Source organism: Kumtagia ephedrae (assembly GCF_003012745.1).
GTDB classification, from domain to species: Bacteria; Pseudomonadota; Alphaproteobacteria; order Rhizobiales; family Rhizobiaceae; genus Kumtagia; species Kumtagia ephedrae.
In genome coordinates this window covers 1-55,893 of sequence record NZ_PXYK01000034.1, presented here as the reverse complement: position 1 = coordinate 55,893, position 55,893 = coordinate 1, and the positions used below count along the sequence as shown (strand labels likewise).

Sequence of the window (55,893 nt, the reverse complement as noted above, 5' to 3'; positions counted from 1 at the left end):
CCAGCACGATCGCCACCTCGTTGTCGTGCGGCAGGTAGTTCAGCGTCGTGACGATCGACCAGCGGTCCATCTGGGCCTGGTTGATCTGCTGGGTGCCGTGATAGAGGCCGGTGGTGTCGCCCAGCCCGACCGTGTTGGCGGTGGCGAACAGGCGGAAGGCCGGATGCGGGCGGATGACCCGGCTCTGGTCGAGCAGCGTCAGGCGGCCCGAGCTTTCCAGCACGCGCTGGATGACGAACATCACGTCCGGGCGGCCGGCATCGTATTCGTCGAAGCAGAGCGCCACATTGTGCTGGTAGGCCCAAGGCAGGATGCCGTCGCGGAATTCGGTGACCTGCTTGCCTTCCTTGAGCACGATCGCGTCCTTGCCGACGAGATCGATGCGGCTGACATGGCTGTCGAGGTTGACGCGCACGCAGGGCCAGTTGAGGCGGGCCGCCACCTGCTCGATATGCGTCGACTTGCCGGTGCCGTGATAGCCCGACACCATGACACGGCGGTTGAAGGCGAAGCCGGAGAGGATCGCCAGCGTCGTCTGCCTGTCGAACAGATAGTCGGGATCGAGATCCGGCACATGCTCGCTGGGCGTCGAATAGGCCGGCACGACCATCCTGGATTCGAAGCCGAACTTCTCCTTCACGGAGACCGTCGTGTCCGGCAGGTTTGCGATGTCGCGATCGACCTTGTTCATGCTGTCTCCACGAGCGAAGCCCGGGGCCTTCGCCGGCATATGATTGTCCGCTTGTCCGCGCGCGTCTTTAGAACCTTTTCCAGCCGGTTGAAAGTTGGAAAAAGGACCAGCAGCCCGTCGGCTCAGCAACGACCTGCCTGCCTGAGCAAGCGATACGCCTGGATGACCTCGCGGAAACGTTCTTCGGAACCCCTGTCGCCGCCATTGGTATCGGGATGGTGGCGCTTGACGAGTTCCTTATAGCGCGACTTGATGGCCGCGCCAGTCGCGTCGGCTGCAAGGCCAAGCGTTTCCAGTGCCTTGGCCTCAAGCGGCCTAGTCCGGATTTCGGCTGCCGGCGCCTCGGCACGCTGCTGCGAGAACAGGTTGAACGGATCGCGCACGTTCTTGTAATAGCCGGCGCGGCCCGAACGCTTGGTCGAGAAGTCGGGCGCGAAGCGGGCGCTGCCATTGGAGGCAACCGTCCAGGTCGGCCGATGGCCGGTCAGCGCCTCCTTCTGGAAGCGCGCGATCTCCGCCGCCGGTGCCCCGGCGAAATAGTTGAAGCCCTTGTTGTATTCGCGCACGTGGTCGAAGCAGAAGCGGAAATACTCCCCCTCGCGCATGCGTCCGACCGGCGCGCGATGCGTGCCCGCCTCCTTGCAGCCGTCCCACTGGCAGAGCGGCGCGGCCGCCTTCGCCTCGGCCTGGGGGTCGGGGCGCACGCGGATCTTCTCGAAATATTTCGAAAACGTGCTCATTCGGGCTGTTATGGTGCGTTCGCAGATGCGAAACAAGAATTGACATTTCGGGAAGGATCGCCCTAACCGCTGAATCGCGGATTAAATTTGACCGGCACCCCGCTCTCGCGACCGCCGGCCATGGCGTCCACAGGAGATATAATGTCCTTGCAGGCGGTTATCGAGGCCAAGCTGACCGAAACATTTGCGCCGGAACGGCTCGAGGTCGTCAACGAAAGCCATCTGCACGCCGGCCATCACCACGTCGAATCGGGGCATCACGCCACTTTCGACGGCACCGGCGAGACGCATTTCCGCATCCGCATCGTGTCGGCCGCCTTCGCCGGCAAGAGCCGGGTCGAGCGCCACCGCGCCGTCAACGACCTGCTCGCGCCCGAACTGAAGGCCGGCCTGCACGCGCTGGCGATCGAGCCGGCGGCACCCGGCGAGAAGACGCGGTGGTAAGGGGTTTGTTCGAGAACCGTCTGGACGTCAGGAGCGCTTAGAACCGTTAGTGTCCGCCGAGGGGTCGCGCAGTGGCGGGTCGTCCTCGCCGGCAGGGTCCAAGGGACGATCATAGCTGAGGACGGAACCGCGCAACCGCTCCAGAGGATCGAACGCCCGCGCTGCATAAGGCCGTATTTCCACAACCGGCCGGCCGCGGTCGGTCACAATCATGGGCTCGCCACTCGCTTCGATCTTCCGGAAGAATTCGAACGCTCTCGCCTTGAACTGAGATTTCGACACCCGCTCGACCATCGTCCCGGCGTCTCCGCTATTCGTCCTGCGACGTGAACTGCATCGTATAGACGCCGCCCGCGATCCCGTCGGCGATCGCCGGCGAGAAGCTCAGCGGCGTGCATTTCTCCACGGCGGCGATCGCCGCGCCGACGAAGGCCTTCCGGGCGTTGTCGTCCCCCTCGACGGCGATCGCCGTCGGCTTCGGCGGCCCCATCAGGCTGCCGTCGCGCTTGAAGCTGAAGCTCAGCGTGACCGAGGACTTCCCGGCGCCCGCCGGCGCCGTCCAGCAGGCCTGCAGCGCGGCGCCGACGGCATCCATCGTCTGCAGCGGCTCAGCCCTGGAGGGCGAATTCCAGCCGAGCAGGACGCCTGCGAAGATGGCGGCGGATAGCGATGATCTTTTCATGCAATGCCTCAAGACGGATTCGCCCCCTTGAGCTTTGCAGGATGATCGGCGGGAATCCAGAGCAAATTCGCGTTGCGGCTCAAGACCTGTCCGTCCTCCCGGCTTCTCTGTTCGGCAACGATGCTGATGCGTTCCGCTGCGCCACGGCAACGACCGCCGCAAAGACCAGATTGACGGGCCGTGGCCGCCGGCTCTACAATTGCCGCAACGATAAAGGTCTGGCGGACCATCTGCCGTCCAGACCGCGACAATCAAAAACTTGCTTGCGCATTCGCCTGGGGCAGCCGGCTTTCTCGAGATCGCCGGCCAATGTCGTCTATCGAGGTGATGCCATGGGCAGGACGCTTGCATTTCTGGCGGTGCTGGTCACCGCGCTGCTGTCGGTCGGCCAGCTTGCGGCGGCGACGCCGGACGGCAAGCGTGTCGCGCTGGTCATCGGCAACAGCGCCTACCGGCATGCGGTAACCCTGCCCAATCCGAAGGCCGACGCCGCGCTGATGGCCAAGACGCTGCGCGCCGCCGGCTTTACCGTCGTCGAGGGCTCCGACCTCGACAAGGCCGGCATGAACGCCCTGCTCGACCAGTTCACCGAGGCGGCCTACGAGGCCGAGGTGGCGCTGGTCTATTATGCCGGGCACGGGCTGCAGGTCGACGGCCACAACTATCTGATCCCGGTCGACGCGCAGCTCGAGAAAGCCGCCCAGTTGCAGACGCGCACGGTGGCCATCGACAAGATTCTCTCGGCGCTGCCGCCGGACCCCGCCGTCGCCGTCGTCATCCTCGACGCCTGCCGCGACAACCCGCTGGCGCGCACGCTCGCCCGCGCCCTGCCGGCGAGCCGCTCGTCGTCGCTCGGCGCCGGCCTTGCCGCCGTGCAGGCCAATGGCGAGAGCAGCGGCTCGGGCGGGCTGCTGATCGCCTACGCCACCGATCCCGGCGCCGTCGCCTATGACGGCAAGGACATCAACAGCCCCTATACCGCGGCGCTTGCCAGGCACCTGACGACGCCCGGCCTGGAAATCCAGAGCGCCCTGACGCGCGTGCGTGCCGAGGTCTCCGACGCCACCAAGGGCGCGCAGCGGCCGTGGCACAACGCCTCGCTTGCCCGCGAGCTCTTCCTCGGCGGCGCGGCGCCGAGGGCGACGGTGCAACCCGGACAGCAGCTCACCCTCGGCAGCGACGCGGCGCCGCCCGCAGCGAAATCCGATATCGACTGGACGATCGAGCAGAAGCTCTGGGACGAGGCCTCCAAGCGCAACACGGTGGCGCATTACGAACTTTACCTGCAGCAGTTTCCGAACGGCAGCTTCGCCAAGCTCGCCAGCCTGAACATCGACCAGCTCAGGCAGGACGGAACGCACGTCGCGGCCCTCGCCGCGCCGGCCGGCGAGGCGACCGCCACCGCCTCGCAGATCAGGACGGCGGTGGCGATCCCGGACGAGGTGAAGCAGGCGCCGGGTACGGCCGAGACGGAAGCGCAGCTTGCGCTCGACCGGGAAGGCCGCATCGACCTGCAATTGCGGCTCGGCGCGCTCGGCCACGCCACCGGCGGCGCCGACGGGGCGCTCGGGCCCAGGTCGCGCAGTGCCATTGCCGGCTGGCAGCGGCAGAACGGCATCGCCGAGACCACCTACTTGACGCCGCGGCAGCACATGCTGCTGGTCGTGCAGACCGACCCGCTGATGGCGAAGGTGCGCGCGCAATACGAGAGCGACAAGCGCCAGGCCGCCGAGAACCAGCGGCAGAAGGCGAACGCGGCGGAAGCGCAGCGGCAGAAGGCTCGCAAGGCCGCCGCCGCCAAGGCGGCCGAGGAACCGAAGAAGGCCAGGAAGGTGGCCAGGCAGGCGCCGCAGCGCAAGCAGCCGACCGCGCGCAGGCAGACACGGCGGCCGGCCGAGCGCGAACTCGTCCGCGAGGTCGAGCGCGAGCCGGTGCGCGAGAGCGGCGGCATCCTCGGCTCGCCGGAAGGCGCCGCCTTCGTCGGCGGCCTCGTCGGCGGCGCCATCGGCCGCATCATCGTGGACGAGTGAGGCGCACCGGGGTCGCGCCGCCGCGGCGGGACTGAATTACCCCCACCCCTAACCCCTCCCCACGAGGGCAGGGGAATTTGCAGCCGCCATATCACTCGAAACCGTCGACGATTGGCACCTGGCGGAAAAGTCAGCCGGCCCCGTCCCCCTTGTGGGGAGGGGCTAGGGGTAGGGGTAAACTGATATGCGATTGCCCTGCCAGAGAGAGCACCCGCCGACCAGCTTGGCCCAAGCCAGGCACCCAGCCCCGCGTCAGGCGCTTGACGACAATTTCATCATCACCAGGCCGGAGACAATCAGGGCCGCGGCGGCAATGCGCATGGGATTGGCCGATTCGCCCAGCACCATGATGCCGACCAGGAACGCGCCGACCGCGCCGATGCCGGTCCAGATCGTGTAGGCCGTGCCGAGCGGCAGGGTGCGCATGGCGATCGACAGCAGGCCGAAGCTGCCGATCATGGTGACGATGGTGACGACGGTCGGCGCCAGGCGCGTGAAGCCATGCGACTGCTTCATCGTGTAGGCCCAGACGATTTCCAGGATTCCGGCGGCGACGAGATAGATCCAGGCCATTTTTTTTCGGCCCTCCTTGCGAAAAAGGGGCCGGGTCGTCCCGGATATGCTTCCCGAAATGGGGAGGTCGTCCTCTGGTCGGGAATATAGGCATCGCCGCCACGCCCCTTCAAGGCATATCGGCTATGCACGGAGGCGAGGTCTAGTGGCCGGGATGCAGCGCGTCGTTCAGGTACATGCAGGTCAGCATGGCGAAGATGTAGGCCTGGATGACCGACATCAGCAATTCCAGCCCGGTCAGCGCGACGGTCATCAGCAGCGGCAGGACGGCCGCGGCCATGCCGGCCGCGCCCAGTCCGCTCAGCGCGACGACGAAGCCTGCGAATACTTTCAGGGTGATGTGGCCGGCCAGCATCACAGCGAACAGGCGGACGGAGTGGCTGATCGGCCGCGACAGGTAGGACACCACCTCGATGGGAATGATGATCGGCGCCAGCACGATGGGGATGCCCGCCGGCAGGAACAGCCGGAAGAATCCGAGCCCGTGCCGCAACAGGCCGTAGGCGGTGACCGTCAGGAACACCAGCATCGCCAGCGCGAAGGTGACGACGATGTGGCTGGTGACCGTGAAGGCGTAAGGGAACATGCCGATGAGGTTCGCCACCAGCACGAACATGAACAGCGAGAACACCAGCGGGAAGAAGCGCATGCCCTTCTCACCGGCATTCTCGCGCAGGGTTTTTGCGACGAACTCGTACAAAAGCTCGGCGGCCGATTGCCATCGCCCCGGCACCAGGCGGCGGTGGCGCGTCGACAGAAGCAGGAACGCGCCGGCGGCGAGCACCGTCAGCACCATGTGCAGCGACGAATTGGTGAAGGCGAGCTCGACCCCGCCGAGCTCGGCGATCGTGTAGAGCGGCTTGATTTCGAATTGCTCGATCGGTCCCGCCATCGTCGGCCCCCTTGGGTATGGGGCCGTCCCCGACGAAGCGCACCGGCATAGGTCGTCCTATGCAGGCCGGCGACTACTACAGCGGCAGACGATGTTCAACATTCGTCGCACCGGCGATGTGCGGCAAAGCGTCTACACCACCCCGCGGATGCGGAGGCGGGTGATGCGGTTCTTCTCGCGCTTCATGACGATGAAGCGCTTGCCGTGGAAGGTGAAGGCCTGCTTCTCCTCGGGGATCGACTGCGTCTCGTGGATGACCAGCCCGGCGATCGTCACCGCCTCGTCGTCCGGCAGGTTCCAGTCGAGCGCCCGGTTCAGGTCGCGGATCGGCACCGAGCCGTCGACCACCACCGAGCCGTCGGCTTCCTGCTTGACGCCCTGCACGTCGATGTCGTGCTCGTCGGCGATGTCGCCGACGATCTCCTCGATGATGTCTTCCAGCGTCACCAGCCCTTCGACCTCGCCATATTCGTCGACCACGATGGCGAAATGCGCCTTGCGCCGCAGGAAGGCGTTGAGCTGGTCCTGCAGGCTGGTGGTGTCGGGCACGAACCACGGCTTCGTCGCGATCTTCGTCAGATCGATCTGCGAGGGGTCATTGCCGACCTCGCTGAGCGCCCGCAGCAGGTCCTTGGCGTGGATCACGCCGACGATGTTGTCGAGCGAGCCGCGCCACAGCGGCATGCGCGTGTGCGGGCTCTGGATGATCTCGCGCACGATCGCCTCGGTCGGGTTGTCGGCGTTGATCGAGCGCATGGCGGTGCGATGCACCATCACGTCGGACACCTCGCGCTCGCGCAGGTCCGCCAGGGCGGCAAGGCGGTCGGGCTTCTGATCCGGCGCGGCGTCGCGCGCGGATTCGCGGGCGGCGCCGTTCGTCTCCGCCGGCAGCGGTCCCGCGCTGTCCTTGCCGACTAGTTTGAGGCCGAACGCGGCGAGCAGCGGCCGGCGCAGGAGAAGCGTCAGCAGGACGACGACGATCGCGCCGCCCGCCCCGATGAGCACGCCCTCGATCATCCGCCGAGATGCTCCCTGAGGAAGGACAGCACCTCCGAGGCCGGCACGTCCCTGGCGATGAAGCATCGGCCGATGCCGCGCGTCAGGATGAAGGTGAGCGCGCCGCGCGACACCTTCTTGTCCTGGGCGATGTAGCCGAGCAGCCGCTCGGCGTCCGGCAGCTCGCCGGGAATGTCGGAGACGCGCCAAGGCAGTCCGACGGCGACGAGATGCGCCTCCACCCGCGCCGCGTCGTCCGGGCTGGCGAGGTTCATGCGGGCGGAAAAGCGATGCGCCAGCGCCATGCCGATCGCCACGCCCTCGCCATGCACCAGGCGGGAGCCGTCATAGCCCGTCGCCGCCTCCAGCGCGTGACCGAAGGTGTGGCCGAGATTGAGCAGCGCCCGGTCGCCGGTCTCGAACTCGTCGCGCGCCACCACCTCGGCCTTGGCGCGGCAGGATTCGGCGATCGCGGCGACGCGGGCCGGTCCGCCGGCAAACACCTCGCGCCAGTTGCGCTCGAGAAAGGCGAAGAACTCCGGCCGGTCGATCAGCCCGTATTTGGCGACCTCCGCATAGCCGGCGCGGAATTCGCGCTCCGACAGCGTGTCGAGCACGTCGGTGTCGGCCAGAACCAGCCGCGGCTGCTGGAACACGCCGACGAGGTTCTTGCCGTGGGCGGTATTGATGCCGGTCTTGCCGCCGACCGAGGAATCGACCTGCGCCAGCAGCGACGTCGGCACCTGGACGAAATTCATGCCGCGCCGGACGATGCCGGCGGCGAAGCCGGCAAGGTCGCCGATGACGCCGCCGCCCGCCGCGATCACCACGTCGCCGCGCTCCAGCCGCGCCGCCAATATCTTGTCGACCGCCTCTTGCAGGAAGGCGAAACTCTTGGTCTTCTCGCCGGCCGGCAGCACGATCGGCGTGGCGGCGATGCCGGCTGCCTCGAGGCTCGCGATCAGCGCCGGCAGATGGCGCGGCGCCACGTTCTCGTCGGTGACGATTGCCGCGCGCACGCCGGGCAGGCGCGCCGCGATCTCTGCCCCGGCGCGCGCCAGCAGGCCGTGGCCGATGAGGATGTCGTAGCCGCGCTCGCCCAGCGCCACCTTCACCGTCTCGGTTCGTTCAGCGGCCATGCTCGTCCCCCTGCCCCTTACCGTCCGACTTGTGCGTCAGATAGGCGGCGAGCGCGTCGATCACTTCGCCCACGATCACCTCCTTGCGCTCGTCGCGCGTCGGCACGGTAAGGTCCGCCAGCGCATAGACGGGATAGCGGTCGTGCATAAGCCGCTCCAGCGTGGCGCGCGGATCGTCGGTCTTGAGCAGCGGCCGGTTCTGCTTCTTGGCGACGCGCGCGAACAGCACGTCGACGTCCGCCTTGAGCCAGATCGACACCGCCTGCTCGCCGATCCAGGCGCGCGTCTGCGCGTTCATGAAGGCGCCGCCGCCGGTCGACAGCACCTGCGGGCCGCTTTCCAGCACGCGGTGGATGACGCGCTGCTCCAGCGCCCGGAACTCCGGCTCGCCGTACCGCTCGAACAGTTCCGGGACGGTCATGCGCGAGACCTCTTCGATCTCGTGGTCGCTGTCGACGAAGGGCAGGCCGAGCAGCGTCGCGAGCTTGCGCCCGATCGCCGTCTTGCCGGCGCCCATCAGGCCGACGAAGACGATCGACCGGCCGCCGAGCCGCGCCACAATGTCCTCCGCCTGAAATGTCGCCGCTTCCGCCGCCATCACCGTCGTCCTGTCGTGGCGCGTATCCATAGCAAAAGCCTCGTAGCGTCAAGGCTATGGGCAAGCATGCGGCGCCGCGGGCGGCCTTGAAGCGGCCGCATCGCCACCGCATAAGCATCGGCGGAAGGAACAAGGGCCGATTCGCTCATGCCGACCCTCTCCCGCTTTCTGGTGATCATCGGCGTCGCGGTGGCGCTGGCCTATGCCGCCATGTATGCGCTGGTGTTTTTCGTCGAGCCGCGGCAGGGCGAGATGATCGCGCCGGTGGCGCTCGACCGGCTGGAGCAGAAGGTGCAGCCCACCCAATGAGGAACGCCGCCGCCATCGAGGCCTTTCTCGAGATGATGAGCGCCGAGCGCGGCGCCGCCGCCAACACGCTGTCCTCCTACCGCCGCGACTTGGAGGACGCCGGCGAGGCGATCGGCGGCCTCGCCCACGCCGATACCGCCGGCATCCGTGACTACCTCGCCGACATTTCCGCCCGCGGCTTCGCCGCGACGTCGCAGGCGCGAAAGCTGTCGGTGCTGCGGCAGTTCTTCAAGTTCCTCTATGCCGAGGGTCTTCGCGCCGACGACCCGACCGGGACGCTCGACGCGCCGCGCAGGGATCGGCCGCTGCCGAAAACCATGAGCGAGGCCGAGACGTCGCGCCTGCTCGACCGCGCCGCGGCGGAGGCGGCCGAGCGTCCCGACGATGCAAGCGCCGCCCGCATGCATGCGCTGGTCGAGGTGCTCTACGCCACCGGCCTGCGCGTGTCGGAGTTGGTCGGCCTGCCGCTCAGCGTGGCGACCCGCGACGATCGCTTCTTCATCGTCACCGGCAAGGGCAACAAGGAGCGCATGGTGCCGCTGTCGCAGAAGGCGCGCAGCGCCATGCGCGGCTGGCTCGCCCGGCGCGCCGGCAGCCCCGCCTTCGCCGAAAGCCCGCATCTCTTCCCGGCCGCCTCCGACACCGGCTATCTGCCGCGCCAGGTGTTCGCGCGAGACCTGAAGGCGCTGGCGGCGCGGGCCGGCATAGCCTCGGCAAAAATCTCGCCGCACGTCATCCGCCATGCCTTCGCCAGCCATCTGCTGCAGAACGGCGCGGACCTGCGCGCCGTCCAGCAACTGCTCGGCCATGCCGACATCTCGACCACGCAAATCTACACCCATGTGCTGGAAGAACGGCTCATGCGCCTGGTCAACGAGCATCACCCGCTTGCCGACGCGCCAAGCTGACGCTATGTGGAGGCCGCATTTGCGGCGCTGAGCCCGCCCGCCCGGGGTCACCGGCCCTTCCCGACAGGCTCGTCAGTCCGAGAGCGCATGTACAATTACCTCGATTTTGAAAAACCGATCCAGGACCTGGAAGGCAAGATCATCGAGCTGAAGAAGCTCGCCGAAAGCGGCGAGGCGGTCGATGTCGCCGAGGAGATCGCCCGGCTCGAGAAGCGCGTCAAGGACGCCTTGCGCGACATCTACAAGGCATTGACGCCCTGGCAGAAGGTGCAGGTGGCGCGTCACGTCGACCGGCCGCACTGCCTGAACTACGTCGACAAGCTGGTCACCGACTTCACGCCGCTGGCCGGCGACCGTGCCTTCGGCGACGACCACGCGATCATCGGCGGCTTCGCCCGCTTCAGGGGCCAGCCGATCGCGCTGCTCGGCCAGGAGAAGGGCTCCGACACCAAGAGCCGGCTCAAGCACAATTTCGGCTCGCCGCGCCCCGAGGGCTACCGCAAGGCGGTGCGCATCATGGAACTGGCCGACCGTTTCGGCATCCCGCTGGTGACGCTGGTCGACACCGCCGGCGCCTATCCCGGCATCGATGCGGAGGAGCGCGGCCAGGCAGAGGCCATCGCGCGTTCCACCTCGGCCTGCCTGGGGCTCAAGGTGCCGTCGGTCTCCGTGGTCATCGGCGAAGGCGGCTCGGGCGGTGCCATCGCCATCGCCACCGCCAACCGCGTCTACATGCTGGAGCATGCGATCTATTCGGTGATCTCGCCGGAGGGCGCGGCCTCGATCCTCTGGCACGATTCGACGCGCTCCAAGGACGCCGCCACCTCGATGCGCATCACCGCCCAGGATCTGCTCGACCTGAAGATCATCGACGGCATCATTGCCGAGCCGACCGGCGGCGCGCATCGCAGCCCGGATACGGTGATCGCCGCCGCCGGCGACACGATCGCCAAGGCGCTGGCGGAATTCGCCGGTTCCAACATGGATTTCCGCGAGCACCGCCGCGAGAAATATCTGGCGATCGGCCGCAGCCTCTGATTGCGTCTGTCGCCCGCCGACAGGATTTCGCCACAAATGTGGCGACAGTTTCCTGCGATGAAGGGGCTGCCGGGCCCTTGGTTAAGACTTGCAGTAATCAAATTTCAAGGTTAACCGACCTAAGGTCCGGCTGACGCTCTGGCGGCGATATGCCGCCGGGCGGGATGTGATTGGATTGACGCCGATACCGATGCCGATGATTGCCAGATTGCTCCGCGCCGGATTGCTCGTTGCCGCCTTGGGCGCGGCCGGCTGTACAGAGTCGACGCTCAACGTGGCCGGCGGCCACGCCGAGGCGCCTGTCCCGCAGAAGCTCGTCAAGGTGATGCAGGCCAAGGGCATGGCCCGCAGCGCGCCGATCGTGGCGCGCGTCTTCAAGGAAGAGAACAAGGTCGAGATCTGGAAGCAGAAGTCGAACGGCCGCTACGACCTGCTTGCCTCCTACGATATCTGCAAGATGTCCGGCAAGCTCGGGCCGAAATACATCGAGGGCGACCGGCAGTCGCCCGAAGGTTTCTACCACGTGCGCCCGGCGCAGATGAACCCGAACTCGCGCTATCATCTGGCCTTCAACATCGGCTACCCCAACGCCTATGACCGGGCGCACGGCCGCACCGGCTCGAACCTGATGGTGCATGGCGCCTGCTCCTCGTCCGGCTGCTTCTCGATGAACGACGCGCAGATGACCGAGATCTACGCGCTTGCCCGCGATTCCTTCCGCGGCGGCCAGACCGAGTTCCAGATCCAGTCCTACCCCTTCCGCATGACCGCCGCCAACATGGCGCGCTACCGCGGCGATCCGAACTACGCGTTCTGGAAGAACCTCAAGGAAGGTTACGACCACTTCGAGATCACCAAGGTGCCGCCCAAGGTCGATATCTGCGAGAAGCGCTACGTCTTCAACGCGGTGACCGACCCGAACGCCACGTTCTCGGCGGCCGGCGCCTGCCCGACCTTCACCCAGCCCGATTCGCTGAAGGTGGCCTACCAGTCCTACCAGACCAGCTACGAGGCCGCCTTCAGCAGCGCCGTCGGGGCAAAGCCGGTGGCGCCCAAGCCGACCATCATGGGCATCCAGGAAGCCAGGCTGGTTTCCGAATGGACGAAGAAGCGGGCCCGCGGCGAGCGCGTGACGATGGAGCCGCCGTCGCTGACCGCAGACGGTGGCGTCGTCAACACCACCACGCGCATGGGCCGCGTCGATTCGCCGGCCGGCCGCAAGATGGCGGCGATCGAGGCCGCCGAGGCCGAGAAGAAGAAACAGGCGGAAGAAAAGGCTGCCGCCAAGGCGGCCGCGCTCGCCGCCGAGCAGGCGGCGCGGGCGCCGGTTCCAGAACCCGCTCCGGTCGCCGTTCCCACCGACCCCATGCCCACCGCGGTGGCCGCGCCCGTGGCCGAGCAGCCCGGCATGCTGAGCCGCGTCGGCAAGCGGTTCACCAACCTGTTCGGCGGTTGATCCTGCACGGCGAGAAGACGGCCGGGGTCTACGACCTCAAGGGGCTGAACTGCCCGCTGCCGGTGCTCAGGGCGCGCAAGCGGCTGGCCGGCATGCCCGCGGGCGCGTTGCTATGGGCCGAAACCACCGACCCGCTCGCGGCCATCGACATCCCCGCCTTCTGCCAGGAAGACGGCCATCGGCTTGTCAGGACGGAGCGGACGGCGACCGGCCACCGGTTCCTGATCGAGCGGGGGTGAGGCGGGACGGCTTGGCAGGGCGTCGTGCTCCGTCCAACACCCCTCATCCGACCTCGCTTCGCTCGGCCCCCTTCTCCCCCTGGGGAGAAGGGGGAGCTTCGCGCCGGCCCCGCCGGCAATCGCCAGCGATGGAGATTTGCGGAAGCGATGATCCAACGCTCCACCTTCTCCCCTTGTGGGAGAAGGTGCCTGAGCGAAGCGAAGGCGGATGAGGGGTGCTGGACGAAGCGCGACGCCGGCCTCTCGCCTCACCGCATGAAACCCGGAATCCCCAGCGGATTGTCCCTGACCGCGGCCCGGTCGGGCGTGTCGACGGCCGGCTCCTCTGTGATGATGGCGAACAGCCGGCGGACATAATCCTCCGGCATGTCGAGCGTGATCAGCACCAGGCGCACGCCGCGCGGGCCGTCGGGCCAGGCCGGCAGCCGCGCCGGCGGGTGCAGCGTCTTCTGCACGCCATGCACGACCAGCGGGCGGGAAGGATCCTCGCGGAGCTCGATGATGCCCTTCATCCTCAGCAGCCTGTCGCCGTGAACGGACATCAAAAGATCGAGGAACATCTCGATCGCCGCATAGGGCACCGGCCGCTCATGCACCAGCGAGAAGGATTTTATCCGTTCGTCATGATGGTGGTGATGAGCGTCGTGGCCGTCATGGTGGTGATGGTCATGATGATGGTGCGCATGGCCATCATGATGGTGTCCGTCATCCGCCGCCTCGCCCAGCCAGCGCCGCACGTCGGCGGTCTTCGTGGCGGGATCGTAGAGGCCGCAGGCGAGCAGGCCGGCAGCGCCCGCCTCCGGCCCCTGCACGTCGAGGATCGCCGCGTTCGGATTGAGCGCCCTGAGCCGCCGGCGCAAGGCGTCGACGGCGGCGGCATCCGTCGCCAGGTCGGCCTTGGTGATCACCAGCCGGTCGGCGACCGCGGCCTGCTTGACCGCCTCGACATGGTTGTCCAGCGTCGCCGCGCCGTTGACCGCGTCGACCAGCGTGATCACGCCGTCGAGCCGGAACGCCTGCACCAGCACCGGATGCGCCATGATCGACTGCAGCACCGGCGCCGGATCGGCGAGGCCGGTGGTCTCGATGACGACACGCGCCAGCTTTTCGATCCGCCCGGTCTGCAGCCGGTCGATCAGGTCGGCCAGCGTGTCGACCAGCTCGCCGCGCACCGTGCAGCACAGGCAGCCGTCGGAAAGCTGGATGACGCCGTCCGACGCCTGCTCGACCAGAAGATGGTCGATCGCCACCTCTCCGAACTCGTTGACGATGACGGCCGTGTCCTTCAGTTCGGGATCGCGCAGCAGCCGGTTGAGTAGCGTCGTCTTGCCGGCGCCGAGGAAGCCGGTCAGCACCGAGACGGGGATCGGATATGGGCTCACCGCGGCATGCCTAGCGTATGGTCGCGCCGTCGCCCTGCTCGGCGGTGCGCAGTCCCGGCACCGGCATGTCCGGACGCCAGGTCGGGATCGGCACGTCGGCATAGGCCTGCGCCTCCGCCACCGCCTTCGGCACAGGGCCCTGGGCGCCGCCCAGCCTCACCGAGACGAGCCGGCGCGGCCGCGGCAGCTCGGCGGAATAGATCGGCACTGTCCTGACGGCCCGGCCGGCCTTGATCGCCTCGCGCAGCTCCTTGTCCTTCTTCGCCCTGGCGGCCCGCACTTCCTTGGAGCAGAGCTGGTCGTACATGTTGACCGGCAGGTTCCGCGCGGCGGATGCCGGCCGCAGCTCGGCCAGCGACGGGCCGCTGCCCGGCGCCGCGGCGAAGCCGCGCGACAGCAGGTCGGCCGCCTTCTCGTCGCGCGCCTCGACCGATTCGCCGCCGACCACGATCGCCATCAGTGTGCGGCCGTTGCGGCTGGCCGACGCGACCAGGTTGAAGCCGGACGGGCAGGTATAACCCGTCTTCATGCCGTCGGCGCCGTCGTAGCGGCCGAGCAGATTGTTGTGGCTGGGAACCTCCTTGCCGTCGGCAAGCAGCCCCTCGATCGAGAAATAGTCGGAATATTGCGGAAAATCACGGCGCAGCGCGACAGACAGCAGCGCCAGGTCGCGCGGCGAGGTGTACTGGCCGTCGTCATGCAGTCCATGCGGATTGATCCAGTGCGAATCGGTCATGCCGAGCCGCCGCGATTCGGCGTTCATCATCTCGGCGAAGGCGGCCTGCGAGCCGGCGACGCTCTCGCCGAGCGACATGGCGACGTCGTTGGCCGACTTCACCATGATGATCTTCAGCGCATTGTCGACGGTCAGCACCGAGCCCGGCTTGTAGCCCATCTTGCTCGGCGGCAGTTCCGACGCCTTCTTGGAGATGCGCACCGGCGAGGAGAACGTCAGCTCGCCCGACTGGATGGCGCGGAACACGACGTAGGTCGTCATCAGCTTGGTGAGCGAGGCCGGATACCAGCGATGGAAGGCGTCGTCGCTCTCGATCACCCGCCCGGTGGCCGGGTCGAACAGGATGGAGGGGTTGGCCGCGGCCGGCGCGACGTGCAGCGCGGTCGAGGCGGCCATGCCGGCCAGCAAGGCGGGAATGAGGAGAGTGCGTCGGATCATCGTTCCGAAATAGCCTCTTGCCGTGATCGAGCATAGGTCAATAAGCTTGTCCCGTCGCATCGCGCGACGACTGGCGACGCGTTCGCGACGCCGGGACATCATTCGGTGCTATTTAGTCTATGTGACGTCAAAATGGCAAAGCCCGGGCGGCGGCAAGCTGCGCTGCTGAAACAACGAACGGAAGTGGGACTGCGACATGCCGATTCTGAACCGCGCCGCCGAGTTGCAGGACGAGGTCGCCGGCTGGCGCCGCCACCTGCACCAGAACCCCGAGCTCAACTACGACGTGTTCGAGACGGCGCGCTTCGTCGCCGAGAAGCTTGCGGCCTTCGGCTGCGACGAGGTGGCGACCGGCATCGGCCGCACCGGCGTGGTGGGTGTCATCAAGGGCCGGCTGGGCGACGGCGCCACCGTCGGCCTGCGCGCCGACATGGACGCGCTGCCGATCAGCGAGACCTCCGGCAAGCCCTACGCATCGAAGACGCCGGGCAAGATGCATGCCTGCGGCCATGACGGCCACACCGCCATGCTGCTCGGCGCGGCGAAATACCTCGCCGAGACGCGCAACTTCGCCGGATCGGTGGCGGTGATCTTCCAGCCGGCCGAGGAAGGCGGCGCAGGCGGCCTCGCCATGGTGCGCGACGGGATGATGGACCGCTTCGGCATCGAAAGGGTGTTCGGCATGCACAACATGCCCGGCCTGCCGGTCGGCCAGTTCGCCATCAAGCCGGGGCCGATCATGGCCGCGACCGCCGAATTCACGATCACCGTCAAAGGCCGCGGCGGCCATGCCGCGCTGCCGCACAAGGCGATCGATCCGATCGTGGCGGCCAGCCAGCTCGTCGTGGCGCTGCAGACGATCGTCTCGCGCTCGACCGACCCGGTCGACGCGCTGGTGGTCACGGTGACGAAGTTCCATGCCGGCGACGCCTACAACGTCATCCCCGAGCATGCCCAGATCGCCGGCACGGTGCGCACCCTGCGCAAGGAGGTGGCCACCGCCGCCGAGCAGCGCATGAGGGCGGTCTGCGACGGCATCGCCGCGACCTTCGGCGTGACCGTGACGATCGATTACGACGCCAACTACCCGGTGACGGTGAACGACGCCGAGCAGGCGGTGTTCGCCGGCGACGTCGCCGCCGAGATCGCCGGCGATCCACATGTCCACCGCGCCATCCAGCCGCTGATGGGCGGCGAGGATTTCTCCTACATGCTGGAGGCCCGGCCCGGCGCCTTCATCTTCATCGGCAATGGCGACAGCGCCAACCTCCACCACCCCGCCTACGACTTCAACGACGAGGTCATCCCGCACGGGGTGAGCTACTGGGTCAGGCTGGCGGAGGCGTCACTGGCGGCGTGACGACGAGGGCCGGCGCCGGATAATCGCCCGCGAGCTACCCCCACCCCTAACCCCCCACAAGGGGGAGCGGGACCGGCTTGCATCTCCGCCAAACATCAACCATCAACGGTTTTCCGCGGCACGGCGGCCGCAAAGCGCCCTCTCCCTTGTGGAGAGGGGTTAGGGGTGGGGGGTACGATACGGCGGAATTCATCACCCCTCCCGCCACGCCGAGCGCAATATTCGCAGCCAGTTGCCTCGGCAGATCTTGTCGAGGTCCGTGCCGGTGTAGCCCGCCCGCTCCAATGCGGCGACCAGCTTCCGCAGCCCGGCCGCGTCGCCGATCTCGGCCGGCACGGTAGCGCCGTCGAAATCCGAGCCGATCGCCACGCCGTCGATGCCGAGCCTGCCGACGAGATGGTCGATATGCCGCACCATGTCGTCGAGCGGCACGGCGGCATCCTCGCGGCCGTCCGGCCGCAGCATGGTGACGGCGAAGTTGAGCGCCACCAGGCCGTTGCTCGCGCGGATGGCATCAAGCTGGCGGTCTGTGAGGTTGCGCGCCACCGGCACCAGCGCATGCGGGTTGGAGTGGCTTGCCACCAGCGGCCGGTCGGTGATTCCGGCCACGTCCCAAAACCCCTTTTCGGTGATATGCGACAGGTCGACCAGGATGCCGAGCCGGTCGCAGGCGCGCACCAGCCGCCTGCCGGCCTCGGTGAGGCCCGGGCCGGTATCGGGGCTGCGCGGATAGGCGAACGGCACGCCGTGGCCGAAGATGTTGGAACGGCTCCACACCGGCCCGAGCGAGCGCAGGCCGGCGGCATGCAGCACGTCGAGCGCGGCGAGATCGGGATCGATGGGCTCGCAGCCTTCGAGGTGCAGCACGGCCGCGAATATCCCGTCCCGCATCGCCGCCTCGATCTCCGCCGTGGAGCGGCAGAGCCGCCAGCCGCCGGAATGTGCCAGCCGGACGGCGATCGAGGCGAACTGCAGCGCTATGTCGAGCGATGGCGCGCGCTCCAGCGGCCTCGGCAGCGGCGTGTCGTAGCGGCCGTCCGGCCCCGGCGCCTTCATCTGCAGGTCGTCGGAGGGAATGTAGATCGCGCACAATCCGCCCGCCAGGCCACCAGCCTGCGCGCGGGGCAGGTCGATATGGCCGAACGGCGATCCGTCGACGAAATCGCGGACGGGATCGAATCCTTCCTTCTCCCGCCGCCAGAGACGAAGCAGGACGTCGTTGTGGCCGTCGAACACGCGCTGCATGGAGATCCTTCGGATGAGATGGCGGCATCAGGCTAATCGTTGCCGCGGCATCCGCAAGGCCGTCCGGTGGGACTGTCCGCAGTCGTGGGCCGCGCCAGGGGTTTAATCCTCGTCCTCGCCGCTGATCCAGGAATGCGGCGACACCTTCTTCTGGGTCGAGCCGTCGACGAACACCCACCAGCCGGCGTCGCCCTCGTCCCAGTCGCCGCCGGTCTGCCGCATCCGCTCCAGCGAGCGGTACTGTCCGATCGATTCGTTCTCCTGGCCGTCGGCGTCCGTCCAGACGATCCGCACCTTCGTCCCGTCCGCCGGCGCCGTGGCGATCGGTCTTGTCGTTGCCATTCCAGTCGCTCCCGTCGATCCGTATCGCACCGGCATCATCGATCCTCGGCGGCGCCGAGGCAACCCGCTCCGACCCTTGCGGGAACCGGCGGCGGAAACCGGCGATATGGTTAGCCAATCCTTAAGCGTTTGCCGCCGATACTCGCGCGGGGAAGAGAGGCGGACGAAATTCGCCTGTGCGGGGCTGGACGACGATGAAGCACGATGAAGGGGGAGGCCCGGACGCCTCGGTGGAAGACACTCCGTCGGCTGCCGTCCTGGCCGGCGAAGGCGGCTGCGCCGCCCTGGATCTCCCGGCGATGGAAGCCGAGGAGTTGATTCGCGCCGGCGCCGACTGGGTCTGGGAGACCGATGCGGACCTGCGCTTCTCCTGGCTGTCGGCCGGCTATCGCGAGATCACCGGAATCGACCCCGCCGACGTGCTCGGCCGGTTCCGCTTCGATTTCCTGAACTCCGACGAGCGCAGCGGCGGCCCGGCCGCGCAGCATCTCGACGACCTGCAGGCGCGCCGCCCCTTCCGCGACTTCGTCTACGCACTCAAGGGCGCCCGCTCGGACTGCGGCTGGATTTCCGTGACGGGGTTCCCGCGCTTCGACGACACCGGCTGTTTCCTCGGATACCGCGGCACCGCGCGCAACATCACGCGCATCGTGCAGGCGCTGGACGAATCCGACGATCGTGCCGACGGCGACACCGCGACGATGGCCGTCGGCGCCAACATCGGCCACATGATGTCGGCGCTGAACGTGATGTCGGACGCCTTCTGCTACTACGACGCGCAGGACCGGCTGCGGCTGTTCAACGCTGCGATGGTCGCCATGTATCGCGGCCTGGAGGATGTGATTCAGCCCGGCCTGGCCTTCGCCGAGCTCGTGGACGAGGGGCTGCGGCGCGGCATCTGGAACACCGGCGGAATGCCGGCCGCGCAGTGGCGCGAGGCGGTGCTGTCGACCCGCCTGGCGCGCTCGCAGGCACCGATCATGATCCGCTTCGCCGACGGCCGCACCATCATGCATCGCGATCTGCCGAGCGACGCCGGCGGAACGGTCGGCATCTGCACCGACATCACCGAGCTGGAGAACCAGCGCTCCGCCCTCGACGCGGCGAACAGGCAGAGCGAATACCTGCTCTCCGACCTGCAGCGCACGATCGATTCGCTCGACCTCGGCGTCGTGCTGCTCGGCGCCAACCTCAACGCCGAGATCATCAACAAGGCGTTCTACGTCATCTGGAACCTGGAGCCCGACTCGGTCGCGGTCGGCTCCCCCTTCCGCGCGCTGATGGACATCAACCGCCACAACGGCATCTACGACGTCGCCGACGGCGAATGGGAGGCCTACGTGGCCTCGCGCACCGCCGAGATCCGGGCGGGCGACGTGGCGCCGCGCGAATTCGCCCGCGCCGACGGCAAGACCATGGTCTATTCCGTCACCGCGCTGTCGGGCGGCAAGCGGCTGGTCTCCTATTTCGACGTCACCGAGATGAAGAAGCGCGAGCGCTCGCTCCACGAATCGATGCGGCAGATCGAGCTGTTCCGCCACGTCCTCGACGAGCTGCCGGTCGCCGCCAACATCAAAGCCGCCGACCTCACCGTGGAGTATGTGAACAAGGCCTGGTGCGCGCTGACCGGCTTCACCCCCGAGCAGGCCGTCGGCCGCACCGATCGCGAGTTGTTCGGCGTCGGCGAGGCGGACGGCTTCTCCGCCGACGATGCCGGCGTGGTGACGAGCGGCAGCGTCGTGGAGACCGAGGAGGCGGTCACGCATCTCGACGGCACCCTACGCCAGCTGATGACGCGCAAGAGCCGCGTCGTCGCCGGCGACGGCACGGTGCATGTCTGCGGCTCCAGCACCGACATCACCGACATCAAGAGGCGCGAGGCGCTGCTCAGGGAGAGCCTGCGCGAGAACGAGGTCTTCCGCGGCCTGATCGACAACGTTCCGGTCGCCATCTACGCCAAGAAGGAGGACCTGAAGCTCACCTATGTCAACAAGGGCTGGTGCGACCTGACCGGCTTCTCCAAGGATTTCGCCATCGGCCGCACCGACGTCGACATATTCGGCGCCGACGGCGAGCTTCTCGCCGAGGCCGATCGCGCCGTCTTCGCCTCGGGCGAGCTGCGCGAGATCGAGGAGACAGTGACGTCGCCGGACGGCTCGCTGCGCCACCAGGTCGCCCGCAAGGGTGCGTTCACCGCCTCCGACGGCTCGCTCTACCTGATCGGCTCGACGGTCGACGTGACGGAGCAGAAGCGGCGCGAGGGACAACTGCGCGAGGCCGAGCGGCGCGCCGTGCTCGCCGACCGCGCCAAGTCGGAATTCCTCGCCAATATGAGCCACGAGATCCGCACGCCGATGAACGGCGTGCTCGGCATGGCCGAGCTGCTGGCGCGCACCGAGCTCGATTCGAAGCAGAAGACCTTCACCGACATCATCGTAAAGTCCGGCAACGCGCTTCTCACCATCATCAACGACATCCTCGACTTCTCCAAGATCGACGCGGGCGAGCTGGTGCTCGACCCGGCGCCGTTCAACCTTCCCGAAGCGATCGAGGACGTCGCCACGCTCTTGTCGACGCGCGCCAAGGAGAAGGATCTGGAGCTGATCGTCCGCCTCGCTCCCGACCTCAACGAGACCTATGTCGGCGACGTCGGCCGCATCCGGCAGATCGTCACCAACCTCGTCGGCAACGCCATCAAGTTCACCGAGGCGGGCCACGTCCTGGTGGAAGCGGTCGCCGACGGGGACGGCGGCCTGCGCATCGCCGTCACCGATACCGGCATCGGCATTCCGGCCGACAAGCGCGACCTCGTGTTCGAGAAATTCAGCCAGGTCGATGCGTCCTCGACGCGCCGGCACGAGGGCACGGGGCTTGGCCTCGCCATCACCTCGCGCCTGGTCGAGATGATGGGCGGCTCGATCGGCGTCGACAGCGCCGAGGGCAAGGGCTCGACATTCTGGTTCACGCTGCGGCTGCCTTTCGCCGAACGGCTGAGCGAGCCGAAATGGGTGCCGGTGGACGTCACCGGCGCGCGCATCCTCGTCGTCGACGACAATCCGGTGAACCGCGCCATCCTGCTCGAGCAGATGGCGAGCTGGCGGTTCGACGCCTGCGCCGCTTCGAGCGGAGCCGAAGGGCTGGAGGTGCTGCAGGCGGTATCGCGCCTCGGACTGGCGGTCGACTGCCTGGTGCTGGATTACCAGATGCCGGGCATGTCGGGCCTCGACATGGCGCGCGCCATCCGCGCGACCACGGCCTTCGCGCAAACGCCGATCGTCATGCTGACCTCCGTCGACCAGTCGCTCGGGACGGCCGCGGTGCGCGACCTGCTGATCGACGCGCAGCTCACCAAGCCGGCCCGCTCGTCGCTCCTGCTGGAGACGCTCGTGACCACCATCCAGAGGAGCCGCCACCGCCGCGGAACCGTCGCGCCGGAGCCCCGGCCGGTGGCGGCTCCGGCGGCGGAGGCCAAGCTGAGTGAGCCGGACGCAAGCCCCTCCGCCGCCTTGCAATCGCCGTCCGCCGTGCACCGGGTCGACATCCTGGTCGCCGAGGACAACGAGGTGAACCAGCTCGTCTTCACCCAGATCCTCTCGGAGACCGGCATGACCTTCCAGATCGTCGGCAATGGCCGCCTGGCGGTCGAGGCGGTCCGCGACGGCCGCCCGCGCATGGTGCTGATGGACGTGTCGATGCCGGAGATGAACGGCATGGAGGCGACCGGTGCCATCCGCGCGCTGGAGGCCGAGCGCGGCGGGCACACGCCGATCATCGGCGTCACCGCGCACGCGCTCAAGGGCGATCGCGAGCGCTGCCTCGAGGCGGGCATGGACGACTACCTGCCGAAGCCGATCAGCCCCAAGGCGCTGCAGGAGAAGATCGCCAGATGGGCCGGCATCGTCGCAGGCCGGCAGGATCAGGCCGCCTCGGGCTGAATTCAGGCCGGCGGCCGGCGCGTCCCTGAACACCGAAGCCCGCTCTATGCTTCCGTCATTCTTCTGTGCCATGCTGGAGGCAGGGCCACGGCGCTTCGCCGGCGGCTGCGGCTTGCGGAGGAGTTATGAGGAGCGGTTTGGTGCGGATCGTCGTCGCCGTAGCGGCGGCGTTGCTGATGCTGGCTGCTATGCCGGCCGGCGCGCTCGCCCAGCAGGCGGACGCCGCGCCCCCGCCTGAAAAAGTCAAGCAACTGCTTGATCTCCTGAACGACCCCGACGTCAAGTCCTGGCTGCAGTCGCGCCCCGCCGCTCCGGCCGCCCCCGAAAGCTCCCCAGCGGCGGACGGCCTGACCGAGGTCGAGGCGCGCATCCGCAACCATATCGGCGCGCTGAAGACCGCCCTTGTCAGCTTCCCCCAGCAGCTCGCCAATGCAACCCGCGCGGCTTCCGCCGATGTCAACTCCGGTCGCCCAGGCACGGTGCTGTTCATTCTCGCCGTCCTGATCGCGGTCGGCTACGGCGCCGAGCGGCTGTTCCGCCACCTGCTGCACCGGGCCAGGCGCGATGCCCCGGGCGGCGCGGCGGAACAGCCGCTGCGGCTCCTGACCGATCTCGTTCCGCTGCTCGTGTTCACCCTGGCCAGCGCCGGCCTCTTCCTCGCCTTCGACTGGCCGCCGCTCCTGCGCAAGGTGGTCCTCACCTTTCTTGCCGCCGTCATCCTCTTCCGGCTCGTTCGCACCGTCGCCCGGCTGCTGCTGTCGCCGCAGGGCGCCGATCCCGCCCGTCCGCCGCGCATGGTCGACACCGACGATGCGAGCGCCCGCTTCTGGTTTTCCCGCGTGCAGATGTTCGCGGCGATCTTCTTCGCCGGCTGGGCGATCGCCAGCCTGATGCCGTCCCTCGGCTTCACCCGCGAGGCCCGGCAGCTGGTGGCCTATGCCTTCGGCCTCGGGCTGCTTGCCGTCTCGATCGACTGCGTGTGGCGCCGCCCGCATTTCCGTGCAGCCCCCTCGCCGATGAAGGGATGGCTGCTCACCTTCTACCTGATCATCCTGTGGTTCGTCTGGGTCGCCGAGCTCGTCGGCCTGCTGTGGCTCGGCATCTACGCCCTTCTGCTGCCGAAGGCGGTCTCCGGCGTCGGCCGCATCGCCGACACGCTCGCCGGGGGCCACGGCAGCACCACGCTCTGGGCGATGATCACCCGGGTGCTCATCGTGCGCGGCGCCCGCGCCCTGGTGATCGCGCTTGCCGTCGCCTGGCTGACCTATGTCTGGCAGTTGACGGCCGCCGCCGTCGGCGAGAGCGAAACCGCCCGCCGCGTCGTCGGCGGCCTGCTCAACGGCATCATCATCCTGCTCGTCGCCGATCTCCTGTGGCAATTGTCGAAGGCCCTGATCGCCCATCGTATGGAGGTGACCGCCGAGCAGGGCGGCACGCCGGAGGAAATGGCGCGCCGCGGCCGGCTGCGGACCCTCTTGCCCATCTTCCGCAACGCGCTCGGCGTCTTCATCGCCATCGTGGCGGTGCTGACCATCCTTTCCGGGATGGGCATCGCCATCGCCCCGCTGATCGCCGGGGCCGGCATCTTCGGCGTGGCCATCGGCTTCGGCTCGCAGACTCTGGTGAAGGACATCATCAGCGGCGTGTTCTTCATGCTCGACGACGCCTTCCGCGTCGGCGAGTACATCCAGAGCGGCAGCTACAAGGGCACGGTGGAAGGCTTCAGCCTGCGCTCGGTGCGGCTGCGCCACCAGCGCGGGCCGATCTTCACCGTGCCGTTCGGCCAGCTCGGCGCCGTGCAGAACATGAGCCGCGACTGGGTGATCGAGAAGATGACGCTCACCGTCACCTACGATTCCGACGTCGAGCAGGCGCGCAAGATCGTCAAGAAGATCGGCCAGGAATTGGCGCAGGACCCGGAGTTCGCCGAAAACACGCTCTCGCCCCTGAAGATGCAGGGCGTCGACAGCTTCGGCGAATCGGGCATCGTGCTGCGCATGAAGCTGATGACCAAGCCCGGCACGCAGTTCACCATCAAGCGCAAGGCCCTGATGATGATCAAGAAGGCCTTCGACGAGAACGGCATCAAGCTGGCGACGCCGACCGTCCAGGTTTCCGGCGGGGCGGAAGAGGCGACCGCCGCGGCCGCCCAGGAGACGCGCCGGCGGCGGCGCAAGGCTACGGAACTCGCAGCCGCCGGCGAGTAGCTGGCGGCTCAGACGAGAAACGGGTGCACGAAGGCCAGCTTGTACGGTCCGCCGTCGACCTTTTCCGACAGGCTTCGCTCGACGATCTTGATGGCCTGCGGAAACCCCTGGTTGCCGTCCATGGTGAGGACGGTGTCGCCGCTGATCGAATGGATCATGCAGACGTGCTTCCAGTACCACGGCCCCGGCGGCCGCTTCGATTCGTCCTCGCCCTTCCAGTCCCGGGTGTTTGCCCGCACCAGCACGATGTCCGCCCGCTTGAGGTTGGCGGGTGAATAGCCTTCGTTGGTGTCGACGCGCCACATGTTGACCGGACTGCTCGGCTTGCGGCCCCATTCGATGGCGCGCTGCGGCGACCACAGCACCTCGTTGCCGCCGCTGGCGAACGGGTTCGTCTCGCCCTTGATGAAGGCGGCCTGGTCCCAGCACCAGTAGGCGAAGGCGCCGCACCAGTTCAGGGTGTCGCTCTTCATGTAGACGCCGAAGCCGTTCTGCGAATGACCGATGGAGATGGCGCTGTTCATCTGGTCGCGCGCGACCTCGATGACGGCGTCGCGAAGCGACAGCTTCTGGATATCGTCGCGGAGCTTGGACGTGATCTCGCCGAGCGTGTTGCCGATCTGGCGCGCATCGTTGTTGGAGACGACGGTGATCGGCAGCGGCTTGATCTGGTCGGCGCCGCCGCCCTTCGCCCGCAGCACCGTGCTGCCGACCTCCTTGGCCGTCAGCGTGACCTTGCTGATGGTCTGCTCCTTCTCCCAGGGCGTCAGGCGCGCGTCCTTGTGGATGCCGGCGTCGTCGCCCGCCGCTGCCGAGCAGTCGACGATGGTCCTGCCGTCCACCGGATCCGTCGTAACGTCGAGGCCGCCGCCCGCCACCAGATGGAACACCGTGGGCTTGCGCTTCACCGACATGACCAGCGTGTAGCGGTCCTCGTCATAGCCCGCCCGATCCCCGAAGATTCGCAAATGCGGCATCGGCCATCTCCGTCCGGAACGTCGATGGCGGTTTCATTTAGAGAGGGCTGGTAACGATATGATGCCGTGCCGCCGGAAGCCGGCAACTTGTGGTGAGGCGGTTACCTCCCCAGGCCGCGAGAAACCGTCGGCGGTTGGCGCATGCCGGAGAGAGGCTGCCGATCCCCCTCCCATTGTGGGGAAGGGTCAGGATGGAAGGAAGCTGCAGCCGCCCGATCTTACCCGCGGTTGCGCGCCGCCAGCGTGCGCAGCCTGAGTGCGTTGAGGCGGATGAAGCCGGCCGCGTCCTTCTGGTCGTAGGCGCCGCGGTCGTCCTCGAAGGTCACCAGCGCGTCCGAATAGAGCGATTTCGGCGACCGGCGGCCGGTGACGATGACATTGCCCTTGTAGAGCTTCAGCCGCACCTCGCCCTCGACGTCCTGCTGGCTCCTGTCGATCAGCGCCTGCAGCATCTCGCGCTCCGGCGCGAACCAGAAACCGTTGTAGATGAGCTCGGCATAGCGCGGCATCAGCTCGTCCTTCAGATGCGCCGCGCCCCGGTCGAGCGTGATCGACTCGATGGCGCGGTGCGCGGCCAGCAGGATCGTGCCGCCCGGCGTCTCGTAGACGCCGCGGCTCTTCATGCCGACGAAGCGGTTCTCGACCAGGTCGAGCCGGCCGATGCCGTTGTCGCGGCCGAGGTCGTTGAGCCTGGCCAGCAGCGTCGCCGGCGACAGGCTTTCGCCGTTGATCGCTACCGGGTCACCATTCTTGAAGGTGATCGTGATCTCGGTGACGACATCGGGAGCGTCCATCGGCGAGACCGTGCGCTGATGCACGAATTCCGGCGGCTCGCTCCACGGATCCTCCAGGACCCTGCCTTCCGAGGAGGAATGCAGCAGGTTGGCGTCGACCGAGAAGGGCGCGTCGCCGCGCTTGTCCTTGGCGATCGGGATCTGGTGCTTCTCGGCGAAGTCGAGCAGGTCGGTGCGCGACTTGAACGACCAGTCGCGCCACGGCGCGATCACCTTGATGTCGGGATTGAGCGCATAGGCGGAAAGCTCGAAGCGCACCTGGTCGTTGCCCTTGCCGGTGGAGCCGTGAGCGATGGCGTCGGCCCCGGTCTCCCGTGCGATCTCGACCAGATGCTTGGAGATCAGCGGTCGGGCGATCGACGTGCCGAGCAGGTACTGGCCCTCGTAGACGGCGTTGGCGCGGAACATCGGGAAGACGAAGTCGGAGACGAACTCCTCGCGGACATCGACGATGCGGATGTCCTTGATGCCCATCATCTCGGCCTTCTTGCGTGCCGGCTCGAGCTCGCCGCCCTGGCCGAGATCGGCGGTGAAGGTCACGACCTCGGCGCCGAGCTCGGTCTGCAGCCACTTCAGGATGATCGACGTGTCTAGACCGCCGGAATAGGCGAGCACGACCTTCTTGACGTCTTTCCACTTCGACATGGTGTCTCCGGAATTGCGGAAGCGGCCGTGCCGCCCTGTTTTCGGCCGGCACTATTAGCAGGAATGCCTTGGCGGGCAAGGGCTGCGGACGCTGCCATTCCCGCCTTGTAGGGCTGGCCGATCGCACATGCGTTTACCCCCACCTCTAACCCCTCTCCACAAGGGGGAGGTGAACCGGGCCGACATCTCCGGCAGGTGCCATCGTCGATGGTTCGCGGGGCATAGCGGCCGCGAAGTCCCCTCCCCCTTGTGGGGAGGGGATAGGGGTGGGGGTACGAAGCGGCGAAAGTCCTGGTCGTCTGTAAGCGATTAACCTGCATGTCGAGGTTCGGACGCACCGCCGCGAACAGCCGTTAACGATCGCTTTGCCTCGATCGGTCACCAATAGGCCGTTCGACCAGATTTCGTGATTCTCCGCAGCCGGCGCCATTTCCGCGATGACCAAGCTTCCAGCCAACCCGCAATCGCATGCGCGCAACGCCCGGGCGGCCGCTCTGGCGGCCCTCGCCATCCTGCCGTTCCTGTCCGGGCAAGGTCTCGCCGCCGAAGCCTGGCAGGAGGCCGGCAGCGGCGCCGTCGCCATCCTGCCCGTCCCGACCGGGGCGACCGCGATCACCGGCGGCTCGCTGGTCTGCGCCGAGCAGCGCTGGTCGCTCAGGCTGCGCACCGGGCCGCGCGAGACGCCCACCTCCGCCGTACCGGCGCAGCTCTCCGTCGACGCGAAGACCTATCCGATCCTGGCGGAGCAGCAGGCGCGGACGATCACGCTGCCGCTGTCGCGCGAGATCGTGGAGGCGCTTAAGGGCGGAAGCCGCCTCACGGCTGACCTCGGCAGCGACGACACGGTGACGGCCGCGTTCCCGCTGCGCGGCTCGCGCAAGGTCATCGAGGCGGTTGCGCCGCTGTGCAGCCAGGTCGACATGTCGGCCTACGCGAAGATCGAGCTTTCCGAGACCGACGCCGCCGTCGAGACTGCCCGGTCTCTCCTCGAGGAAGAGATCGGCCTGTTCCGCGCCGCGACCACGGCGACGCCAAAGGTGGCGGCAACCCGCCTCGACCGCGGCGCGGGCAAGGAGATGCTGTTCGCCACGCTGTGCGGCTCGGCCTGGTATTACGGACGCACCGGCTGCGGCCTGTTCGGCTTCGTCCGCACCGGCCCGGTCGGGGGCTGGCGCGAGGCCTACAACAGCGAAGGCCTCGCCATCTACACCGACGCCAGCACATCCAATGGCGGCTGGCCGAATCTCGTCACGCTGGATCGCTTCGACCTGGAGCCCATGCACTGGAGCTGGAACGGCGAGCGCTACGAGCCGCGCGATCCGCTGATCGCCGCCGACGAGGACCCGCGGACCGGCACGATAACGCCCTGATCTTCGTCAGCGGCGGTTCGCGAAAAGCTGCCGCCACACATCGTAGCAGGCGAACGCCAAGGTTATGGCGATGACGATCGCCAAGTCGACGCGGCCGACCCTGATGCCGACGATGCCAAGGAAGCCGACGAGGGCGAGCAGCGCCAGCAGCGCGAACAGGCGGTCCATCATCGCGGCCGGTTCCTTCCATGCCTGTCGTTCACCGCCGCCACCTCACCGCCCGTAGACCAGGTTCGGCAGCCAGAAGACCGTCTGCGGGAAGACATACATCACCACCATACACAGGATGACGATCGCCATGTAGGGCATCATGCCGCGAAAGATGTCCGTCAGCTGGACCTGCGGCGGGGCGACGCCCTTCAGGTAATAGGCCGACATCGCCATCGGCGGCGACAGGAACGCCGTCTGCAGGTTGACCGCCACCAGCATGCCGAAGAACAGCGGGTCGATGCCGAAATGCGGCAGCAGCGGCAGGAAGATCGGGATGAAGATGACGATGATCTCCGTCCATTCCAGCGGCCAGCCGAGGATGAAGATGATGATCTGCGCGACGATCAGGAACATCAGCGGCGACATGTCGAGGCCGGTGACGAAATCGCTCACCAGTTGCTGACCGCCGAGATAGGCGAAGATCGAGGCGAAGGTGGCCGAGCCGACGAACAGCCAGCACACCATCGCCGAGGCCCGCGCGGTGAGATAGACCGATTCCTTCAGCCGCTCCCAGGTCAGCCCGCCATAGGCCGCGGCGAGCACGAGTCCGCCTGCCGCCCCCACGGCCGCCGCTTCGGACGGCGTCGCTAGGCCGAACAGGATCGACGCCAGGACGGACAGGATCAGAACCGCCATCGGGACGAAGGAGACGAGCATCATCCAGCAGATTTGCAGGAAGGTATGGTCGCCGACGTCCTCCTTGCTCGGCCGCGGCGCGATCTCCGGCTTGAGAACGGCACGGCTGACGACGTAGAGCAGATAGAGGCCGGCAAGCAGGAAGCCCGGTATCATCGCCGCCGCATACATCCGCACCACCGACACGCCCGAGGTCGCGGCATAGACGATCAGCAGGATCGACGGCGGGATGAGGATGCCGAGCGTGCCGCCGGCGCAGATGACGCCGGTGGCGTAGCGCACGTCGTAGCGCGCCTTCAGCATCGACGGCAGCGCCAGCAGGCCCATCAGCGTGACGACCGCCCCGACGATGCCGCTGGCGGTCGCGAACAGCGTGCAGGTGATCAGCGCCGCCACCGCCATCGAGCCGGGAATCCGGCGGCTGGCGATGTAGAGCGCCGAAAACAGCCGGTCGATGACGTTGGCCCGCTCGACGATGTAGCCCATGAACAGGAACAGCGGGATCGACGTCAGCACGTCGTTCGACATCGTCGAATAGGTCTGGTTGACGAACAGGTCGAAGATGCGGTTGTTGAAGAAGCCGCCGATCCAGGTCTCGGCCAGCGTCCAGCCGTCGGCGCCCGCCTCGACCGCGCGGTTGTAGGCGGCCCACATGCGGCCGGCGTCGTAATAGGCGTAATACCCGACGCCCACGCCCAGCGCCATCAGGGTGAAGGCGACGGGAAAGCCGAGAAATATCGCCAGGATGAGCACCAGCAGCATGCCGACGGCGACCATGGGCTCGGTCATCGGCGTTCTCCGTCTTTGCCGGTCGGTTCCAGGCCGGGAGGAACAGGCGCCGGCTCTGCTCCCGAATGGAGCACATCGAGGCTTTTCGTCTCCAGCAGCACCTTCTCCAGCTCCTCGACGTCGCGCGCATGCGGCGGCCAGGCGCCGGTGCGCATGCAGACGATGCAGCGGAACACCTGCGCGATGCCTTGCAGGAACAGCAGGATGCCGGCCGCGACGATGACCGTCTTGAGTTGGTAGACCGGAATGTTGGCCGGGCTCATGTTGCTGACTTCGAGATAGCGCCAGGAGCGCGCCGCATATTTCCAGCCGGCGAAGATCAGCGCCAGGACGCCGGGGAAGAAGAACAGGAAATAAAGGACGAACTCGACCCTCGCCTGGGTGCGCGGCTGCCACAGCCGGTAGAGGAAGTCGCCGCGGACATGGCCGTCCCGCGACAGCGTGTAGGCCCCCGCCATCATGAACAGCGTCCCGTACAGCATGTAGGACAGGTCGAAGGCCCAGGGCGTCGGGGCACGGAAGGCATACCGCACGACGACCTCGTAGCCGACGCCGAGCGTCATGCCGAGGATGCACCAGGCGAACACTTTTCCGAACCAGGCCGACAGCCTGTCGGCGAATGCGATGTATCGTTCCACGCGCCACCGCCCGGTAAGCTGGCCAGGGTCGAGGCCGTCCGGCGCGATTCCGCCGGACGGCGCGTCAGCCGTCGATCGTCAGATCTTGCCCGGGAAGTAATGCTGATAGGCGAGCTTGTAGTCGGGCGCGTTCTGCAGGCTGTAGAAGACGACGCGCTCGCACCATGCCTTCTGGCTGTCGACCACCTTCTTGAAGAACGGGTCGTCCATCAGCGGCGGCAGGATCTTGTCCCAGGCCTCGAGCTGGGCCTTGAGCACGGTGTCCGGCGTGCGCTTGACGTTGACGCCGCTTTCGCTGGCGAGCTTCTGCAGGTCGGCGGAGTACTGGTTCATGGCGAGCGCGTAGTTGGCGAGGTGCGCGGCCTCGACGCCGTGCTTCAGGATCGCCTGCAGGTCGGGATCGAGGCTCTCGAACTTGTCCCGGTTGAAGATGTATTCGAAGGATTCGCTCGCCTGGTGATAGGAGGCGAGCATGTAGTTCTTGGCCACGTCCTGCGCGCCGAAGCGCATGTCGGAGGTCGGATTGTTGAACTCGAAGCCGTCGATCACCCCGCGTTCCATGGCCGGCACGATCTCGCCGCCCGGAAGCTGGGCGACCGAGGCGCCCATCGACTGGAACAGGTCGGCGGCGAGGCCCACCGTGCGGTATTTCAGGCCCTGCAGCTGCGCGGCGTCGGTGATCTCGCTCTTGAACCAGCCGAGCGGCTGCGCCGGCATGCCGAAGGAGAGGAAGCCGACGACGTTGAGGCCGAGAATGTCCTGCGTCAGCTCGCGGTAGAACTCCTGGCCGCCGCCGTAATAGAGCCAGGCGATCATCTGGTTGGCGTCGCCGCCGAACACCGGTCCGGTGCCGAACAGCGAGGCGGCCTTGTTCTTGCCGTACCAGTAGACCGGGACGGTATGCGCGGCGTCGATGACTCCGTCATGGCAGCCGTCCTGCACCTGGAAGGCGCCGACGACCGCACCGGCCGGCAGCAGGTCGATCTTCAGCCGGCCTCCCGACATCGCCTGGACGCGGTCGACATATTGCTGCGCCATCTCCTGGAAGACATCGGATGCCGGCCAGGACGACTGCATCTTGAGCACGACCGGCGCCTGCGCCAGCACCGCGGGCGCGGCGAGCGTGCCGGCCGCGGCCGCGGCGCCGCCGACCGTCGAGGTTTTCAGGAATCGTCTGCGTGAGATTGCCTTCTCGGCCATTTCGCATTCCTCCCATTTGCCGTGATCTTCGTCACGCTGCCGGACCAGAATAGGCCAAGAGGCCTGCGATGCAAGACGGGGCGCCCTACAACTTAGGACTACGATGCCAGCCTTGGCGGGTGCGGGCCGCCCGGCCGTCGTTCTGGATGAATCGGTTTACCATTGCGCACGAGTTTTCCGCCCGGAACGGCGGATTCGGCGCGGCTTCGTCCGGGTTTATTGAGCGATTAAGTCGACTTTCACCTCTTTGCGGCACTGTCGCCATAATGACCGCGCCTAGATGCGACCGTATCGGCGCCGTGTCCTTTAAATCGGTCGCTTGGGCAGGCGTCGGGTCGGTTTCATGCGGGTGATCACGTGCATTGCCACGGAGCACAATCTGTGGCTAGTGCTTCTTGCGGCCTTCATGTGCGTGGTCGGCTGCGGGGTGACCCTGGGCCTTTTCCAGCGGGCCACGAAGACCGCCGGCCTGCAGCGGCGCGGGTGGCTGTTCCTGACAGCGGTCGCCGCCGGCTCCTCGGTCTGGTGCACGCATTTCATCGCCATGCTCGCCTATGTTCCGGGCGTGCCGATCACCTTCGACCCTTTCCTGACGATGATGTCGCTGCTGATCGCCATGGTGGGCAGCGGAGCAGGTTTTGCCCTGGCCACCAACGATCGCCTGCACCTTGCTCCCGAGGTCGGCGGCGCCCTCGTCGGCGCCTCCCTCTCGGCCATGCATTTCACCGGAATGGCCGCCTATCACATGGCCGGCATCGTCGAATGGGACGCCGGACATGTAACGGCCTCGATCGTCATCGCCGTCGTGTTCTCGGCGCTGGCCGTGGGCCAGGCGGTGCGGCGGCCCCGGCGCTGGTCGCTCCACGCCGGCATCGGCATCCTCGTCCTCGCCATCGTCGGCCTGCATTTCACCGCCATGGCGGCGCTGATGGTGGAGCCGATCTCGTTCATATCCGCCGGCACCAATCCCGAAATCCTCGAGGCCATGGCGGTCGCGGTGCTGGTGGTCGGGCTGATCATCGCGGCGGCCGGCTTCGCCAGCCACCTGATCGACGAGGACGTCCGCGTCGAGAGTTTCGAGCGGCTCCAGCACCTGGCCCTCAACGATACGCTGACCGGCCTGCCCAACCGCATGTATTTCAGCGACCACCTGGACCACGAGATCGGCCGCGCCGATGACGATACCAGGATCGCCGTGATCGTCATCGACCTCGACCGCTTCAAGGAGATCAACGACCTGCGCGGCCACGCCGCCGGCGACGAGGCCCTGAAGACGGTCGGCAGGCGGCTGAACCGGCTGCTCAGGGACGGCGAGTTCGCGGCGCGGCTGGGCGGCGACGAGTTCGCCGCGGTGAAGCGGTTCAAGGACCAGAAGGAGCTGCTCGAGCTGGTCGAGCGCCTAGAGACGGCGCTGTTCGAGCCGCTGCAGGTCGAGGATTTCGAGCTGACGACCGGAGCCAGCATCGGCGTGGCGGTCTATCCGCATGACGGGACCGACCGCGAGCGGCTGGTCGGCAACGCCGACCTTGCCATGTACCGGGCCAAGGCCGACGTGTCGCGGGCGGTGTGTTTCTACGAGCCCGGCATGGACGAGGCCGCGCGCGACCGCCGCGCCCTGGCCAACGACCTGCGCCAGGCGATCGAGCGCGGCGAGCTTGCGCTGCACTACCAGGTGCAGACCTCCGTCCCGACCGGAGAGATCCGCGGCTACGAGGCGCTGCTGCGCTGGAAGCATCCCGAGCGCGGCATGATCCCGCCGGCGGAGTTCATACCGGTCGCCGAGGAGAACGGCTCCATCCTGGCGATCGGCGAGTGGGTGCTGCGCACCGCCTGCCGCCAGGCTGCCGCCTGGGACAACACGCACAAGATCGCCGTCAATCTCTCGCCGGTGCAGTTCGCCCATGTGGACCTGGCACGGCTGGTGCACGAAGTGCTGCTGGAAACGGGGCTGGCGCCGAAAAGGCTGGAGCTCGAGCTGACCGAATCGACGATCATCGCCGACAAGGCGCGCACGCTGCATGCGCTGCGCCGGATCAAGGCGCTGGGCGTGACCGTCGCGATCGACGATTTCGGCACCGGTTACTCGTCGCTCGACACGTTGCGCTCGTTTCCGTTCGACAAGATCAAGCTCGACCGGTCGTTCATGGCCGACGTCGAGCGCAGCCCGCAGGCCAAGGCGATCATCCGCGCCGTGCTGACGCTCGGCCGCAGCCTCGAGATTCCGGTGCTCGCCGAGGGCGTCGAGACGCAGATGCAGCTCTCGATCCTCCAGGTGGAAGGCTGCAACGAGGCGCAGGGCTACCTGCTCGGCCGGCCGCGACCCATCGACGAGATCGACCTGGCTGAAGCGGCCGACGACGGCGCGGCGGCCGAGCCGGTCTTCGCCGCGGGCCAGCGCCGCTACGGGTGACGGGAAACGCGGCACCGTCTGGCGCCGGCGGCCCGGTTCGGCTATAGCCGGCGCTTCGTCGCCATGGGCCGTGTCATGACCTTTGTCCCCGACCTTTCCATCATCCTGCAGTTCGCGATCGCCACCTTCATCATCGCCATCACGCCCGGCCCGGACATGACCCTGTTCGTCGGGCGCGCGCTGTCGGAAGGCCGCGCCTCGGGCTTCGCCTGCATGCTCGGCGCCATGACCGGCATCGTCATCCACACCGCCCTGGTGGCGCTCGGCCTGTCGGCCCTGATCGTCGCCTCGCCGCAGGCCTTCCTGGTGCTGAAGATCTTCGGCGCCGGCTATCTCGTCTGGCTGGCGTGGCAGGCGATCTCCAAGGGCTCGGCATTCTCGCCGGACGCGACCCCGCGCAAGCCGCGCTCGCTCGTCCAGAACTGGGCGACCGGCCTCGGCATCAACCTGATGAACCCGAAGATCATCCTGTTCTTCATGACCTTCCTGCCGCAGTTCGTGTCGGCCAGCGATCCGGGCGCGCCGGGAAAGCTGTTCTTCCTCGGCCTCATGTTCATCGTGCTGTCGCTTCCGGTGACCGCGCCGATGGTCATCGCCGCCGACCGCTTCGCCGGCCTGCTGCGCCAGAGCCCGCGCGTCACCCGGATCGTCGACTACCTGTTCGCCGGCGTGTTTTCAGCCTTCGCGCTCAAGATTCTCACGGCACAGGCGAAATAGCGCGGCGCTTCCCGCCTCCCGCCGGCGGCGGGGCAATCGCATGGTGATTTCGCCGCTTCGTACCCCCACCCCTAACCCCTCCCCTCAAGGGGGAGGGGGACCTTGTGGCCGCCATGCGGCGCGAAACCGTCGCCGGATTGAAGCCTGACAGAGCCGCAAGCTGGTCCCCCTCCCCCTTGAGGGGAGGGGTTAGGGGTGGGGGTAGTCTGCCGAGCAGCTCCCGAAAATCTGCTGTGCGACGGACGGAGAGAAAAACCCGTCTCAGCGCCACATATTGGCCGCGCCGGAATATTCCGGCAGCGGCGCGGAGCGGCCGTCCGCCCCAGACAGCGGCCATGCCTCCTCGACCACGTAGGGGCCGCCACCGACCGAGTCGCGCGACGACATCAGCACGAAGCGGCCGACCTTGAAGGGCGCGGCCGAAAAATTGCCGCGCGCCGACAGGTAGGCCGCGACGTCGGCCGGGCTCGAATTGCGCAGCCGCGCCAGCGTGACGTGGGGGGTGAACTTGCGGGGATCGGCGGGCATGCCGATGCGCTGGCAGATGCGCTCGATCTCCGCCTGCAGCGCGTTGAGGTCGGGCGAAGCGACGGCGCCGGCCCATACCGAATGCGGCTTCTTGCCGCCGAAGGCGCCGACGCCGGCGAGCCTGAGCTGGAAAGACGGCCGCCGCACCCGGTCGAGCGCGTTGGCGATCTCGTCGGCGACATGGCCTTCGACGTCGCCGATGAAGCGCAGGGTGATGTGGTAGTTCTCGACGTCGATCCAGCGCGCGCCAGGCAGGCCTCCGCGCAGGAGCGACAGCGACAAGGCGGCGTCACGGGGAATTTCGAGGGCGGTGAAAAGACGCGGCATGAACAGCCTCCCTTCCTCGAATCGGAACTCGCATGCCTACGGAATCATCGAACGGCGACGACGGCAAGCGTTTTATGTGCATTGCAACAGATAACGCTTCCCCTACCGGAAGGTTTCGCCGGGCGCCGGCGGGAGTCAGGTCGCGCCCGTCTCCGCCAGCACCTTCTCGATGACCGGCAGGAAGCGCTCGACCATGCGGTCGACGCCGGCGGCGTTGGGGTGCATGCCGTCGTCGAGCAGGAACTGTCGGTCGGCGGCGACCCCGTCGAGGAAGAACGGGTAGAGGACGAGACCATGCTCCTGCGCCAGCTCCGGATAGATCGCGTCGAACGCCTGCTGGTAGTCCGGCCCGAGATTGGGGGCGGCGCGCATGCCGGCGAGCAGCACCGTGATGCCGCGTGCCTTGAGCCGGGTGATCATGTCGTCGAGATTCCTGCGCGTGATGTCGGGAGTGACGCCGCGCAGCATGTCGTTGGCGCCAAGCTCGAGGATGACGATGTCGGTGCCGTCGGGAACCGACCAGTCGAGCCGCGCAAGGCCGCCGCTGGTGGTGTCGCCCGAGACCCCGGCATTGGCGATCACGACATCGTGACCTTTCGTGTCGAGCGCGGCCTGCAGCTTTTCTGGAAAGCTTTTGCCGGCATCGAGGCCGAATCCGGCCGTCAGGCTGTCGCCGAACGCGACGATCTGGCGCGGCTCGGCCGCCGCGCCGCCGATTGTCATCATGGCTGCCGCCACCAATGCTGCCGCGGAAAGGATGAACCGTTTGAAAGCCATGCCTTAAAGCCCATATGACGAAAACGCGCCTGAAATCCTCGCCTCCATATAGGACCAAACCGTGACCGCAGAAGCCGTCATCGAACTTCGCGACGTTTCCTTGACTCTCGGCGAAGGCGCCTCGTCGGTCCACGTGCTGAAAGGCATCAGCCTCGACGTGACCGCCGGCGAGACCGCCGGCATCGTCGGCCCGTCCGGCTCCGGCAAGTCGACGCTGCTGATGGTGCTGGCGGGGCTGGAGAGCGTCGATTCCGGCACGGTCAAGATTGCCGGCCAATTGCTCAATGGCCGCAGCGAGGACGAGATCGCCGCTTTTCGCGGCCGCACCATCGGCATCGTCTTCCAGTCCTTCCACCTGATCCCCAACATGACCGCGCTGGAGAACGTCGCCGTGCCGCTGGAGCTGGCCGGCCATGCCGATCCTTTCGGCGCGGCGCAGCGCGAGCTCGCGGCAGTGGGGCTCAGCGAGCGGCTGACGCATTATCCCGGCGAGCTGTCCGGCGGCGAGCAGCAGCGCGTGGCGATCGCCCGCGCGCTGGCGCCCTCCCCGCGCATCCTCATCGCCGACGAGCCGACCGGCAATCTCGACCAGGCGACCGGCCGCCAGATCGCCGACCTGCTGTTCTCGGAAGCGCGCGAGCGCGGAACCACGCTGGTGCTGGTCACCCACGACCCGGCGCTTGCCGCCCGCTGCTCGCGCCAGATCGCCATGCGCTCGGGGCGCATCGAGACGGAAGCGCCCCGCCTTGCCGTGTCGGCCTAGGGACGGGCGAGCAGATGAAGTTGCGTAGCGTTTCTTCGCACCCCCCTCTGTCCTGCCGGACATCTCCCCCGCAAGGGGGGAGATCGGCGGTCGCGTCGGCTTTCGCCAATCACCAATCCTCCGGGAGAGGCGGCAGGGCCGAAGCTGCCAATCTCCCCCCTTGCGGGGGAGATGTCCGGCAGGACAGAGGGGGGTGCGCAGGAGCACCACCCTCGGCGGGGTCTGGACGTTGATGCGAACATCCCGCTCCCTCAAACTCGCCCTCCGCTTCGCGCTGCGCGAGATGCGCGGCGGCCTTTCCGGCTTCCTCATCTTCCTCACCTGCATCGCGCTCGGCGTAGGCGCGATCGGCGGCGTCAATTCGGTGGCGCAGGCGATCTCGTCCGGCGTAGCCACCGAGGGCCAGGCGCTGCTCGGCGGCGACATCCGCTTCGCCCTCAACCAGCGCGAGGCGACGCCAGACGAGCGCGCCTTCCTCGACAGGCTCGGCACGCTGGCCGTCAGCGCCGGCATGCGCTCGATGGCGCGCCTGGAGGACGGCTCCGACCAGGCTCTGGTCGAGGCCAAGGCGGTCGACGCCGCCTATCCGCTCTACGGCACGCTCGTCACCCGGCCCGCCCTGCCCGCGCCGGATCTGTTCGCCGAAGAGGACGGGGTCTATGGCGCGGCGGCGGCCGATCTCCTGTTCGAGCGGCTCGGCCTCGAGCCGGGCAGCCGCATCAGGCTCGGCGGCGCCACCTTCGAGCTGCGCGCCGTGCTCGCCTCCGAGCCCGACGCCATCTCCGACGGTTTTGGCTTCGCCCCCCGGCTTCTGGTCTCGTTGGAGGGCCTGCGCGCCTCCGGTCTGGTGCAGCCGGGCAGCCTGGTCGAGCACCAGTACAAGGTCCGCCTGCCCGCCGGCAGCGGCGAGGCCGGCCTTGCCGCGATCCGCGCCGAGGCCGCCGAAAAATTTCCGGAAGCCGGCTGGAGCATCCGCACGCGCACCAGCGCGGCCCCGGCGCTCTCCTCCAACATCGAGCGCTTTTCGCAGTTCCTCACTTTGGTCGGGCTGACGGCGCTGGTGGTCGGCGGCGTCGGTGTGGCCAACGCGGTCGGCGCCTATCTCGACGGCAAGCGCGGCGTCATCGCCACCTTCAAGAGCCTCGGCGCCTCCGGCGGCTTCGTCTTCGCGCTCTATCTCGCGCAGATCCTGATCATCGCCGGCTTCGGCATCGTCATCGGCCTGGCGCTGGCAGCGCTCATGCCGTTCGCCGCGAGCGCCGCCCTTTCCTCCTTCATCCCGGTGCCGGCCGAAGGCGGCGTCTATCCCGGCGCGCTGGCGCTGGCCGCCGGCTTCGGCGTGCTGGTGACGCTTGCCTTCGCCGTCCTGCCGCTGGGGCGCGCCCGCGCCGTGCCGGCGACGGCCCTGTTCCGCGAGATGGGGATCGGCGGCCGCGGTCTTCCGCGCTGGCCCTATGTGGCGCTGGCGATCGGCATCGCCGTCCTGCTGGCGGCGCTGTCCATCTGGTTCGCCACCGACCGTCGCATCGCCACGATCTTCGTCGGCGCCGCCGTGGCGGCCTTCATCGTGCTGCGCGGCGTCGGCCTCGGCGTGCAATGGCTGGCGCGCCGGGCGCCGCGGCTGCGCTCCACCGCGCTGCGGCTCGCCGTCGGCAACATCCACCGCCCCGGCGCGCTGACGCCCTCTGTCGTGCTGTCGCTCGGCCTCGGCCTGACCCTGCTGGTGACGCTGGCGCTGATCGACGGCGACCTGCGGCGCCAGATCTCCGGCAGCCTGCCGGAGCAGGCGCCGAACTTCTTCTTCGTCGACATCCAGGCGGCCGACGTCGACGCCTTCTCCAGTCTGGTCACCGGTCTGGCGCCGGACGGCAAGCTGGTGCGCGTGCCGATGCTGCGCGGCCGCGTCATGGCGCTGAACGGCGTCGACGTGCAGAAGATCACGGTGCCGCCGGAGGGCGCCTGGGTGCTGCGCGGCGACCGCGGCATCACCTATGCGGCGAATATTCCGGAGAACGCGACGCTCAGCGCCGGCGCCTGGTGGCCGCGGGACTATGCCGGCGAGCCGCTGGTCTCGTTCTCCTCGGAAGAGGCCGGCCAGCTCGGCTTGAAGATCGGCGACACGGTGACGGTCAACGTGCTCGGCCGCAACATCACCGCAAGGATCGCCAGCCTGCGCGACGTGCAGTGGGAATCCATGGGCATCAACTTCGTCATGGTGTTCTCGCCCAACACCTTCGCCGGCGCGCCGCATGCCTGGCTCGCTACCCTGATGGCGCCCGACGCCACGCTGGCCGAGGAGGCGCAGGTGCTGAACCAGGTCACCCGCGCCTATCCGGCCGTCACCACGGTCCGGGTCAAGGACGCGCTCGACATCGTCAACCGGCTGGTGGCGCAGCTCGGCACGGCGATCCGCGCCGCGGCAAGCGTCGCCCTGCTCGCCTCCGTGCTGGTGCTGGCCGGCGCGCTCGCCGCCGGCAACCGCGCCCGCATCCACGACGCCGTGGTGCTGAAGACGCTCGGCGCGACGCGGCGCACGCTGATCGCCGCCTTCTCGCTCGAATACATGCTGATCGGCCTGGCCACCGCCGTGTTCGCGCTGGCCGCCGGCGGCGTGGCGGCGTGGTTCGTGGTGACCAGGGTGATGACCCTGCCGTCCAGCTTCTCGCCGGCGGTGGCCGTGTCGACCGTGGCGATCGCGCTGGTGCTCACCGTCGGCATCGGCCTGATCGGCACCTGGCGGGTGCTCGGGCACAAGGCGGCGCCGGTATTGCGGGAACTGTAGGCAACGGGCAGTAGGGCAGTAGGGCAGTAGGGCAGTAGGGCAGTAGGGCAGTAGGGCAGTAGGAGGGAACCGCGAGCTCACGAGGGGGTCAATGGCTTTTGCGAGCGGCCGGCTTTCTCTTGGGCGAATGTCACGATCACGGCCGGGGAGCAGATGTGCCCTACTGCCCTACTGCCCTACTGCCCTACTGCCCTACTGCCCTACTGCCCTACTGCCTGCCTCGCGCAGCGAGGCCCATCAATTTCGTATGAGATCGTAGAAAATCGTAACCTCACGTAGCGTTTCCGCCCGCAACAGGTCTTGTCCTCGCGCGCGAGACGCATCATATTCCGCCACAGGCATGCTGGAGTCCCGCCAGCGGCGCCTGGGCGCGAGCGCCCGACACCCGACGGGGCAGAAGCAACAGAGGAAATCTATGGCTGACCTTCGCAACTATCAGGCGCGCGTCGCTGCGGGTGCCCGCGCAGACGCCGCCATCGACGAGGGCCTGCGCGCCTACATGCTCAAGGTGTACAACCTTATGGCGCTGGGCCTCGCGATCACCGGCATCGCCGCCCTCGGCACCATGATGCTGGCCACCACCAACGATCCGTCCGCGGCGGTCGCCACGCTCGGCAACGGCAAGATGCTGACCTCGCTCGGCGTCGCGCTGTACGGCTCGCCGCTGAAGTGGGTCGTCATGCTCGCGCCGCTCGGCATGGTGTTCTTCCTGAGCGCCCGCGTGCATACGCTGAGCATCTCGGCCGCACAGACCTCGTTCTGGATCTTCGCCGCGCTGATGGGCCTGTCGCTGTCGTCGATCTTCCTGGTCTACACGGCTCAGAGCATCACCCAGACCTTCTTCATCACCGCCGCCGCCTTCGGCGCGCTGTCGCTGTTCGGCTATACCACCAAGCGCGACCTGACCGGCTGGGGCACGTTCCTGTTCATGGGCGTCATCGGCCTCGTCATCGCCATGGTGGTGAACATCTTCCTGGCCTCGCCGGCCCTGCAGTTCGCCATCTCGGCGATTGGCGTGCTGGTGTTCGCCGGCCTGACCGCCTACGACACGCAGAAGATCAAGGAGATGTATTTCGAGGGTGACGAGGTTCTCGTCGCCGGCCGCAAGGCCATCATGGGCGCGCTGACGCTCTACCTCGACTTCATCAACCTGTTCTCCTTCCTGCTGTCGTTCCTCGGCAACCGCGAATAAGCGCCAGCCGAACGAGACTGGACCAAAGGGCGGCCCGCGGGTCGCCCTTTTCTTTTGGAAAAAGCCGCTCTATCCGTAGGCATCCCCGGAGAGTGCCTAGATCATGAGCAGTATTGTCCTGCGCGACGCCGCCGAAGCCGACCTCGACCGCATCACCGACATCTACGCCGACGCCGTCGCCAACGGCACGGCATCCTACGAACTGGAGCCGCCGACGCGCGACGAGATGGCCGCGCGCTTTGCCGCCCTTAAGGCCGGCGGCTATCCGTATGTGGCGGCCGAGACGCCGGACGGTCTCGCCGGCTATGCCTATGCGGGACCGTTCCGGCCGCGCCCGGCCTACCGCTTCGTCGTCGAGGATTCCATCTACATCGCCCCGCAGGCCAAGGGGCAAGGTCTCGGCGCTCTGCTGCTGAAGGAGCTGATCGGCCGCTGCGAGACGCTCGGCTTCCGCCAGATCATCGCCGTGATCGGCGACGGCAGGCCGGACAGCCCCTCGGTGCGGCTGCACGAGAAGCTCGGCTTCCGCCACTCCGGCAAACTCGAAGGCTCGGGCTTCAAGCACGGCCGCTGGCTCGACACGGTGTTCATGCAGCTTGCGCTGAACGGCGGAGCGGGCCGGATACCGGACGCCGACTCCTGGCCGGAGCGACGGTTTCGGGAGAGTAGGGCAGTAGGGCAGTAGGGCAGTAGGGCAGTAGGGCAGTAGGGCAGTAGGGCAGTAGGGCAGTAGGGCAGTAGGGCAGTAGAAAGGGGAGCGCGAACTCACGAAGAGGTCAATGGCTTTGCGAGCGGCCGGCCTTCTCTTGGGCGAATGTCACGATCACGGCCGGGAGCAGATGTGCCTACTGCCCTACTGCCCTACTGCCCTACTGCCCTACTGCCCTACTGCCCTACTGCCCTGCCTACGCCCCGACCAGCCTGAGCTTGCTGTCGAACACGCCCAGCACGCGGCCGAGCTCGTGACCGCGCTTCAGCACCGCGCCGTTCGCCGCCACGACGGAGAACATGCCCTGCTTGCGGGCAAGGCGCGGGTCCTTGACGATCTGGAACAGCGGCAGGTCGTGGGCGCGGCGGTAGACCGAGAAGACGGCCCGCTCGCGCAGATGGTCGATGGCGTAGTCGCGCCACTCGTTGGCGGCGACCATGCGGCCGTAGAGCCTCAGAATCTGGTCGAGCTCGCGGCGGTCGAAAGCGACGGGGATGTCGAGCCGTTCGCGCCTGGCCTCGTGCAGCGGGATCAGTATTGCGGATTCGTCCCCACCCTCCATTCCGCTGCGATCGCTCATCCGCACCTGCCTTTTCGTGACAATTATGCGACCAAGCGTGGCGCGTTCGCCGGTAAATTGCAAGGCGCCGAATCCCTCAACGAAACCTCTCTCACGCAAAATCAATTCTAATCACAAATTGTTTCACAAAGACATGATTGGTGAAGAATCGCCACATTCCCGCCATTTTTTGCACAAGCTGACGCCCCAATGTCCGCCGACTGTAGCCCCGTTGCCTGAGACGGTTCGGTCCGGCACCGGCTCGTAACCCCAAGCCCCCCGCCCACGGGCCCGCGTCGGATCGAACCAACCTCGGCCACGAATGGCCGAGTGATTTCACCAGAATTTGAAGCCGGTGCCGGCGCTCTTGCTGACACCGGTTTTTTGCGCTGCCGGATCAGGCGCCCTGCCCGCCATCGTCGGGCGATCTGCCCCTCCTGTCTGCTCTTTGCTCCCGCGCCTCCTATTTCATCGACGGTCCGTCGGGGCTGCGGATGACCGTGGCACCGAGTATGGGGCCGGGCAGCCCATCCTTGTTGACGGACTGCAGCAGCGCCACGCTGCCGCTCTTCTTGGCGATCTCGCTCATCGGCAGTTCGAAGCGCGTCGACTTGCCCTTCCACACGCCGGCCGTCTGCACGTCGGTGACGGCGTTCCAGTAGGTGATGGTGCTGCCGCCGTTCTCGCCCTGCTCGATGGCGACGGGCTTGGCGTCCTCGTAGAAGACCAGCACCAGATGCGCCTTGCTGTAGATCGGTCCGCTTCCCGTCTCGATCACGATGCTTTCGCCTTCCTGGGTCGCCTTGAGGTCGACCGAGAGGCCCTTGCCGGCGCGGCGCAGCGTGTCGAGCGTGCCGAGCACGGCGGCGCGCTTGGCGCCGTTCACATGCGTGCGGCCGTTGATGACCGCCTGCGGCGTATAGACCGAGCGGACGCCGAGAGCGCGGCCATAGTCGCGCTGCCGATCCGTGTTTTCCGGCTTGGCCAGCGTGTCACGCCAGCCGAGATAGTCCCAGTAGTCGACATGGTAGGCCAGAGCCACCACCTCGCCTTTCCTGACCAGCTCGCTGAACAGCGCGTCGGCCGGCGGGCAGGACTTGCAGCCTTGGCTGGTGAAGAGTTCGACGACCCCGAGCGGCTTGCGCGATTCGGCGGCCAGAGCCCGGCCTGACAAGGCCGTCCAGGCAAATGCCATGAGCGCGCACGCCGCCCGTCTGGTCAGTTTTTCGCGCGTCATGGCGGTTCCAGAACGTCTCGCCGGTGGAACCGGCTTATCTTTTTGTTCACCAAACAATAGGCAGATGGGCATCTCAACGGGAAGTCACGTTGCGGTGAGAGAAGGGGCAGGCGGATGGACTCGGCTCTTTTCGCGCATATCGATCTTTATTGCGAGCGCACCGGCCCGGAATTCTGGTCCGAACCCGTCAACGCCCTGAGCAATCTCGCTTTCATAGCGGCAGGCCTGTGGGGCGTCCATGCCGTACGCAAGCACGGCGCCGGCACATTCGCCACCGTGCTCGCCTGGTGGGTCGTGGCGATCGGCATAGGCTCGACGCTTTTCCATACCTTCGCCACCCAGCTCACCAAATGGGCCGACATCCTGCCGATCGCCGGCTTCACCCTGGCCTACACGCTGTTCACGCTCAGGCGCTTCGCCGGCTTCTCCTGGCCGGCCGCGCTCGCCCTCTTCCTCGGCTTCTACGTCGTCGCCGGAGCCGCCACGGCCATGGTGCCGGACTGGCTGCGCGAGGCCAGCAACGGCTCGACCGGATACCTTCCGCCCTTCCTGGCGCTGATCTTCTTCGGCATCGTGGCGGTCAGGGCGGGCAGCCCGGCCGGCTGGTACAACATCGCCGCCGCCGGCATCTTCGTCGTCTCCGTCACCTGCCGGATGGTCGACCCCGTCGTCTGCGGCGGCTTCCCGCTCGGCACGCATTTCCTCTGGCATGTGCTCAACGGCCTGATGCTCGGCATCGTGCTGATGGCCGTCGCCCGCTACGGCAAGCCGGAGCGGACAGAAGAAAGCCCGCGGACGCGTCTCGCATCCGCGGGCTGATAGTGGCCCTGCGAAGCCCGGCCGTCAGGCCGCCAGGTCGCGCAGCACGTACTGCAAAATGCCGCCGTTCTTGAAATAGTCGAGCTCGTCGACCGTATCGATGCGGCACAGGATCGGCACCTGCTTCACCGTGCCGTCGGCGAAGGTCACCTTGGCCACCATCTTCTGGCGCGGCCGGATCGTTTCCAGCCCGTCTATGGTCACCGTCTCGTCGCCCTTCAGGTTGAGCGAGGCCCACGAGGTTCCCTCCTCGAAGACGAAGGGGATGACGCCCATGCCGACCAGGTTGGAGCGGTGGATGCGCTCGAACGACTGGGCGATGACTGCCTTCACGCCGAGCAGGTTGGTGCCCTTGGCGGCCCAGTCGCGCGACGAGCCGTTGCCGTATTCGATGCCGGCGAAGATCACCAGCGGCACGCCCTCCTGCTTGTAGAGCATGGCCGCGTCGTAGATCGACATCTCCTCCTTGGAGGGATAGTGGATGGTATAGCCGCCCTCCCGGCCGTTCTCGCCCAGCATGTGGTTGCGGATGCGGATGTTGGCGAAGGTGCCGCGCATCATCACCTCATGGTTGCCGCGCCGCGTGCCGTACTGATTGAAGTCGGCGACGCCGACGCCATGGTCGGTGAGATACTTGCCGGCCGGCGACGCCGCCTTGATCGAGCCCGCCGGCGAGATGTGGTCGGTGGTGATCTTGTCGCCGAACAGGCCGAGGATGCGCGCCCCCTGGATCGTGCCGATCGCGCCGGGCTTGCGGTGCATGCCGGCGAAATAGGGCGGGTTCTGCACATAGGTCGACTGGTCGTCCCAGGCATAGGTCTGGCCTTCCGGCACCTTGACCTCCTGCCAGTTGTCGTCGCCCTTGAACACGTCGGCATATTTGCGGGCGAACAGCTCGCGCGTCACATTCTTCTCGATGAACTCCTGGATCTCGGCGGTGGTCGGCCAGATGTCCTTGAGGAAGACCGGCTTGCCGTCGCGATCCTCGCCGAGCGGCTCGGTGGTGAGGTCCTTGGTCACCGTGCCGGCCAATGCGTGCGCCACCACAAGCGGCGGCGAGGCGAGATAGTTGGCCTGCACGTCGGGCGACACGCGGCCCTCGAAGTTGCGGTTGCCCGACAGCACCGCCGCGGCGATCAGGCCCTTGTCGTTGATGGTTTTGGAGATCGGCGCGGGCAGCGGGCCGGAATTGCCGATGCAGGTGGTGCAGCCGAAGCCGACCAGGTTGAAGCCGATCTGGTCGAGCTCCTTCTGCAGGCCTGACTTCTCCAGATATTCCGCCACGACCTGCGATCCCGGCGCCAGCGAGGTTTTCACCCACGGCTTCTGCTTGAGGCCGAGGCGGTTGGCGTTGCGCGCCAGCAGGCCGGCGCCGATCAGCACCGACGGGTTGGAGGTGTTGGTGCAGGAGGTGATGGCGGCGATCACCACGTCGCCGTGGCCGAGATCGAAATTCTCGCCCTCGACATCGTAGCGGCGGCCGACGTCGACCGTCTTCTTGTACTCTTTCTCCATTGCGGCGGCGAAGCCGGCGGCGATGCCCTCCAGCGCCACGCGGCCCTCCGGACGCTTCGGCCCGGCCATCGACGGCACCACCTCGCCGAGGTCGAGTTCCAGCAGGTCGGTGAACACCGGGTCGGCCGACGAGGCGTCGCGCCACATGCCCTGCGCCTTCGAATAGGCCTCCACCAGCTCGATCCGTGCCTCCGAGCGGCCGGACATGGTGAGGTAGCGGACGGTCTCGGCGTCGACCGGGAAGAAACCGCAGGTCGCGCCGTATTCCGGCGCCATGTTGCCGATGGTGGCGCGGTCGGCCAGCGTCATGTTGGAGAGGCCGGGCCCGAAGAACTCGACGAACTTGCCGACCACGCCCTTCTTGCGCAGCATCTGCGTGACGGTGAGCACCAGGTCGGTGGCGGTGACGCCCTCCCTGAGCCTGCCGGTGAGGCGGAAGCCGATCACCTCCGGCAGCAGCATCGACACCGGCTGGCCGAGCATGGCCGCCTCCGCCTCGATGCCGCCGACGCCCCAGCCGAGCACGCCGAGGCCGTTGATCATGGTGGTGTGCGAATCGGTGCCGACGCAGGTGTCGGGATAGGCGGTCGTCTCGCCGTCCTCGCTGTTGGTCCACACCACCTGGCCGAGATATTCGAGGTTGACCTGGTGGCAGATGCCGGTGCCGGGCGGCACGACGCGGAAATTGCGGAACGCCTGCTGGCCCCATTTCAGGAACTTGTAGCGCTCCTGGTTGCGCTCGTATTCGAGCTCGACGTTGCGGGCGAAGGCCATCGGCGTGCCGAACTCGTCGACGATGACGGAATGGTCGATGACCAGGTCGACCGGCACCAGCGGGTTGATCTTCTGCGGGTCGCCGCCGAGCGAAGCCAAGCCGTCGCGCATCGCCGCCAGGTCGACCACCGCCGGCACGCCGGTGAAGTCCTGCATGAGGACGCGCGCGGGCCGATAGGCGATCTCGACGCCGGCGGTGCCCTTGTCGGTCAGCCAGCCGGCGACCGCCTGGATGCTCTCCTTGGTGACGGAACGGCCGTCCTCGTTGCGCAGCAGGTTTTCCAGCAGCACCTTCATCGAATAGGGAAGCTGCGAGACGCCGGCGAGGCCGTTCTTCTCGGCCTCGATCAGGTTGTAATAGACATAGTCCGCCCCGCCCGCGGTCAGGGTGCGGCGGCAGTTGAAACTGTCGAGAGATTTGGACACGGATGACCCCATCTAGTCTGTTCTGCCTTCGAGGGAACGGACTCCGATGGGCATGCAATCACGCGCAAAGGTGCGGGTACGGCCATTTCCGCTGTCCGCTCCCAAGCGCCCGGAGGGCCGTGGAGAACGGCTCGGGCGCTGGTCCGGCACATAAAAAGGTTGCCTTCCCCGACCGCTGGGGTTGGTATCCCGCATATAGAGAAATTCCTGGAATAGTTCTAGAGACGGAATCGGCAATTTTGCTGCGCCGCGAAGCGGCCGTGATGAGACTTTCGGCGAAAGGAAACCGATGCGGCTGAGCGCCGAAGAACTCAGCGGCGAGCGCGGCGGCGAGATGGTTTTTTCGGACGTTTCCTTTGCGTTGTGCGCCGGCGATGCGCTGGTCGTCAGCGGCCCCAACGGCTCCGGCAAATCGACCTTGCTGCGCATCGTCGCGGGGCTGCTTCCGGCCGCCGGCGGCCGCCTCTCCTTCGACGCGACGGAGAGTTTCCCGACGCTCGCCTCCGCATGCCACTATCTCGGCCACCAGAACGCCATGAAGACGGCGCTGACGGTCGCCGAAAATCTCGGCTTCTGGCGCGATTTCCTCGGCACGCCGCTGAACCCGGTCGACGACGCTCTGGAGCAAGTCGGCCTCGGCGGCCTCGGCCACCTGCCCTATGCCGTGCTGTCGACCGGCCAGAAGCGCCGCGCGGCAATCGCCCGCCTGCTCGTCGCCCATCGCCCCGTCTGGCTGCTCGACGAGCCGACCGCCGGGTTGGACGCGGCTTCCGAGGCGCGGTTCGGGGAGTTGATGGCGGCGCATCGGCGCGACGGCGGCATCGTCATAGGGGCGACCCACCTGCCGCTCGGGCTGGAAGGGGCGGGGGAGTTGCGGATGGGGGAGACGTGATGACGTTCTGGAGCGTTGCGCCCCTTCGCACCCCCCTCTGTCCTGAGCCTGTCGAATGGGCCGGACATCTCGCCCGCAAGGGGGGAGATCGGCTGTCATCTCTGCCTTCGCCAATCACCAACGTTGCAGGGAGGGCGCTGGCAAAGAAGCTGCCGATCTCCCCCCTTGCGGGGGAGATGTCCGGCCCGTTCGACAGGCTCAGGACAGAGGGGGGTGCGAAGAAACGCAGGCCTTTCCTCGCGATCGATCACTCGCCCCGCCCATGCTAGCCCTCTTCCTCCGCGACCTGCGTCTGGGCATCCGCGCCGGCGGCGGCGCGCTCACCGGCATCGTCTTCTTCCTCGCCGTGGTGGCGACCATTCCGTTCGGCATCGGCCCCGACCTCGACCTGCTCGCCCGCATCGGCCCGGCGATCGTCTGGATCGGCGCGCTGCTCGCCTCGCTGCTCGGCCTCGATCGGCTGTTCCAGGCCGACCGCGAGGACGGCTCGCTCGACCTGCTGGTGCTCGCCGACGAGCGCCACATGCTGGCGCTGACCGTGCTGGTGAAGTGCCTCGCCCACTGGACGGCGAGCGTGCTGCCGCTGGCCGTCGCCTCGCCGCTGCTCGGCCTGTTCATGAATGTCGAGCCCGCCGGCCTCGCCGCCGCGCTTGCCACGCTTCTGGTCGGCACGCCGGCCATCACCTTTATCGGCGCCGCCGGTGCCGCGGTCGCCGTCGCCCTGCCGCGCGGCGGGCTGATGATCTCGGTGCTGGTGCTGCCGCTCGCCATCCCGGCGCTGATCTTCGGCGTCTCGGCCACCTACGGCGCCATCGCCGACCCGGCGCCGTTCCTGCCGCCCTTCCTCATCCTGTGCGCCATCACCCTGTTTTCCGCTGTGGTCGGTCCGCTTGCCGCCGCCGCCGCCTTGCGGCATGCCGACTGAGCGCCGCGATTTGGCCGCACCTTGCGCGAATTGTCGGTGCGGCCGCGAAAAGCTAGGGTGGTGCGTCCTCCGAGGCTCGCCCTCAAGGATAAGGGCAGGCTTGCGACGCGTTTTGCGGGCCCGCCCACAAATACACCATTTCGCTGATACAAGGTGCGGGCCGGCCCGACGCCGGCGATAAGGGCAAATCATCTGCGGGCGAGCCTCGAAGGACGCACGGAACCCATCTGGAGCGGCAAAAAAATGTCCGCGCATGCGCTTTATGTCACCGCCGCCTATGCGGCCTCGATCGCCGGCCTGGCCGGCCTGATCGGCTGGATCCTACTCGACGGCCGCGCCCGCCGGCGCGAGCTGGCGGAGCTGGAGGCGAGCGGCATCCGCCGACGTTCCGACAGGAGCGCCTCGTGAGCGCCGAGCGGACCGGCATCCCCGAAGCCGGAGAGGCCCGGCCGAAACGTCCGCATATGTTGTGGGCGGTGCTGCCGCTGGCGATTTTTCTGGCGCTGGCGGCGCTGTTCTTCGTGCAGCTGATGTCGGGCCGCGACATCGCGGCGGTGCCGTCGGCGCTGATCGGCGCGCCGGCACCCGAGACCAGCCTGCCGCCGGTCGAGGGCCTCGGCCTGCCGGGGCTGGACTCCTCCGCCTTCGCCGGCAAGGTGACGCTTGTGAATGTCTGGGGTTCCTGGTGCGGCCCCTGCCGCGAGGAGCACCCGATCCTGATGGCACTGGCCGAGGACAAGCGCTTCGCCATCGCCGGCCTGAACTACAAGGATCAGCCGGAGAACGCCCGCCGCTTCCTCGGCGACCTCGGCAACCCGTTCTCGGCCGTCGGCGCCGACAGCAGCGGCCGCGCCGCCATCGACTGGGGCGTCTACGGTGTGCCCGAGACCTTCGTGGTCGGGCGCGATGGAAAGATCCTCTACAAGCATGTCGGCCCGCTCACCCCGCAAAGCGCCCGGGCCCTGCTGCTGCCGGAGATCGAAAAGGCGCTGGCGGCGCGATAACCGTTCTCGAAGGCAGGGCAATCGCATGTGAGTTACCCCCACCCCTAACCCGTGCCCTCAAGGGGGAGGGAGACCGGCTTGCAGCTCTGCCAGGCGCCAAACGTTGACGATTTCGCTCGGCATGGCGGCCGCAAAGTCCCCCTCCCCCGTGAGGGGAGGGGTTAGGGGTGGGGGTGTCGGACGCGCGGATCTTCCAGAATTCCCATGCGACTGCCTTTCCTGACAACGAGCGACAAAAAAACGGCCGCCGGTTGCCGGGCGGCCGTTTACGCACTGCTACATAGGGCCGGCTTACTTGCCGTAGACTTCCCGATAGGCGTGCTGGAGCATGTCGGCGCGGCTGCCGTTGATGTCGGCGAGGTCGCGCGAGGTCATGCCCATGATCTCGTCGACCAGCCGGTTGTAGTGGCGGCGCTTGGCGATGCGGTCACGCGTGGTGTTGATCAGAGTGGAAAACATGTGCGAGGTCCCTGTGCTGGACCGCCTCTCGGCGGTCGAAATTGGTCCTCCCTTCGCACTGCTATATTGGCATGATTGGCGTGCACTGCAACATCGTATGTTGCAACGCAGCAATGCTGTCCGCGCATAGCGTCTTTACAAAGACTTACCCGATCCGCATGGCTGAGCAGTCGCTCACCACATCGACTCGCGATACGCGTTGTCGAGCCAGCGGTCGGTCTGCTCGGCGCTTTCGGCCAGCGCCAGCTGATCCTTGAGGATCTCGCCCAGCGTCGGCATTTCGGCGCGCGGCGGCCATTTCTCCGGAGCCCACAGGTCGGAGCGCAGGAATGCCTTGGCGCAATGCATGTAGACGGCCCGCGCCTTCACCACGATGACGCTCTGCGGCGCCTTGCCGTCGACTGCCAGTGTCTCGCGTAGGTCCTGGTCCAGCGTGATCCGCGCCTCGCCGTTGACGCGCAGCGTCTCGTTCATGCCGGGAATGAGGAACAGCAGCCCAACCGCCGGATTGGCGATGATGTTCTCCAGCGTGTCCAGCCGGTTGTTGCCCGGCCGGTCGGGGATGGCCAGCGTGATGTCGTCCAGCACCGCGACGAAGCCCGGCCTGTCGCCCTTCGGCGTCACGTCGGCATTGCCGTTGCCGTCGGACGAGCCGATCAGCACGAACGGGCTTTTGGCGATGAAATTGCGGCAATGGCCGTCGAGAACGCGCAGCTCCTTGCGCAGCGACGGCTCCGACGCCGGTTTGTAGTGCGCCCGCAACGCCTCGCGCGTCGAGATGAAATCCACCGTCCCCTCCTCCTATTTCCGCCCCTGCGGCTCCTCGAGCGAATGCCGCATGATCATCGGCATCTGGCTCAGCGTGAACAGCAGGGTGATCGGCATGATGCCCCACACCTTGAACGCCACCCAGGCATCGGTCGAGAAATTCCGCCACACCACCTCGTTGGCAAGGGCCAGGAACAGGAAAAACAGCCCCCAGCGCAGCGTCAGCTTGCGCCAGCCCTCGGCATCGAGCCGGAAGGCGGAATCGAAGACATAGCCGAGCAGCGACTTGCCGAAGGCCAGCCCGCCGAGCAGCACCACCCCGAACAGCGTGTTGACGATGGTCGGCTTCATCTTGATGAAGACGTCGTCCTGCAGCCACAGCGTCAGCGCCCCGAACACGAACACGACGATGCCCGAGACCAGCGGCATCATCGGCAGCGTGCGGGTGAGCACCCAGGAGACGGCGAGCGCGATTGCCGTCGCCACCATGAACAGGCCGGTGGCGACGAAGATCGGCCCGCCCAGTTCGGCAAGTGCCGGAAACCGTTCGACCAGCCACGCACCCCGCGTGTTGGCGAAGAAGAACACCAGCAGCGGCCCGAGCTCCAGCACGAGCTTCAGCAGCGGGTTGATCTCCTTCTTGCGCGGGTCGGAGGGGTCGCGTTCGAGGATGGGCTTGCTCATGGCTTGCTTGGTTCAATCTCTGACAACGGCGTTGCTGGAAACCTCTCACTCCTGCGCACCCCCCTCTGTCCTGCCGGACATCTCCCCCGCAAGGGGGGAGATTCGCAATTTCGGCGAGTCGCTTCTCCGGCAACGGTGACGGCAGGCGAAAGCGGAAGCGAAGGCTGATCTCCCCCCTTGCGGGGGAGATGTCCGGCAGGACAGAGGGGGGTGCGCAGGTGTGAGGGTTCTAAAAGCATCTCCTACCCTACCCCCGCGATCGCCTTGGCGAAATCGCCGGCCGAGAAGGGCTCGAGATCGTCAACCTGCTCGCCGACGCCGATGAAATAGACCGGCAGCTTGTGTTTCGCCGCGATGGCGACGAGGATGCCGCCGCGCGCCGTGCCGTCGAGTTTTGTCATCACCAGCCCGTTGACGCCGGCGACGTTGCGGAAGATCTCGACCTGGTTGAGCGCGTTCTGCCCGGTAGTCGCATCCACCGTCTGCAGCACCGTGTGCGGCGCCTCCGGATCGTGCTTGCCGAGCACGCGCACGATCTTCTCCAGCTCCGCCATCAGCTCGGCCTTGTTCTGCAGCCGCCCGGCCGTGTCGATGATCAGCACGTCCGAGCCGGCTTCGCGCGCCTTCTCGAAGGCGTCCCAGGCAAGGCCCGCCGCATCCGCCCCGAGTTTTGACGACACCACCGGCGAGCCGGTGCGCTCGCCCCAGATCTTCAGCTGCTCGATCGCCGCGGCGCGAAAAGTGTCGCCCGCCGCCAACATCACCGATAGCCCGCCCTGGCTGAGCTTGGCGGCCAGCTTGCCGATGGTCGTGGTCTTCCCGGTGCCGTTGACGCCGACCACCAGGATGACATGCGGCTTATGGCTGAGATCGAGCTCCAGCGGCCGCGCCACCGGCCCCAGCACCTTCTCCACCTCCTGCGCCATGATGGCGCGCACTTCCGCGTCGGAGACGTCCTTGCCGTAGCGCGACGAAGCCAGCGTGTCGGTGACGCGCAGCGCCGTCTCCATGCCGAGGTCGGCGCGGATCAGCACGTCCTCCAGCTCCTCCAGCGTCTCCTCGTCGAGCTTGCGCTTGGTGAAGATGCCGGCGATCGATCCGGTCAGCTCGCGCGACGAACGCGACAGCCCGTCGCGCAGCCGCTGGAACCAGCTTTTGCGCGGCTCGGCTGCCGGCGCGGCCGGCTCAGGCTCCGCCTTCTTCTCCACCGCCTTGCCGACGGTGACTTTTCCGGGGGCGGCCGGCTCGGCGTCCTCTCCCCCTTTGAGGGGGCTTCGAGGTCGATCTTCCGATCGAGCCGGGGGCTCGATCGTCGGCCGAGAAGGCCGGGGAGATTGCGGAGCAATCGGGGCCCCCGGCAAGCCCGAAGGGCCAGAGGGGGTAACCTCGGCAGCGCTCGGCGCTTCTTCGGCAACGCGGGCGACGGGAGAAGAAGCGTCCCGCGCTTCATCGGCAACCCCTCCCCGGTCGGCTTCGCCGACCGGCCCTCCCCTCAAGGGGGAGGGGGGCGTTGGCTCGGCGTCCTCTCCCCCCTTGAGGGGGCTTCGAGGCCGATCTTCCGATCGAGCCGGGGGCTCGATCGTCGGCCGAGAAGGCCGGGGAGATTGCGGAGCAATCGGGGCCCCCGGCAAGCCCGAAGGGCCAGAGGGGGTAATCTCGGCAGCGCGCGGCGCTTCTTCGGCAACGCGGGCGACGGGAGAAGAAGCGTCCCGCGCTTCATCGGCAACCCCTCCCCGGTCGGCTTCGCCGACCGACCCTCCCCTCGAGGGGGAGGGGGGCGTCGCGCCTGCCTCGGCGTCCTCTCCCCCCTCGAGGGGGAGATGGCCCGAAGGGCCAGAGGGGGTAACCTCGGCAGCGCTCGGCGGGGGCGTTTCCGCCGGCTCTTGCGGCACCTCGGCAGGCGCAACCTCGTCCGGCACCTCGGGCGTTACCGGCTCTTGCGGCACTTCGGGCCTGGCCGGCTCACTCGGCACCACCGGCTCGGCCGGAGCCGGTATCTCCGGCCTCGCCGGTTCCGGCGCTACGTCCGGCTCGGCCGGCTCAGGCACCACTTCCGGCTTGACTGGTTCGGGCTCGATCTCCGGCTTTGCCGGCGGGCTCGGAACGTCCGGTTCGTTCGGCGGCCCCGGCTTTGCGGGCTCTGCTGGCGTTTCGGGTTGGGGGGCCGGTTCGATCGCAGGCTTGGCCGCAGAAGAAGCGTCCCGCGCTTCATCGGCAACCCCGCCCCGGTCGGCTTCGCCGACCGACCCTCCCCTCGAGGGGGAGGGAGGCGTCGCGCCAGGCTTCAGCGCATCGAGGTTGAGCGGCGGCAGCGGCTCGTCCTCGGCAGGCCGTTCCTCGACCTGCTTCTTGCCGAACGAAAAGACCTTCTTGATGAATCCGAATGCCATGCCCTTGCCTTGCTCAGGCCGCGCGCGCGGCAGGCGCCGCCGCGACCAGCCGCTCGCCGTCATGCCCGGCGATCCCAGCCGTCACGATCTCGCCGGGCGCGCCGGTATCGATCGCGGCAAGCGTGAACCCTTCGGTGCGGCCGAGCCCCGGCCGCTCGACCAGGATCTCCTGGGTAGAGCCGACCAGCGCATCCAGATGCCGCCGATAGGCGGCCGCGCCGGCCGCCCTCAGCCGCGCCGCCCGCACCTTGACGACCGCGCCGTCGACCTGCGGCATGCGCGCAGCCGGCGTACCCTTGCGCGGGCTGAACGGGAAGACGTGCAGGTGCGTCAGGCCGCACTCCTCGACGATCTTCAGCGAGTTCTCGAACATCGCCTCGGTCTCGGTCGGGAAACCGGCGATAATGTCGGCGCCGAACACGATTTCCGGCCGGATTGCACGGATTTCCGCGCAGAACCGGATGGAATCCTCGCGCAGATGACGTCTTTTCATGCGCTTCAAAATCATGTCGTCGCCGGCCTGCAGCGACAGATGCAGGTGCGGCATCAGCCGCCGATCGCCGCCGATCGCCTCGATCAGCTCGGGATCGGCCTCGATGGAATCGATCGACGACAGCCGCAACCGCCGGAGATCCGGCACCTGGCGAAGGATCGTCTTCACCAGCCGCCCGAGCTTCGGCGCGCCGGGCAGGTCGGCGCCGTAGCTGGTCATGTCGACGCCGGTCAGCACCACCTCGGCATAACCGTTGCCGACGAGCCGCTTGACCTGCTCGACCACCGCGCCCATCGGCACCGAACGCGAATTGCCGCGGCCGTAGGGGATGATGCAGAAGGTGCAGCGGTGGTCGCAGCCGTTCTGCACCTGCACGAAGGCGCGCGCCCTGCCCTCGATGGCGTCGACCATGTGGCCGGCCGTCTCGCGCACGGAGAAGATGTCGTTGACCCGCGCCTTCTCGAAATCATTGACGCCGAAATCCGGCAGCGCCCGGTAATTGTGCGCCTTCAGCTTCTCCTCGTTGCCGAGCACGAGGTCGACCTCGTCCATGCCGGCGAAGCTGTCCGGATCGGTCTGGGCGGCGCAGCCGGTGACGATGATGCGCGCTGCAGGATTCTCGCGGCGCGCCTTGCGGATCGCCTGGCGCGCCTGCCGCACCGCCTCGCCGGTGACGGCGCAGGTGTTGAAGATGACGGCGCCGCCGGCAAGCCCGCCCAGCCCCGCCGCCTCCGCCTCGCGCCGCATGACTTCCGACTCATAGGTGTTGAGCCGGCAGCCGAAAGTGACGACGTCTATGCCCTTGGGAAGAGGCGCCATCAGCTCGACTTTCCAGCGGCGATACCCCCACCCCTGACCCCTCCCCTCAAGGGGGAGAGGAATTTTGCGGCCGCCATGCCGAGCGAAACCGTCGCTGAATTGCGCCGAGCGGAGATGCCGGCCGGTTCCCCTCCCCCTTGAGGGGAGGGGTTAGGGGTGGTCCAGACCGGGCAGATTGTTGACAGAATGGACCGGCGAGATGGTTGACAGATTAGCGTGTCGGCAGGGGAAGGAGCCTGCCGATGGTTTGGACTGGAGCGAGCATCGAGGAAGTGAAGCGCCGGT

General features: G+C 67.4%; 52 protein-coding genes (1 of these 52 only partly in view). 22 read left to right on the top strand and 30 right to left on the bottom strand.

Translation table 11 applies throughout. The features are described from left to right. Positions 1-691 carry the 5' portion of a cobaltochelatase subunit CobS gene (gene cobS, locus C7I84_RS25750; RefSeq protein ID WP_106775083.1) on the bottom strand. 296 nt of this gene lie to the left of the window's left edge, so the window shows 691 of its 987 coding nt (coding positions 1-691); the start codon lies at positions 689-691; its stop codon lies off the left edge, out of view. Positions 692-813: 122 nt separating this feature from the next. Then, entirely contained in the window at positions 814-1,431 is a 618-nt protein-coding gene (locus tag C7I84_RS25745; RefSeq protein ID WP_106775082.1) for a J domain-containing protein, read from the bottom strand. 141 nt (positions 1,432-1,572) lie between these two features. On the opposite strand from C7I84_RS25745, the gene C7I84_RS25740 reads away from it, so the two are divergent. Continuing rightward, a complete protein-coding gene (locus C7I84_RS25740; RefSeq protein ID WP_106775081.1) occupies positions 1,573-1,875 on the top strand; it encodes a BolA family protein in 303 nt (100 codons plus the stop codon). Positions 1,876-1,902: 27 nt separating this feature from the next. Here C7I84_RS25740 and C7I84_RS25735 read toward each other — a convergent pair whose 3' ends face one another. Genes C7I84_RS25735 through C7I84_RS29835 form a run of 3 tightly spaced genes read right to left on the bottom strand, consistent with a single transcriptional unit; the run spans position 1,903 to position 2,787 of the window. Continuing rightward, positions 1,903-2,169, bottom strand: a complete 267-nt coding sequence (locus C7I84_RS25735) for a type II toxin-antitoxin system Phd/YefM family antitoxin (protein ID WP_106775080.1) — start codon at positions 2,167-2,169, stop codon at positions 1,903-1,905. Positions 2,170-2,185: 16 nt separating this feature from the next. After that, positions 2,186-2,557 (bottom strand): hypothetical protein, encoded by a 372-nt coding sequence (locus C7I84_RS25730; protein WP_106775079.1) that lies wholly within the window; start codon positions 2,555-2,557, stop codon positions 2,186-2,188. A gap of 8 nt (positions 2,558-2,565) precedes the next feature. Next, positions 2,566-2,787 (bottom strand): hypothetical protein, encoded by a 222-nt coding sequence (locus C7I84_RS29835; RefSeq protein ID WP_133170161.1) that lies wholly within the window; start codon positions 2,785-2,787, stop codon positions 2,566-2,568. Between the two features lie 102 nt (positions 2,788-2,889). On the opposite strand from C7I84_RS29835, the gene C7I84_RS25725 reads away from it, so the two are divergent. Beyond that, the gene (locus C7I84_RS25725) at positions 2,890-4,587 is read left to right on the top strand and encodes a caspase family protein (protein WP_106775078.1); all 1,698 of its coding nucleotides are present in this window, start codon (positions 2,890-2,892) and stop codon (positions 4,585-4,587) included. A 252-nt stretch (positions 4,588-4,839) separates the two neighbouring features. On the opposite strand, the gene sugE is transcribed toward C7I84_RS25725, so the two are convergent. The 5 genes from sugE to C7I84_RS25700 all read right to left on the bottom strand — a co-directional run bounded on the left by sugE (position 4,840) and on the right by C7I84_RS25700 (position 8,785). Next, a complete protein-coding gene (gene sugE, locus C7I84_RS25720) occupies positions 4,840-5,160 on the bottom strand; it encodes a quaternary ammonium compound efflux SMR transporter SugE (RefSeq protein ID WP_106775077.1) in 321 nt (106 codons plus the stop codon). Positions 5,161-5,302: 142 nt separating this feature from the next. Beyond that, on the bottom strand, positions 5,303-6,052 hold the full coding sequence (locus C7I84_RS25715; protein ID WP_106775076.1) for a F0F1 ATP synthase subunit A: 750 nt from the start codon (positions 6,050-6,052) through the stop codon (positions 5,303-5,305). Between the two features lie 132 nt (positions 6,053-6,184). Next, positions 6,185-7,069 (bottom strand): transporter associated domain-containing protein, encoded by an 885-nt coding sequence (locus tag C7I84_RS25710; protein WP_106775075.1) that lies wholly within the window; start codon positions 7,067-7,069, stop codon positions 6,185-6,187. Beyond that, the gene (aroB, locus tag C7I84_RS25705; RefSeq protein WP_106775074.1) at positions 7,066-8,187 is read right to left on the bottom strand and encodes a 3-dehydroquinate synthase; all 1,122 of its coding nucleotides are present in this window, start codon (positions 8,185-8,187) and stop codon (positions 7,066-7,068) included. The genes C7I84_RS25710 and aroB overlap by 4 nt, the downstream gene beginning before the upstream one ends. Then, positions 8,177-8,785: a shikimate kinase gene (locus C7I84_RS25700; RefSeq protein ID WP_106775091.1), complete on the bottom strand. Its 609-nt coding sequence runs from the start codon at positions 8,783-8,785 to the stop codon at positions 8,177-8,179. The genes aroB and C7I84_RS25700 overlap by 11 nt, the downstream gene beginning before the upstream one ends. A gap of 147 nt (positions 8,786-8,932) precedes the next feature. Between C7I84_RS25700 and C7I84_RS25695 the strand changes: the two genes are divergently transcribed. The 5 genes from C7I84_RS25695 (at position 8,933) to C7I84_RS25675 (ending at position 12,735) form a co-directional block, all read left to right on the top strand. Next, positions 8,933-9,094, top strand: a complete 162-nt coding sequence (locus C7I84_RS25695) for a histidine kinase (protein ID WP_106775073.1) — start codon at positions 8,933-8,935, stop codon at positions 9,092-9,094. Beyond that, the gene (locus C7I84_RS25690; RefSeq protein ID WP_106775072.1) at positions 9,091-10,002 is read left to right on the top strand and encodes a site-specific tyrosine recombinase XerD; all 912 of its coding nucleotides are present in this window, start codon (positions 9,091-9,093) and stop codon (positions 10,000-10,002) included. The genes C7I84_RS25695 and C7I84_RS25690 overlap by 4 nt, the downstream gene beginning before the upstream one ends. An 87-nt stretch (positions 10,003-10,089) precedes the next feature. Further along, on the top strand, positions 10,090-11,040 hold the full coding sequence (locus C7I84_RS25685; RefSeq protein WP_106775071.1) for an acetyl-CoA carboxylase carboxyltransferase subunit alpha: 951 nt from the start codon (positions 10,090-10,092) through the stop codon (positions 11,038-11,040). Positions 11,041-11,236: 196 nt separating this feature from the next. Beyond that, positions 11,237-12,496 carry a L,D-transpeptidase family protein gene (locus C7I84_RS25680; RefSeq protein WP_106775090.1) on the top strand — a complete coding sequence of 420 codons (1,260 nt, stop codon included), beginning with the start codon at positions 11,237-11,239 and terminating at the stop codon, positions 12,494-12,496. Then, positions 12,493-12,735, top strand: coding sequence for a sulfurtransferase TusA family protein (locus C7I84_RS25675; RefSeq protein WP_245428610.1), 243 nt, complete (start codon positions 12,493-12,495; stop codon positions 12,733-12,735). Before C7I84_RS25680 ends, C7I84_RS25675 begins: the two co-directional genes overlap by 4 nt. A 248-nt stretch (positions 12,736-12,983) precedes the next feature. Here the strand turns inward: C7I84_RS25675 and C7I84_RS25670 are convergent, their stop codons facing one another. Both C7I84_RS25670 and C7I84_RS25665 read right to left on the bottom strand, forming a co-directional pair. Beyond that, positions 12,984-14,117: a CobW family GTP-binding protein gene (locus tag C7I84_RS25670; RefSeq protein ID WP_165816219.1), complete on the bottom strand. Its 1,134-nt coding sequence runs from the start codon at positions 14,115-14,117 to the stop codon at positions 12,984-12,986. A gap of 10 nt (positions 14,118-14,127) precedes the next feature. Then, positions 14,128-15,291, bottom strand: a complete 1,164-nt coding sequence (locus C7I84_RS25665) for a D-alanyl-D-alanine carboxypeptidase family protein (protein ID WP_106775069.1) — start codon at positions 15,289-15,291, stop codon at positions 14,128-14,130. Positions 15,292-15,487: 196 nt separating this feature from the next. On the opposite strand from C7I84_RS25665, the gene C7I84_RS25660 reads away from it, so the two are divergent. Continuing rightward, positions 15,488-16,651: a M20 aminoacylase family protein gene (locus C7I84_RS25660; RefSeq protein WP_106775068.1), complete on the top strand. Its 1,164-nt coding sequence runs from the start codon at positions 15,488-15,490 to the stop codon at positions 16,649-16,651. Between the two features lie 192 nt (positions 16,652-16,843). Here the strand turns inward: C7I84_RS25660 and C7I84_RS25655 are convergent, their stop codons facing one another. Together C7I84_RS25655 and C7I84_RS25650 are read right to left on the bottom strand one after the other, a co-directional pair. Continuing rightward, entirely contained in the window at positions 16,844-17,896 is a 1,053-nt protein-coding gene (locus tag C7I84_RS25655) for a dipeptidase (RefSeq protein WP_106775067.1), read from the bottom strand. A gap of 102 nt (positions 17,897-17,998) precedes the next feature. Then, positions 17,999-18,238 (bottom strand): hypothetical protein, encoded by a 240-nt coding sequence (locus C7I84_RS25650; protein WP_106775066.1) that lies wholly within the window; start codon positions 18,236-18,238, stop codon positions 17,999-18,001. A 230-nt stretch (positions 18,239-18,468) separates the two neighbouring features. On the opposite strand from C7I84_RS25650, the gene C7I84_RS25645 reads away from it, so the two are divergent. Together C7I84_RS25645 and C7I84_RS25640 are read left to right on the top strand one after the other, a co-directional pair. Continuing rightward, the gene (locus C7I84_RS25645) at positions 18,469-22,173 is read left to right on the top strand and encodes a response regulator (protein ID WP_245428609.1); all 3,705 of its coding nucleotides are present in this window, start codon (positions 18,469-18,471) and stop codon (positions 22,171-22,173) included. Between the two features lie 140 nt (positions 22,174-22,313). After that, positions 22,314-24,380, top strand: a complete 2,067-nt coding sequence (locus C7I84_RS25640) for a mechanosensitive ion channel domain-containing protein (RefSeq protein WP_342587182.1) — start codon at positions 22,314-22,316, stop codon at positions 24,378-24,380. 8 nt (positions 24,381-24,388) lie between these two features. Here C7I84_RS25640 and C7I84_RS25635 read toward each other — a convergent pair whose 3' ends face one another. Together C7I84_RS25635 and C7I84_RS25630 are read right to left on the bottom strand one after the other, a co-directional pair. Next, a complete protein-coding gene (locus tag C7I84_RS25635; protein ID WP_106775063.1) occupies positions 24,389-25,357 on the bottom strand; it encodes a hypothetical protein in 969 nt (322 codons plus the stop codon). Positions 25,358-25,575: 218 nt separating this feature from the next. Continuing rightward, a complete protein-coding gene (locus C7I84_RS25630; protein ID WP_106775062.1) occupies positions 25,576-26,796 on the bottom strand; it encodes an argininosuccinate synthase in 1,221 nt (406 codons plus the stop codon). 437 nt (positions 26,797-27,233) lie between these two features. Between C7I84_RS25630 and C7I84_RS25625 the strand changes: the two genes are divergently transcribed. Beyond that, entirely contained in the window at positions 27,234-28,166 is a 933-nt protein-coding gene (locus C7I84_RS25625) for a hypothetical protein (RefSeq protein WP_106775061.1), read from the top strand. Between the two features lie 6 nt (positions 28,167-28,172). Here C7I84_RS25625 and C7I84_RS30210 read toward each other — a convergent pair whose 3' ends face one another. The 4 genes from C7I84_RS30210 to C7I84_RS25610 all read right to left on the bottom strand — a co-directional run bounded on the left by C7I84_RS30210 (position 28,173) and on the right by C7I84_RS25610 (position 31,639). After that, positions 28,173-28,337: a hypothetical protein gene (locus C7I84_RS30210; RefSeq protein ID WP_165816218.1), complete on the bottom strand. Its 165-nt coding sequence runs from the start codon at positions 28,335-28,337 to the stop codon at positions 28,173-28,175. A gap of 42 nt (positions 28,338-28,379) precedes the next feature. Beyond that, positions 28,380-29,801 carry a TRAP transporter large permease gene (locus tag C7I84_RS25620; protein WP_106775060.1) on the bottom strand — a complete coding sequence of 474 codons (1,422 nt, stop codon included), beginning with the start codon at positions 29,799-29,801 and terminating at the stop codon, positions 28,380-28,382. Beyond that, the gene (locus C7I84_RS25615) at positions 29,798-30,439 is read right to left on the bottom strand and encodes a TRAP transporter small permease subunit (protein ID WP_106775059.1); all 642 of its coding nucleotides are present in this window, start codon (positions 30,437-30,439) and stop codon (positions 29,798-29,800) included. The genes C7I84_RS25620 and C7I84_RS25615 overlap by 4 nt, the downstream gene beginning before the upstream one ends. 78 nt (positions 30,440-30,517) lie before the next feature. Beyond that, the gene (locus C7I84_RS25610; RefSeq protein WP_106775058.1) at positions 30,518-31,639 is read right to left on the bottom strand and encodes a TRAP transporter substrate-binding protein; all 1,122 of its coding nucleotides are present in this window, start codon (positions 31,637-31,639) and stop codon (positions 30,518-30,520) included. Positions 31,640-31,982: 343 nt separating this feature from the next. On the opposite strand from C7I84_RS25610, the gene C7I84_RS25605 reads away from it, so the two are divergent. Next, positions 31,983-34,049, top strand: a complete 2,067-nt coding sequence (locus C7I84_RS25605; protein ID WP_106775057.1) for a putative bifunctional diguanylate cyclase/phosphodiesterase — start codon at positions 31,983-31,985, stop codon at positions 34,047-34,049. A 75-nt stretch (positions 34,050-34,124) separates the two neighbouring features. Next, entirely contained in the window at positions 34,125-34,766 is a 642-nt protein-coding gene (locus tag C7I84_RS25600) for a LysE family translocator (protein ID WP_106775088.1), read from the top strand. A gap of 261 nt (positions 34,767-35,027) precedes the next feature. Here C7I84_RS25600 and thpR read toward each other — a convergent pair whose 3' ends face one another. Together thpR and C7I84_RS25590 are read right to left on the bottom strand one after the other, a co-directional pair. Then, positions 35,028-35,621 (bottom strand): RNA 2',3'-cyclic phosphodiesterase, encoded by a 594-nt coding sequence (gene thpR, locus C7I84_RS25595; protein WP_106775056.1) that lies wholly within the window; start codon positions 35,619-35,621, stop codon positions 35,028-35,030. 135 nt (positions 35,622-35,756) lie between these two features. Continuing rightward, on the bottom strand, positions 35,757-36,398 hold the full coding sequence (locus C7I84_RS25590; protein WP_106775055.1) for an arylesterase: 642 nt from the start codon (positions 36,396-36,398) through the stop codon (positions 35,757-35,759). Positions 36,399-36,459: 61 nt separating this feature from the next. On the opposite strand from C7I84_RS25590, the gene C7I84_RS25585 reads away from it, so the two are divergent. The 4 genes from C7I84_RS25585 to C7I84_RS25565 all read left to right on the top strand — a co-directional run bounded on the left by C7I84_RS25585 (position 36,460) and on the right by C7I84_RS25565 (position 41,820). Continuing rightward, the gene (locus C7I84_RS25585; RefSeq protein WP_106775054.1) at positions 36,460-37,161 is read left to right on the top strand and encodes an ABC transporter ATP-binding protein; all 702 of its coding nucleotides are present in this window, start codon (positions 36,460-36,462) and stop codon (positions 37,159-37,161) included. A gap of 232 nt (positions 37,162-37,393) precedes the next feature. After that, complete coding sequence (locus C7I84_RS25575) at positions 37,394-39,943, top strand: ABC transporter permease (protein WP_106775053.1); 2,550 nt, start codon at positions 37,394-37,396, stop codon at positions 39,941-39,943. Between the two features lie 415 nt (positions 39,944-40,358). After that, entirely contained in the window at positions 40,359-41,135 is a 777-nt protein-coding gene (locus C7I84_RS25570) for a Bax inhibitor-1/YccA family protein (RefSeq protein WP_106775052.1), read from the top strand. A 103-nt stretch (positions 41,136-41,238) separates the two neighbouring features. Continuing rightward, complete coding sequence (locus C7I84_RS25565) at positions 41,239-41,820, top strand: GNAT family N-acetyltransferase (RefSeq protein ID WP_106775051.1); 582 nt, start codon at positions 41,239-41,241, stop codon at positions 41,818-41,820. A gap of 220 nt (positions 41,821-42,040) precedes the next feature. Here C7I84_RS25565 and C7I84_RS25560 read toward each other — a convergent pair whose 3' ends face one another. Then, positions 42,041-42,424: a DUF2794 domain-containing protein gene (locus C7I84_RS25560; protein WP_106775050.1), complete on the bottom strand. Its 384-nt coding sequence runs from the start codon at positions 42,422-42,424 to the stop codon at positions 42,041-42,043. Between the two features lie 442 nt (positions 42,425-42,866). After that, positions 42,867-43,640, bottom strand: coding sequence for a DUF1223 domain-containing protein (locus tag C7I84_RS25555; RefSeq protein ID WP_106775049.1), 774 nt, complete (start codon positions 43,638-43,640; stop codon positions 42,867-42,869). A 114-nt stretch (positions 43,641-43,754) separates the two neighbouring features. On the opposite strand from C7I84_RS25555, the gene C7I84_RS25550 reads away from it, so the two are divergent. Beyond that, positions 43,755-44,459, top strand: a complete 705-nt coding sequence (locus C7I84_RS25550; RefSeq protein WP_106775048.1) for a ceramidase domain-containing protein — start codon at positions 43,755-43,757, stop codon at positions 44,457-44,459. A 24-nt stretch (positions 44,460-44,483) separates the two neighbouring features. Here C7I84_RS25550 and acnA read toward each other — a convergent pair whose 3' ends face one another. Continuing rightward, positions 44,484-47,186: an aconitate hydratase AcnA gene (acnA, locus tag C7I84_RS25545; RefSeq protein WP_207771071.1), complete on the bottom strand. Its 2,703-nt coding sequence runs from the start codon at positions 47,184-47,186 to the stop codon at positions 44,484-44,486. Between the two features lie 277 nt (positions 47,187-47,463). Here acnA and ccmA point away from each other — a divergent pair, with 277 nt between their 5' ends. The 4 genes from ccmA to C7I84_RS25520 all read left to right on the top strand — a co-directional run bounded on the left by ccmA (position 47,464) and on the right by C7I84_RS25520 (position 49,995). Continuing rightward, on the top strand, positions 47,464-48,066 hold the full coding sequence (ccmA, locus tag C7I84_RS25540) for a heme ABC exporter ATP-binding protein CcmA (protein ID WP_106775047.1): 603 nt from the start codon (positions 47,464-47,466) through the stop codon (positions 48,064-48,066). 262 nt (positions 48,067-48,328) lie between these two features. Next, complete coding sequence (ccmB, locus tag C7I84_RS25530) at positions 48,329-48,991, top strand: heme exporter protein CcmB (protein ID WP_106775045.1); 663 nt, start codon at positions 48,329-48,331, stop codon at positions 48,989-48,991. A gap of 243 nt (positions 48,992-49,234) precedes the next feature. Further along, on the top strand, positions 49,235-49,399 hold the full coding sequence (gene ccmD / locus C7I84_RS25525) for a heme exporter protein CcmD (RefSeq protein ID WP_106775044.1): 165 nt from the start codon (positions 49,235-49,237) through the stop codon (positions 49,397-49,399). A 56-nt stretch (positions 49,400-49,455) separates the two neighbouring features. After that, a complete protein-coding gene (locus C7I84_RS25520) occupies positions 49,456-49,995 on the top strand; it encodes a DsbE family thiol:disulfide interchange protein (protein WP_106775043.1) in 540 nt (179 codons plus the stop codon). 291 nt (positions 49,996-50,286) lie between these two features. Here C7I84_RS25520 and C7I84_RS30205 read toward each other — a convergent pair whose 3' ends face one another. The 5 genes from C7I84_RS30205 to mtaB all read right to left on the bottom strand — a co-directional run bounded on the left by C7I84_RS30205 (position 50,287) and on the right by mtaB (position 55,608). Beyond that, positions 50,287-50,454, bottom strand: coding sequence for a hypothetical protein (locus tag C7I84_RS30205; RefSeq protein ID WP_165816217.1), 168 nt, complete (start codon positions 50,452-50,454; stop codon positions 50,287-50,289). Positions 50,455-50,628: 174 nt separating this feature from the next. Then, a complete protein-coding gene (locus tag C7I84_RS25515; RefSeq protein ID WP_106775042.1) occupies positions 50,629-51,243 on the bottom strand; it encodes a pyridoxamine 5'-phosphate oxidase family protein in 615 nt (204 codons plus the stop codon). Positions 51,244-51,255: 12 nt separating this feature from the next. Next, entirely contained in the window at positions 51,256-51,906 is a 651-nt protein-coding gene (locus tag C7I84_RS25510; RefSeq protein WP_106775041.1) for a septation protein A, read from the bottom strand. A gap of 242 nt (positions 51,907-52,148) precedes the next feature. Next, positions 52,149-53,561, bottom strand: coding sequence for a signal recognition particle-docking protein FtsY (gene ftsY, locus C7I84_RS30745; RefSeq protein ID WP_425351401.1), 1,413 nt, complete (start codon positions 53,559-53,561; stop codon positions 52,149-52,151). A gap of 748 nt (positions 53,562-54,309) precedes the next feature. Next, a complete protein-coding gene (mtaB, locus tag C7I84_RS25500; RefSeq protein ID WP_106775040.1) occupies positions 54,310-55,608 on the bottom strand; it encodes a tRNA (N(6)-L-threonylcarbamoyladenosine(37)-C(2))-methylthiotransferase MtaB in 1,299 nt (432 codons plus the stop codon). Between the last annotated feature and the right edge of the window lie 285 nt (positions 55,609-55,893).

What these genes read in the sequence shown, in the direction of transcription:
- C7I84_RS25745 (WP_106775082.1), bottom strand. Translation starts at nt 1,431, where the DNA reads ATGAGCACGTTTTCGAAATATTTCGAGAAGATCCGCGTGCGCCCCGAC.
- C7I84_RS25740 (WP_106775081.1), top strand. Translation starts at nt 1,573, where the DNA reads ATGTCCTTGCAGGCGGTTATCGAGGCCAAGCTGACCGAAACATTTGCG.
- C7I84_RS25735 (WP_106775080.1), bottom strand. Translation starts at nt 2,169, where the DNA reads ATGGTCGAGCGGGTGTCGAAATCTCAGTTCAAGGCGAGAGCGTTCGAA.
- C7I84_RS25730 (WP_106775079.1), bottom strand. Translation starts at nt 2,557, where the DNA reads ATGAAAAGATCATCGCTATCCGCCGCCATCTTCGCAGGCGTCCTGCTC.
- C7I84_RS29835 (WP_133170161.1), bottom strand. Translation starts at nt 2,787, where the DNA reads ATGGTCCGCCAGACCTTTATCGTTGCGGCAATTGTAGAGCCGGCGGCC.
- C7I84_RS25725 (WP_106775078.1), top strand. Translation starts at nt 2,890, where the DNA reads ATGGGCAGGACGCTTGCATTTCTGGCGGTGCTGGTCACCGCGCTGCTG.
- sugE (WP_106775077.1), bottom strand. Translation starts at nt 5,160, where the DNA reads ATGGCCTGGATCTATCTCGTCGCCGCCGGAATCCTGGAAATCGTCTGG.
- C7I84_RS25715 (WP_106775076.1), bottom strand. Translation starts at nt 6,052, where the DNA reads ATGGCGGGACCGATCGAGCAATTCGAAATCAAGCCGCTCTACACGATC.
- C7I84_RS25710 (WP_106775075.1), bottom strand. Translation starts at nt 7,069, where the DNA reads ATGATCGAGGGCGTGCTCATCGGGGCGGGCGGCGCGATCGTCGTCGTC.
- aroB (WP_106775074.1), bottom strand. Translation starts at nt 8,187, where the DNA reads ATGGCCGCTGAACGAACCGAGACGGTGAAGGTGGCGCTGGGCGAGCGC.
- C7I84_RS25700 (WP_106775091.1), bottom strand. Translation starts at nt 8,785, where the DNA reads ATGGCGGCGGAAGCGGCGACATTTCAGGCGGAGGACATTGTGGCGCGG.
- C7I84_RS25695 (WP_106775073.1), top strand. Translation starts at nt 8,933, where the DNA reads ATGCCGACCCTCTCCCGCTTTCTGGTGATCATCGGCGTCGCGGTGGCG.
- C7I84_RS25690 (WP_106775072.1), top strand. Translation starts at nt 9,091, where the DNA reads ATGAGGAACGCCGCCGCCATCGAGGCCTTTCTCGAGATGATGAGCGCC.
- C7I84_RS25685 (WP_106775071.1), top strand. Translation starts at nt 10,090, where the DNA reads ATGTACAATTACCTCGATTTTGAAAAACCGATCCAGGACCTGGAAGGC.
- C7I84_RS25680 (WP_106775090.1), top strand. Translation starts at nt 11,237, where the DNA reads ATGATTGCCAGATTGCTCCGCGCCGGATTGCTCGTTGCCGCCTTGGGC.
- C7I84_RS25665 (WP_106775069.1), bottom strand. Translation starts at nt 15,291, where the DNA reads ATGATCCGACGCACTCTCCTCATTCCCGCCTTGCTGGCCGGCATGGCC.
- C7I84_RS25660 (WP_106775068.1), top strand. Translation starts at nt 15,488, where the DNA reads ATGCCGATTCTGAACCGCGCCGCCGAGTTGCAGGACGAGGTCGCCGGC.
- C7I84_RS25655 (WP_106775067.1), bottom strand. Translation starts at nt 17,896, where the DNA reads ATGCAGCGCGTGTTCGACGGCCACAACGACGTCCTGCTTCGTCTCTGG.
- C7I84_RS25650 (WP_106775066.1), bottom strand. Translation starts at nt 18,238, where the DNA reads ATGGCAACGACAAGACCGATCGCCACGGCGCCGGCGGACGGGACGAAG.
- C7I84_RS25635 (WP_106775063.1), bottom strand. Translation starts at nt 25,357, where the DNA reads ATGCCGCATTTGCGAATCTTCGGGGATCGGGCGGGCTATGACGAGGAC.
- C7I84_RS25630 (WP_106775062.1), bottom strand. Translation starts at nt 26,796, where the DNA reads ATGTCGAAGTGGAAAGACGTCAAGAAGGTCGTGCTCGCCTATTCCGGC.
- C7I84_RS25625 (WP_106775061.1), top strand. Translation starts at nt 27,234, where the DNA reads ATGACCAAGCTTCCAGCCAACCCGCAATCGCATGCGCGCAACGCCCGG.
- C7I84_RS30210 (WP_165816218.1), bottom strand. Translation starts at nt 28,337, where the DNA reads ATGATGGACCGCCTGTTCGCGCTGCTGGCGCTGCTCGCCCTCGTCGGC.
- C7I84_RS25620 (WP_106775060.1), bottom strand. Translation starts at nt 29,801, where the DNA reads ATGACCGAGCCCATGGTCGCCGTCGGCATGCTGCTGGTGCTCATCCTG.
- C7I84_RS25610 (WP_106775058.1), bottom strand. Translation starts at nt 31,639, where the DNA reads ATGGCCGAGAAGGCAATCTCACGCAGACGATTCCTGAAAACCTCGACG.
- C7I84_RS25605 (WP_106775057.1), top strand. Translation starts at nt 31,983, where the DNA reads ATGCGGGTGATCACGTGCATTGCCACGGAGCACAATCTGTGGCTAGTG.
- C7I84_RS25600 (WP_106775088.1), top strand. Translation starts at nt 34,125, where the DNA reads ATGACCTTTGTCCCCGACCTTTCCATCATCCTGCAGTTCGCGATCGCC.
- thpR (WP_106775056.1), bottom strand. Translation starts at nt 35,621, where the DNA reads ATGCCGCGTCTTTTCACCGCCCTCGAAATTCCCCGTGACGCCGCCTTG.
- C7I84_RS25590 (WP_106775055.1), bottom strand. Translation starts at nt 36,398, where the DNA reads ATGGCTTTCAAACGGTTCATCCTTTCCGCGGCAGCATTGGTGGCGGCA.
- C7I84_RS25575 (WP_106775053.1), top strand. Translation starts at nt 37,394, where the DNA reads ATGCGAACATCCCGCTCCCTCAAACTCGCCCTCCGCTTCGCGCTGCGC.
- C7I84_RS25570 (WP_106775052.1), top strand. Translation starts at nt 40,359, where the DNA reads ATGGCTGACCTTCGCAACTATCAGGCGCGCGTCGCTGCGGGTGCCCGC.
- C7I84_RS25565 (WP_106775051.1), top strand. Translation starts at nt 41,239, where the DNA reads ATGAGCAGTATTGTCCTGCGCGACGCCGCCGAAGCCGACCTCGACCGC.
- C7I84_RS25560 (WP_106775050.1), bottom strand. Translation starts at nt 42,424, where the DNA reads ATGAGCGATCGCAGCGGAATGGAGGGTGGGGACGAATCCGCAATACTG.
- C7I84_RS25555 (WP_106775049.1), bottom strand. Translation starts at nt 43,640, where the DNA reads ATGACGCGCGAAAAACTGACCAGACGGGCGGCGTGCGCGCTCATGGCA.
- C7I84_RS25550 (WP_106775048.1), top strand. Translation starts at nt 43,755, where the DNA reads ATGGACTCGGCTCTTTTCGCGCATATCGATCTTTATTGCGAGCGCACC.
- acnA (WP_207771071.1), bottom strand. Translation starts at nt 47,186, where the DNA reads ATGGGGTCATCCGTGTCCAAATCTCTCGACAGTTTCAACTGCCGCCGC.
- ccmA (WP_106775047.1), top strand. Translation starts at nt 47,464, where the DNA reads ATGCGGCTGAGCGCCGAAGAACTCAGCGGCGAGCGCGGCGGCGAGATG.
- ccmB (WP_106775045.1), top strand. Translation starts at nt 48,329, where the DNA reads ATGCTAGCCCTCTTCCTCCGCGACCTGCGTCTGGGCATCCGCGCCGGC.
- ccmD (WP_106775044.1), top strand. Translation starts at nt 49,235, where the DNA reads ATGTCCGCGCATGCGCTTTATGTCACCGCCGCCTATGCGGCCTCGATC.
- C7I84_RS25520 (WP_106775043.1), top strand. Translation starts at nt 49,456, where the DNA reads ATGTTGTGGGCGGTGCTGCCGCTGGCGATTTTTCTGGCGCTGGCGGCG.
- C7I84_RS30205 (WP_165816217.1), bottom strand. Translation starts at nt 50,454, where the DNA reads ATGTTTTCCACTCTGATCAACACCACGCGTGACCGCATCGCCAAGCGC.
- C7I84_RS25510 (WP_106775041.1), bottom strand. Translation starts at nt 51,906, where the DNA reads ATGAGCAAGCCCATCCTCGAACGCGACCCCTCCGACCCGCGCAAGAAG.
- mtaB (WP_106775040.1), bottom strand. Translation starts at nt 55,608, where the DNA reads ATGGCGCCTCTTCCCAAGGGCATAGACGTCGTCACTTTCGGCTGCCGG.